We start from the raw sequence: 54397 nt of genomic DNA, 5'->3' as shown, positions 1-54397 counted from the left end.
GGCGGCGCGCTGGCGGTCGCCGGCCTGCTGGTCGCCGTGGCCTGGCTGGCCGCCGGCATCCCCGTCCCGACCTATCTGCGGGCGGCGGCAGCGCCCCTCCTCTTTCTCGCCCTGAGCTGCCTGTCGCTGGCCTTCTCGCTCGGCAGCGCCGACGGCGGCGGGCTGGCGCTGACACTGGCGCCCGATGCCGGGGCGCAGCTCGGACAGGTGGGGAGCCGCTCGCTGGCGGCGCTCGCCGCGTTGTTGCTGCTCGTCCTGACCACGCCGCTGCCCGACCTGATCGCACTGCTGCGTCGCCTGAAAACCCCGGAACTGCTGCTCGACCTGACGGTGCTCGGCTACCGCATGGGGTCGGTCTTCTCGATGGCGATGCATGACATGCTGACGGCACAGACGGCGCGTCTCGGCTATGCCACGCGCCGTCAGGCCTGGCATTCGCTGGCCGGGCTGGGCGCCAACCTTGCCGTGCAGGTCTGGCAACGCGCCCAGGCGCTGCATGTCGCGGCACAAGCCCGCAACAATGACGGCCCGCTGCGCTTCATGGCGCGCACTTTTCCGCACGCCCGGCGCGACAGCCTGCTGGCGCTTGCCGCCGGGGCGCTGCTCATCCTGATCGGACAACTGGCATGAGCGCGCCGCCCAACGACATCCTGCTGCAATTCGACCGGGTGGCCTATCGCTATCCCGACGGCAACGCCGGGCTGGACGGCTGCTCGCTTGACATCCTGCGCGGCAGCCGCAATGCGCTGCTCGGCGCCAACGGGTCGGGCAAGACAACCCTGTTCCAGCACGCCAACGGCCTGTTGCGGCCATCCGGCGGCACCGTCCGCTACGCGGGCCAAGCGGTCGATTACGGCCGCCCGGGGCTGCGCGAGCTGCGCAGCCGGGTCGGCCTGGTGTTCCAGAACCCGGACCGCCAGTTGTTCTCGGCCAGCGTCGCCGAGGACGTCTCCTTCGGGCCGCTCAACCTCGGCCTCGACGACGACACCGTGCGCCGTCGCGTCGCCGCCGCGCTGGCCGCCGTCGGACTGGCCGACATCGGCGAACGAGCGGTGCATCACCTCAGTTTCGGCCAGAAAAAGCGCGTCTGCATTGCCGGGGTGCTGGCCATGCAGCCCGAGCTGCTGCTGCTCGACGAACCCAAGGCCGGGCTCGACCCGGCCATGCAGGCCGACCTGCTGGCGATCCTCGACGACCTGCACGGACAGGGCATGAGCATCCTGCTGTCCACCCACGATGTCGATTTCGCCTACCGTTGGGCCGAGCACATTCACATCATGGCTGCCGGACGTTGCGTGGCGAGTTTTCCGGCCGGAGAGTTGCCGCACCGGGCCGCCGAACTGGCGGCCGCCGGTCTGCCGTTGCCGGCCGTGATCCCGCTGCATGCCCGGCTCGCCGCGCAAGGCCTGGTGCCCGCCACACCGTTCCCCCGCTCCACCGACGCCCTGCTGGCCATGCTGCCCAAGGCGCCTCAACCCAAGGAAACCCCATGCACGATTGCCTGAAACCCGCTGCGGCTTGCCGGAGCGCTACCTGATGGCCGGCAAGATCTGGTTTGTCGGGGCCGGTCCCGGCGACCCCGACCTGATCACCGTCAAGGGCCGCCAGTTGCTGGAGGCAGCGGGTGCCGTGCTGTTCGCCGGTTCGCTGGTCGACCGGGCGGCGACGCTGTACGCGCCGGCGGGCTGCGAGATCCGCGACTCCAAGGACATGACGCTGGAAGAGATGACCGACTGGCTGATTGCCGCCGCCGCCCGGCATGAAACCGTCATCCGCCTACAAACCGGCGACCCCGGCCTCTACGGCGCGCTGATCGAGATGACGCGGCCGCTGACCGCCGCCGGTATCGAATGGACGGTGGTGCCGGGGGTTTCATCAGCCATGGCCTCTCTGGCAGCGGCCGGCGAGACGCTGACCCTGCCGGAAGTCACCCAGACAGTGATCCTCACCCGCGTTGCCGGGCGCACGCCGATGCCGCCGGGCGAGGAACTCGAAGCCCTCGCCGCGCACAAGACGACGCTCTGCATCTACCTGTCGATCACCTTGCTGCACAAGGTCCAGGCAGCGCTGCTCGCCGCCGGCTGGAGCGAGGATGCGCCCATCCTGGTGGTACAGAAGGCGAGCTGGCCGGGCGAGGAAAAGATCGTGCGCGGCACGATCAAGGACATCAAGCGGAAATGCCAGGACGAGAAGATCGCCAGCCAGGCCATGATCGTCGCCAGCCCGACCCTGGGCGCCGCCGACTGGCCCGACCTGATCCGTTCCAAACTCTACGACCCGACTTTCGGACACCGCTTCCGCAAGGCCACGGAGACATCCCATGACCAATGACACCACCCTCCTCCTCGTCGGCCACGGTTCGCGCGGCCGCGAGGGCAACAAGGAAACCATCAACTTCGCCGCCCAGTGGCGCGAGCAGCACCCGGACTGGCGTATCGAGGTCTGCTTCATCGAGCATGCCGAGGTGCTGCTTGACGAAGGGCTCGACCGCGCCGCCAAGGGGGCGCGGAAGGTCATCGCCATCCCCTTCATTCTCAACGCCGCCGGCCACGTCAAGATGGAACTGCCGCATGCGCTGGACGAAGCCCGCCAGCGCCACCCCGGCGTCGAGTTCGTCGTCACCCGCCATCTCGGCATGGGGCGTGAGATCTTTGCCGTGCTGCAGGGCCAGCTCGACCGCCTGATGAAGCAACTGGCGATGCCCGACCCGATGACCACTGGCGTCGTCCTGCTCGGCCGCGGCTCGTCGGATGCCGGCGCCAACGGCGAACTGGCCCGGATGGCCCGCTGGATCTTCGAGGATAACGACCACGAACTGGTCGACCTCGCCTTCACCGGCGTCACCTGGCCGCGGCTGGAAACCATCGTCCAGCGCCAGGTCAAACTGGGCATGATGCAGATCGCCATCGTCCCGGTCTATCTGTTCACCGGCGTGCTGATCGAGCGCATCCAGGAGCAGGTGGCCCGGCTGCAGCAGCAGTACCCGCAGGTTTCCTTCGCGCTGGGCACCCATTTCGGCTTCGATCCGGGCATCTTCGCGCTGCTCGACAACCGCGCCAGGGGCGAACAGGGCGAAGGCGCCATGCTCGAATGCGACGGCTGCAAGTACCGCGAACAGGCCGAAGACGAGCACCTGCACGACCACAGCCACACCGCCATCGCTGGCTGCGGCCACGCTCATGCCCACGATCACCACCCTGACCACGGCCATGCCCATCACGCTGGCTGCGCCCATCACCACGCCTGAACCGGGAACATCGCCATGACCCTCACCACCGCCGCCAATACCGTCACCGAACAGCTGACCGAAGCCGGTCGCGCCATCGAACACGACTCCTTCGCCATCATCGACGCCGAAGCCGGTCCGCACGCCTACACCGCCGAGCAATGGCCGCTCGTGCGCCGGATGATCCACGCCAATGCCGATTTCGAATTCAACGGCCTGACCGCCTTCCATCCGGACGCCATGCAGGCCGGCATGAACGCGGTGCTCAAAGGCGGCACGCCCATCGTCGCCGACGTCGAAATGATCTGCGTCGGTCTCTCGAAACCGCGTTTGCAGCACTTCGGCCTGACCACCCACCACTACATTTCCGACGCCGACGTGATCGAGGCCGCCAAGGCCGTCAACAGCACCCGCGCCGTGCAGGCGATGCGCAAGGCGCAGCGCGCGGGCAAGCTCGACGGCGCCATCGTCGGCATCGGCAATGCACCGACGGCGCTGATCGAACTGGTGCGCCTGATCAAGGAAGAAGGCGTACGCCCGGCGCTGGTCGTCGCCATGCCGGTCGGCTTCGTCTCCGCCGCCGAATCCAAGGACCTGATGATGACCGTGAACGAAGTGCCGTGGGTCGCCATCAAGGGCCGCAAGGGCGGCTCGACGTTGGTTGTCGCCGCCATCCACGCCATGCTGTCGCTGGCCGAAGCCGCGCAGAAGAAAGCCGCATGAGCCAGACTATCCAACCGGCAACGACGCCCCGGCCACCGTATTACGCGGTGATTTTTACCTCGGTCAGGACCGATGGAGATCAGGGCTACGCGGCAACAGCCCAAGCCATGGTCGACCTGGCCAAGGTGCAGCCGGGTTTTCTTGGCATCGAATCGGCACGCCAGGAACTCGGCATTACGGTTTCCTGCTGGCAAAGCGAAGAAGCCATCACAGCCTGGAAAGAAAATGTCGATCACCGTGCCGCCATGCAGCGCGCACACGACTGGTATCGCCACTTCAGGGTTCGTGTAGCCCGGGTCGAGCGCGAATATGGCTACTGAACCGCTCGAAAAACCTGCCAAGGTCCGCAAGGGCGACGCCAAGCGCGAGCGTGGCAACCGCACCGGCTTCACCACCGGCGCCTGCTCGGCGGCAGCGGCGCGGGCGGCGACGCTCGGGCTGTTGCAGAGCGAAGTGCCCGAAACAATCGTCTGCCACCTGCCGAACGGGCAGGATGTCGCCTTCGCGGTGATCGACGGCTCGGTCGAGGAAAGCGCCGGTCACGCCCACGCGGTGATCGTCAAGGATGCCGGCGACGACCCGGACGCGACGCACGGCGCGCACATGACCGCCGACGTGCGCATCCTCAAGCACCGGGCCGGCGAGGTCGTGCTCAAGGGCGGCTTCGGCGTCGGCGTCGTGACCAAGGACGGCCTCGGCCTGGAAGTCGGCGGCCCGGCGATCAACCCGGTGCCGCGCCGCAACATCGTCGACAACGTGCGCGCCGTGGCCGGCGAACTGCTCGACCACGACGGGCTGGAAGTCACCATTTCCGTCCCCGGCGGCGACGAGATGGCGAAAAAGACGCTCAATGCCCGGCTCGGCATCCTCGGCGGCATCTCCATCCTCGGCACCACCGGCATCGTCCGCCCCTATTCGACCGCCGCCTTCCGCGCCAGCGTCGTGCAGGCTGTCGATGTCGCCGCCAGGCAGGGGCAGACCAGCGTGGTCTTCACCACCGGCGGCCGCACCGAGAAATTCGCCATGCGGCAGTTGCCGGAACTGGATGAATCCTGCTTCGTGCAGATGGGCGACTTCGTCAAGGCGGCCTTCACCAGCGCCATCAAGCGCCAGCTGCCGAATGTCTATATCGGCGCCATGGTCGGCAAGCTGACCAAGATGTGCCAGGGCCTGGCCGTCACGCACGCCTGGAAGGCCGAAGTCGACCGCGACATCCTGGCCGACTCGGCGCGCGAAGTCGGCGCGCCGGACGACCTGATCGAGGAAATCCGCGCCGCCGAAACCGCCCGCTTCGCCGCCGAACGGCTGGCGGCGCTCGGCCTGGCCGTCGATTTCCACCGCCAGCTGGCAAAAAAGGCCATCCGCAGCCTCAGGGGCCAATACCCGGGCAACTACCACCTGGCCGTGCTGGTCTGCGATTTCGAAGGCCGGTTCATTTGCCGGGTCGATGAAGAGGAGATTGCATGACCGACCAACCGTCTGCCGCCATCGAATTTCGCATCGATGCCCCCATCGATGTGGATACCGCCATCGCGCTCTACCGCCGCTCCACGCTCGGCGAACGACGCCCGGTCGATCACCCGGAGATTTTTGCCGACATGCTGCGGCACGCCAACCTGACCGTTTCGGCCTGGCATGGCGAACGCCTGGTCGGCATTGCACGTTCGCTGACCGATTTCAGCTATGTCGCCTATCTGGCCGATCTGGCGGTCGATGCCGATTACCAGAAGCAGGGTATCGGCAAGCAATTGATCGAGGAAACCAGGAATCGCCTCGGCGCAACCTGCATGCTTGTCCTGCTCGCCGCCCCCAAGGCCAACGACTACTACCCCAAGCTGGGTTTTGAGCATAACCCACGCGCCTGGATGCTGAAAAAACAATGATTACCGACATAAAAATGCCGCCAACCACGACCCTGCTCGGCATTCTCGACGACGGCTGGGCCGGTCTTTCCGACAGCGCCCGCCGACTGCTGGCGGAGGCCGACGTCGTGATCGGCGCCGGCCGCACGCTCGAGCTGGTGCGCCCGCACCTCGCTGCCGGTGCTGAAATCCTCGACATGGACGGCAAGCTCGGTCAGGTTGCCGGCTGGATCGGGAACGCCCGCGAACAGGGCAAAAGCGCTGTTGCGCTGGCTACCGGCGACCCGCTCTGCCACGGTATCGCCTCATGGCTGACCGGCAAGCTCGGGCGCGACGGCTTCACGATCGTGCCCGCCGTATCGACACTGCAACTGGCCTTCGCCCGCTTCAAGACAGCCTGGCAGGACGTGAAAATATCCACCTGCCACAGCGCCGATGCCGGCGAATGGTTCGTCGGCGCGACGCCGGAGCACGGCCTCTACAAGCTGATGCGCGCCATCGCCCGGCATCCCCGCGTCGCCTTGTTCACCGGCCCGGAAAACACACCGGACCGGTTGGCGCGGGCCTTGATCACGGCCGGCTACGGCGACGATGCCAAGCTTTCCGTCGCCTGCCGCCTGCTGCTCGACGACGAAACGATCTTCGCCGGCCTGTCGCCAGCCGAGGCGGCCGGCATGAGCTTCCCGCAGCCCAACGTCGTCCTCGTCGAACGCGCGCCGGAGACGCCGCGCCCCAGTTTCGGCCTCGACGACCTCGATTACATCCAGCGTGCGCCGGAAAAAGGACTGATCACCAAGCAGGAGGCGCGCGCCCTGTCGCTCGCCAAACTGCGCCTCAAGCCGGACAGCCGGGTCTGGGACATCGGCGCCGGCTCCGGCTCGGTCGGCCTCGAGTGCGCCCGTCTGGCACCGCACGGCCACGTCTGGGCCATCGAAAAGAATGAAGGCGACGCCGCCAACGCCCGCGCCAACGCAGCGCAATTCCGCGTCGGCAACTACACGCTGGTCGAAGGGAAGGCACCGGCGCAGCTCGACAGTTGGCCCGACCCGGATGCGGTATTCATCGGCGGCTCGGGCGGCGAACTCGGCGAGCTGATCCAGCTGATCCTCGCCCGCCTGAAACCCGGCGGCCGGCTGGTGATGAACTTCGTGACGCTGGAAAACCTGGCCACCGCGACCACTGCGCTCAAGGCGAGCGGCGCGGCCTGGGATGTCGTCCAGCTCCAGGCCAGCCGCTCGCAACCGATTCTCGACATGCACCGGATGGCGGCCCAGAACCCCGTCTGGATCGTCACCGCCAGCAAGGATTGAACATGTATTCCTCGACCTTCATTTTCAAGAAAAAGCAATTCGACGCACGTTTTCACGAACTCGATCAAGCCATCGCCGAGGCCGCCAAGCGCATTCCCGGCTATCTCGGCGAAGAGGCGTGGGAAAACCCGCAAACCGGCCTGCTCGGCAACGTCTATTACTGGGAATCGCTGGAAGCCCTGCAAGTCCTGATCGACCACCCGCGCCACCTGGAGGCCAAGCAAGCCCAGGGCGAGTGGCTGGATGGATACGAAGTCATCATTTCCCAGGTGTTGCGCACCTATGGCGACGGCAAGCTCGATGGGCTGCCGACAGCTCAGGTCCGCGCCACCGAGACTGTCAGGTGATCCAGCTGGAAACCTCCCGCCTGCGTCTGCGCCCGTGGCGCGACGAGGATCTTGCGCCCTTCGCGGCGCTGAATGCCGATGCGCAGGTGATGGCGCATTTCCCCGCCACGCTCGACCGGGCCGAAAGCGATGTGCTGGCTGCTCGCTGCCAAAGCCTGATCGAAGCGCAAGGCTGGGGTTTCTGGGCAACGGAGATCAAGGCAAGCGGCGACTTCATCGGCTTTGTCGGTTTGCACCGGCCGATAGCCGAACTACCGTTTTCGCCCTGCGTCGAAATCGGCTGGCGCCTGGCTCGGCCGTTCTGGGGTCAGGGTTACGCCAGTGAAGCCGCACGGGCAGCGCTAAGCTTTGCCTTCAACGATCTGGCGCTGGCCGAAGTTGTCGCCTTCACCAGCCTGGAAAACCGCCGCTCGCAGGCAGTGATGGAAAGGCTGGGGATGCGCCGCGCCGAAAATTTCGAACACCCCGCACAGCCTCCCGGTCACCCGCTACGCGAGCACTGTTTGTATCGCCTTGCCGTCAGCGCATGGCAACCCGCTTGAACGCTGTCGTTTTTGACTGAAAGAACCCGCATGACCGAACCCAAACGCCCCGGCACGAATTTTGGAAAACTCATCGGCGCCTCGCTTGGCCCCGGCGATCCCGAACTGATCACCCGCCGCGCCTGGAGCGCGCTGCAATCCGGCGCGCGCTGGCTGTATCCGGTGAAGAAGGCCGAGGAATCGTCCTACGCACTGTCCATCGTCGAGCGCGGCGGCATTGCCGTGCCGGGCGATGCCGTCGAACTGGTCTTCCCGATGACGCGCGACGCCGAGATCCTGGCCAAGGCCTGGAGCCGCGCCGCCGTGCAGACCGTCGAACTGCTCGCCGAAGGCCGCGACCTGGTCTTCCTGGTTGAAGGCGACGCGTCCACCTTCGCCACCTTCGGCCACCTCGCCCGCGTTGTCCGCGAACTGGTGCCCGAGATCGAGGTCGAGACCATTCCCGGCGTATCGTCCTTCGCCGCCGCCGCGGCGACCACCGGCGTCACGCTGGCCGAGGAGGACGAAACCTTCGCCATCATCCCTGCCGCCTACGGCGTCGAGGTCATCGACCATCTGCTCGACGAGTTCGACACCCTCGCCCTGCTCAAGGTGAAGCCGCTGGTCGATGAAATCCTCGATCTGCTCGAACGCCGCGACCTGCTCGCCACCTCGCTCTTCATCGAAAAGGTCGGCTCGCCGGAGGAACGCGTCGTGCGCGACGTGCTCAGCCTGAAAGGCGAGAAGGTGAACTACCTGTCGCTGATGCTGGTGCAGAACCCCAAGCGTATACGCGGCGAATTGCGCCGTGGCTGTCGCAAGCGCAAGGAAGCCGTCGATGCTTCCGCCACGGCCGCCGCCTGATCAACCCATAAAAACCAACCCCAACAGAGAAACCTTCCCATGAAAATAGCCGTCGTCTCGATCACCAAACACGGCATCGCACTGGCCGGCAAGGTCGTCACTGCGCTGCCGGGCGCCCAGCTGTTCTGCCCCGAAAAATTCCGTACCGAAGGCGGAAACGCCGCTCCCGGCGCCTTCCATTGCTATGAAGGCAAGGTCGGCGACCAGGTGCCGGCGCTATTCGCCGCCTTCGACGGCATCGTCTGCATCGTCTCGCTCGGCGCCGTCGTCCGCCTCATCGCGCCGCACCTGAAGAACAAGGAAACCGACCCGGCCGTGGTGGTCATCGACGAAGCCGGCAAGTTCGTCATCCCCATACTGTCCGGCCACCTTGGCGGCGCCAATCAGCTCGCCGGCCACCTCGCCACGGCACTCGGCGCGCAAGCCGTGCTGACCACCGCCTCGGATGCCCGCGAAACCATCGCCGTCGACCTGCTCGGCCGCGAACTGGGCTGGACCTTCGAAGCCACCCATGACGAAATCGTGCGCTGCAGCGCGGCAATGGTGAACGACGAAGCGGTAGCGCTGGTCCAGGAAGCGGGCTCCACCGACTGGTGGGCGAAGCACGCCAACGGTCGCCAGGGACCTCAGCCGGCCAACGTCGCGCATTTCTCCCGACTCGAAGACGTGCCGCTCGACCGCTTCGCCGCCGTGCTGTGGATCAGCCCGCGCGAAATGCCGGCCGACATCGCCGCCCGGTTGGCGGGGCGGCGGGTGGTTTATCGGCCGCTATGACAGGCATGCGCGCTATTCAACCGCTGTTTTCCGCCGTTGAGCGGCGTCTTCCTTTCTTTGCTTCGCCAAAGAAAGGAAGCAAAGAAAGGCGACCCCTGCGTTCGCGCCGGGCCGTCAGCCCGGTCCCCTGTGCTGCTCGATCAGCCGGGCGGTTCGCAAAACTCGCCTGCGGCTCAAACAATGCGAACCGACTGCCCCCGGCCGATCTGTGCTGCTCGGCGCTCTCAAAGGGGGTGGGGGCACTCCGTAACGATTTTGGTCACGCGAGGACGGCATGAAAATCGCCCTCGGCCTCGGTTGCGACCGCGGCACCCCGGCCGCCACCATCCGGCAGGTCATCGCCGAAGCCCTGGCGCAGGTCGGCGCGACGCTGGCCGACGTGCGGGCAGTCGCCTCGATCGACCTAAAGGCCGACGAGATCGGCATGGCCGAAGTCGCCCAGGCCAACGGCTGGATCGTCCGCTTCTACCCCGCCACCGAACTGGCCACGGTCGATGTGCCAAACCCGTCGGAAACCGTGCGCAAGTACACCGGCACGCCATCGGTCTCTGAAGCGGCGGCGCTGCTCGCGGCCGGAGCCGACGCAAGCCATCTGATCATCGAAAAACACAAGTTGCGCGGCCCGGACGGACGCAACGCCACTGTCTCCATTGCAAGGATTCCCCAATGAACGCACCTGAAACGACGGTTAAAACCGGCAAGATCATGCTCGTCGGCCTCGGCCCGGGCAGCAACGACCACCTCACGGCACGCGCCCGCGCCGCCATCGCCGAGGCCGACACGATCATCGGCTACGTCACCTACATCCGCCTGGTCGCCGATCTGGTCCAGGGCAAGGAGGTAATCAAGAAATCGATGACCGAGGAACTCGACCGCGCTATCGAAGCGCTCGACCGTGCCAGCCAGGGCAAGAAGGTGGCGCTGATCTCGTCCGGCGACGCCGGCGTGTACGGCATGGCCGGACCGACCTTCGAGGTGCTGTTCCAGGCCGGGTGGACGCCGGATTCGGAGATCGAGGTCGAGATCGTTCCCGGCGCCTCGGCGCTCAACACCTGCGCCGCGCTGGTCGGCGCACCGCTGACCCACGATTTCTGCGCCATTTCGCTGTCCGACCTGCTGACGCCGTGGCCGACCATCGCCCGCCGTCTCGACGCCGTGGCTTATGCCGATTTCGTCGTCGCGCTGTACAACCCGAAGAGCGGCCGCCGCACGCAGCAGATCGTCGAGGCCCAGCGCCTCTTCCTGCGCCACCGCGACCCGCAAACGCCGGTCGCCATCGTCAAGTCCGGCTACCGGCCGAAACAGCGCATCGAATTCACCACCCTGGAAAAGATGAACGAATGCGATATCGGCATGCTGTCGACGGTGCTGATCGGCAATTCCAACACCTTCTTCAAGCACGGCCTGATGGTGACGCCGCGCGGCTACGCCAACAAGTACGCCGTCGAGGCCGGCGAACGCAACACCCGGGACGGCGAACAGGCCGGCCGTTCGTTGTCCACCGGCCTCAACGGCTGGATGGCGGCAATCCAGGCCAGCGGCAAGAGCGCCGCCGAGCTGGCCGCCGAATACCGGCTGCCGGAAGACTACATTGCCGCCGTGCTGGCCAGCGAGGTGCCGCCCGAGGGCGAGGAGAACGAGATTGAAGGCTGAACGCGACGCCGACGACATCGTCAAGCCGACGATTCGCGACTACAGCCGGCAGGTGCTGATCTGCACCGGCCCGCGCTGCACGCAAAACGGCGAGGGCGAAGCCCTGTTCAATGCGCTGCAGGCCAAGTTCCGTGCTGCCGGCCTCGGCTTCGATGCCGGTCCGGCGCGCGTCAAGCGCACCCGCACCGGCTGCGTCGCCGCCTGCCAGGGCGGGCCGATTGTCGCCGTGCAGCCCGATGGCGTGTGGTACTACAACGTCACCGACGAAAACATGGATCGCATCGTCGAGGAGCATCTGAAGAACGGCCGGGTCGTCGAAGACCTCGTCTTCCACCGGAACGGATCCGGCAAATGAAGCAAGCACCCCGCCAGCGTCCGGCCTGGCGGGGAAACAGGATGTAGTGCCGGACACATTGGCAACAGGTGCCCGCCGTCGCAAGGCGTCGGGTGAAACGGGAACGGGGTGCGCGACCGCAGCAAGGTCGCAATGCCCCGGCTGCCCCCGCAACGGTAAGCAAGTGCGGGTGCATCACGGCGATCCGGCAGGATCGCCAGCCACTGGAAGAACGCCGTGGCATTGCCGGCAGGCAATGCGCGCGGGTCTTGCGGGAAGGCGATGCATCAAGACTTGCCAGCCCGGAGACCGGCCTGTTGCAAGGTGCCGTACCGCCCACCGGCGGGCCGGCAAGGTGTAACTGACTGTCTGCGGGGTTGCGGATGCGGCATTCGATGCATGGACAAACGCCATGCCGTGCCGGCATGCGCGGGCAGACGGTGCAACCCAGGAGTTTGACCATGTTGTTGACCATCCGCCGCCCTGCCGGCCTCTCCCGTTCGCTGCGGCCGTTGCCGCTCGCCATGGCCGGCGCGCTGGCCGGCTTCGCCCCCGTCCATGCCGCCGACACCACGCTGCCGGCCGTCGCCGTCAGCGCCACGCGCGATGCCGCCGATCTCGGCCTCGATCTGCCGAACAGTGCCGGCAGCCGTACCGGCCTGAGCACCCGCGAAACCCCGGCCAGTGTCGAGGCCATCGACAGCCAGAGCATCCGGGAACGCGGCGATTACCAGGTGATGGACGCCATCACCCGGAGCACCGGCCTGACCGGTGTCGGCGCCAGCGGCAACGGTTCCCTGTCCTTCTCGACGCGCGGCTTTTCCGGCACCAATTCGGTCGGCGTGGCCGAGGACGGCGTGCGCCTGTCGACCGGAGCGGGCACGCAGAACTATCCGGGCGACAGCTGGGGCTACGAGCGCATCGAGGTGCTGCGCGGCCCGGCCTCGGTCGTCTACGGCAGCGGTACGGTCGGCGCGACGATCAACGCCGTGCGCAAGGCGCCGAGCCGCGATGCGTCGTTCGAAGCGCTGACCGGCATCGGCACCGACGGACAGGTACGGATCGGCCTCGGCGGCACGGGCGGCCTCGGCGAAATCGCCAGCTTCCGCATCGATGCCTCGGGCCTGCGCGGCGACGGCGAGCGCGACCGTGGCGACTTTTCCGGCGGCAAACTGATGACGGCGCTGCGCCTGCAGCCGAATGCCGACCTGCGTTTCGAACTGCTGGCCGACTACAGCAGCCAGCAGCCGGTCCGCTACTGGGGCACGCCGCTCGCCGACGGCCGGATCGACGCCAGCCTGCGCAAGGAAAACTACAACGTCGACGACGCCGTGATCCGCTACACCGACACGCGCCTGCGCGCCCGCGCCGAATGGCAGGCCGGCAACGGCCTGACGCTGCGCGACGAAGTCTATCACTTCACCGCCGACCGACGCTGGAAGAACGTCGAGCAATACGAGCTGAATACCGCCACGCGCCAGGTCGCGCGTTCCGATTACCTGTTCATCGAGCACGAGCTGGCGCAGACCGGCAACCGGCTGGAGGCGGCGCTGCAACGCGGCCAGCATCGGGCCGTGCTGGGCTGGGAAGTGGCGCGGGTCGAATTCCGCCACATCAACAACGCGCCCTACGGCGGCGCATCGACCGTATCGGCGAACAACCCGGCGCCCGGCAGCTGGTTCAGCACGGACCCGACCCGTCCGAAATTCGATACCGGCACCACCTTGCAGGCCTTTTACCTCGAAGATGCCTGGCAACTCTCCGACCGCTGGCTGCTGCTGGCCGGCACACGCCATGACAGCGCCCGTATCGCTCGGAAGGACCTGGCCGGCGGCAATACCGATCTCGACAAGACGCTGTCCGGCACCGCCTGGCGCCTTGGCCTGACCCATCACCTGACGGCGGCGACCAGCCTCTACGTGCAGGCCAGCACCGGGAACGACCCGGTAACCAGCCTGATTTCGCTCAACCTGGCCAACCGCGACTTCGGCCTGACCACGGGCCGCCAGGTCGAAACCGGCATCAAGCAACGACTGGCCGACGGGCGCGGCGAATGGACGGCCGCCCTGTTCCGCATCGAGAAGGACAACATCGTCACCCGCGACCCGGCCAATCCGGCGCTGTCGGTGCAGGGCGGCAGCCAGCATAGCCAGGGGGTGGAACTGAGCGCGGCGCTCGTGCCGTGGCGCAACTGGCGTTTCGAGGGCAATCTCAGCCTGCTCGAGGCGCGCTACGACAAGCTGATCGAAGCCGGCGGCGCCGACCGCGCCGGCAAGCGGCCCACCGATGTCCCGGAACAGGTCGTCAACCTGTGGGGGCATTACCGTTTCGGGCCGTTCCAGGCCTCGCTCGGCGGGCGCTATGTCGGCAAGCGTTATGCCGACAACGCCAACACCGTGGCTCTGCCCGCCTACGTCATCGCCGACGCTGCGCTGGCCTGGAAGGTCGATCACCGGACGACGCTACGCCTCCTGGGCCGCAACCTGACGGACAAGGTCTATGCCACCACCTCCTACGGCAGCCAGCAATTCGTCCTCGGGCAGGCACGCCGCTTCGATCTCGTCGCCGAGCTGAAGTTCTGACATGACGCGGGCGACACTGACACGCTGGCTGCATCTCGGCCACCGCTGGCTCGGCATGGCGCTGGGCTGGCTGGTGCTGTGCTGGTTCGTTTCCGGGATCGTCATGCTCTTTGTCGCCCGCCCCCAGCTCACCGAAGACGAGCGGCTCGCGGCCCTGCCGGCCATCGCCGCCGACAGCGTCCGCATCGCCCCGCTGGCCGCCTGGAAGGCGCTGCAACAGCCGGGCTGGCCCGACGCGCTGCGTCTCGACGCCGGGAGCGGACGCCCCGTCTACCGCTTTCTCGCCCTTGGGCGCTGGTCGGCGGTACATGCCGACGACGGGTCGCCGGTGTCGGGCATCGACACGGCAGCGGCCATACAGACGGCGCGCCCCTTTGCCGGCGCAAGCGCCGTCGAGGCGGTGACGCCGGTCGACTACGATCAATGGACGGTCTATCGCCGCTACGATGCCTGGCGGCCCTTCCTGCGCGTCGAGCTGGCCGACGGCCGCGACCTCTACGTCTCGCAGCGTGACGGCGCCGTGGTGCTCGACACCGGCCGCAGCGAGCGGATGTGGAATTACCTCGGCAGCGTCGTGCATTGGCTCTATTTCACCCCGCTGCGCATGCAGCAGACGCTATGGCGCGATACCGTGCTGAGTACCAGCTTCGTCGCCCTGCTGCTCGCCGCCAGCGGACTCTGGCTCGGCTGGCAACGCCTGCGCTGGCGCCGACGTTATTCCGGCGGACGGCTGACGCCCTATCGCGGCGGATGGAAGCGTTACCACCACATCCTCGGCCTGTTCGGCGGCCTTTTCGTGCTGACCTGGCTGTTCAGCGGCTGGCTGTCGCTCGCGCCGTTTGGCCTGGTCAGCGGCAACGGCACCTCGCGTGAAGACGCCCGGCGCCTCGCCGGGGGCACCTTGACGCCGGAAGCGCTCCACGCCCTGCCCCGGATCGATGCCGATACCCGCTCGGCCGAATGGCTGCTGTTCGCCGGCCAAACGCTGATCCGCCAGCACAAGCGCGATGGCACAAGCAGCCTGAGCGGCATCAACACACCGCCGACCGCCGCCCTCACCCGCGCCCAGATCGAGGCCGCCGCCCCCGCCCTGCGCCCGGGCGTCAGCTTCGAATCCGACTGGCTGACCACGGCCGACGAGCACTACTACCCGCTGCGCCACGCCCCCCGCGATTTCCCCGTCCTGCGCCTGCGCTTCGCCGATCCCGAGCGCAGCACCTTCTACATCGCCCCCGCCAGCGGCCGCATCGCGCACACCTTCGACCACCGCCAAACCGCCCACCGCTGGCTGTTCCAGGCCCTGCACCGCCTCGACATCGCCCCCCTCGTAGCCCACCCGGCACTCAGAGACGGCGCGATCATCGCCCTATCCCTGCTCGGCTTCGGGCTGACCCTGACAGGCGTCATGCTGGCGTGGCATCGCCTGACCGTAAAACGTAGGGATTAAACGACAAGCGCCCGGACGACCTGAATCCCTGTTGGAATGGCGGGAAACCCGGTCAATCGGGCCCTTGAATCCTCGACGCCCGGTCGCGATGTGAATCCATGGGCCGAACGCCTGCGTTCCGGGCGGCGAAACCTTGGCCCGGAAGGGCATCGAATCCATTCTGTTGCCCAAAGACAGCCCCGACCGAAAGAACTGTACCGGTAGAAAACAGAACCAACTGTTCGCCCTTGACCTGCGGCGGCAATGTTCCAATTCGCGCAAATTACAAGGGAGCAATCGAGTTCCCGAGCAGTCACCCGACAGTCCTGATTTTTTTCAACAAAAGGGACGGAAAATGTACAAGTACTTGGGTAGGGAAGTGGGGCTGTTAGCGCTTTCATTCGCCGCTTCGATGGCTTTTGCCGCCGATGCGCCGACGCTGTCGCCAGAAGCAAAAAGCGCCAGCGGAAAAATCTATTTCGAGCGTTGTGCCGGCTGCCACGGCATGTTGCGCAAGGGTGCGACGGGAAAAAACCTCGAGCCCGCCTGGTCGCGCAAGGAAGCAGACGGCCGCCTGACTGAAGGGGGCACGCAGAAGCTCGGTCAGTCCCGGCTGGAGAAGATCATCAGCTACGGCACCGAAGGCGGCATGCCGAACTTCGACGACATCCTGTCGAAAGACGAGATCAAGAACATGGCCGCCTACATCCAGATGTCGCCCGACGCGCCGCCGGAATGGAGCCTGAAGGACATTCACGGGACGTGGAAGCTGCATGTGCCGGTCGACCAGCGGCCGACCCGGAAGATGAACAACGTCAACCTCAACAACATCTTCTCGGTCACGCTGCGCGATGCCGGCGAGGTGGCGCTGATCGACGGCGATACCAAGCAGATCTGGGGCATCGTCAAGACCGGGTATGCGGTTCATATTTCCCGTTTGTCGCTGTCCGGCCGCTACATTCACGTCGTCGGCCGCGACGGCCGGCTGGACATGATCGACCTCTGGTTCGAGAAGCCGACGGTTGTCGCCACGGTCAAGGCCGGCATGGAAACGCGCTCGGTCGAAACCTCGAAGGCGAAGGGTTTCGAGGACAAGTACGTCATCGTCGGCTCCTACTGGCCGCCGCAGTACACCATTCTCGACGGCATGACGCTGGAACCCCTGAAGAATGTCTCGACGCGCGGCGTGACGGTGGACGGCGACTATCATCAGGAACCGCGTGTTGCCTCCATCGTGGCCTCGACGACCAAGCCGGAGTTCCTGGTCAGCGTCAAGGAAACCGGGATGGTCAAGATGGTCGATTATTCCGACCTGACCAACCTCAGGGAAACAACCATCAACACCGCCAAGTTCCTGCATGACGGGGGTTACGATGCGACCAAGCGCTATTTCCTGGTGGCTGCCAATGCGTCGAACAAGGTCGCCGTGGTCGACGTCAAGGAAGGCAAGTTCACCGCCCTGGTCGATACCGCCAAGATTCCGCATCCCGGGCGAGGTGCCAACATCGTGCATCCCAAGTACGGTCCGGTGTGGGCGACATCCCATCTCGGCGCCGATGTGATCACGCTGATCGGAACGGACCCGGAGAAGTATCCCCAGCATGCCTGGAAGGTGGTTCAGGAACTCAAGAACCACGGGGCGAATTCCCTGTTCGTGAAGACCCACCCGAAGTCCGATAACCTGTGGGCCGATTCGCCGCTGAATCCCGACCCCAAGCTCGCCGGTTCGGTTACGGTCTATCGCGTCTCCGAGCTGGGCAATCCCGATCCGCAACCCGAGGTAATCGATATTGCGGCAGCGGCCAATCTCGGCAAGACCAAGGGGATTCAGCGGGTGGTGCAAGGCGAGTACAACCAGAATGGCGACGAGATCTGGTACTCGGTGTGGACCGGCAACAAGACCGAACCGTCGGCCATCGTGGTGATCGACGACAAGACGCGCAAGGTCAAGACGGTGATCAAGGACAAGCGACTGGTCACGCCGACCGGCAAGTTCAACGTCTTCAACACACAACACGACGTGTATTGATTGACGATCCCGCCCCCTCGAAGCCCCGCCAAAAGCGGGGCTTTTTTTTCTGGATCGACGTGCTGGATGCCCTGTCCGCGGCGGCGATCTGTGCTGATCGGGAATTGAATCGGCTGCAACTGTACGCTGCGAATATGCGCCCAACTGTGACCAAGGCGCACTTTTCTCCCATGGTCTACTGACGCGGTCGGGTCAGCCGGCAATCGGCTTGCAGCGGCCTTCTCAGCCGGAGGTCGCGATCCCGGGCGCGTGCAGATGCACGCCGATCGATACGCAATCTTAAGGGGAGAAAAATGCGTGCAATAACCAGGCGTCCCTTGGCGCTGTTCATACTCATCGGGCTGGCTGCCGGCCTGTCCGGCACCGCCGTCGCAGCCGAATCGCTGCAGGACGTATTGAAGCGCCGCAACCTGTCGCAACAGGATTTGCTGTCCGCCGCCAAGACCTACGTGCCGACCGGCAAGCGCGACGAGTTCATTGCCTTCTCGTCGGGCGGCCAGTCGGGGCAGGTTCTCGTCTACGGCATTCCGTCGATGCGGATTCTCAAGTACATCGGCGTTTTCACGCCGGAACCGTGGCAGGGCTACGGCTACGACGAAAGCTCGAAGGCCGTGCTGGCCCAGGGCAATATCGATGGCCGCAAGATTACCTGGGGCGATTCGCACCACCCGGCGATGTCGGAAACGCAAGGCAAGTACGACGGCCAGTTCCTGTTCATCAACGACAAGGCCAATCCGCGGATCGCCGTGATCGACCTGCGCGATTTCGAGACCAAGCAACTGGTCGCCAATCCGATCTTCAAGTCCGAGCACGGCGGCGCCTTCGTCACGCCGAACACCGAATACGTCATTGAAGCGGCCCAGTACGCCACGCCGCTCGAGAACAGGAAGTTTGCCCCTCTCGAGGAGTTCAACGAGAAATATCGCGGCGGCGTCACCTACTGGAAATTCGACCGCAAGGAAGGCCGCATCATCCCCAAGGATTCCTTCTCCGTGGAACTGCCGCCGTACTCGCAGGATTTGTCGGATGCCGGCAAAGGGCCGTCGGATGGCTGGTCCTTCACCAATTCCTTCTGTTCCGAACGCTACGTCGGCGGTATCGAAAAAGGCCGTCCGCCCTACGAGGCGGGCTGTTCGGCCAAGGATACCGACTACATGCACATCGTGAACTGGCGGAAAGCCGCCGAGTTGGTCGCCCAGGGCAAGGCCAAGAAGATCAACGGCCACAACGTGATCATGATGGAGACCGCCATCAAGGAGGGCATACTCTTCCTGATTCCGGAGCCCAAGTCGCCGCACGGCGTCATGCTCTCGCCGGACGGCAAGTTCATCACCGTGTCCGGCAAGCTCGACACCCACGTCTCGGTCTATTCCTGGGAAAAGATCCAGGCCGCCATCAAGGCCGGGCGCTTCGAGAGCAAGGACCCCTACGGGATCCCGGTCATCAGCATGAAGGAAACCCTGCACAGGCAGGTGCAGCTGGGGCTCGGGCCGCTGCATACGCAATACGACGCCAAGGCCTGCGTCGCCTACACCTCGCTGTACGTCGATTCGCAAGTCGTCAAATGGGACTACTGCGAGGGGCGCGTCCTCGACAAGATCGCCGTCCACTACAACATCGGCCACCTGATGACCATGGAAGGCGACAGTGTCGAGCCGAAGGGCAAGTACCTGGTGGCAATGAACAAGCTGTCGATCGACCGTTTCAACCCGGTAGGCCCCCTGCATCCGCAGAATCACCAGCTGATCGACATTTCCGACGACAAGATGCAGTTGCTCTACGACATGCCGGTGCCGCTGGGCGAGCCGCATTACGTGGTCGGGATCGAGGCATCGAAACTCAAGCCGGGCGTACGCTACAAGGTGGGCACCGATTCGCGCACCGACAAGCCGCACCCGGGCGCCGTCCGTGCCGGCGAGGAAAAAACGGTTCGCAAGGGCAACAAGGTCGAGGTCTTCGGCACCCTGATCCGCTCCCACATCACGCCGGAAACCATCGAGGCGGAAGTCGGCGACGAAATCACCATCCACCTGACCAACCTCGAGCGCGCCCAGGACGAAACCCATGGCTTCGCCGTCGGCACCTTCGACGTCCACGCCTCCGTGGAGCCGGGCAAGACGGTCACCGTCAAGTTCAAGGCCGACAAGGAGGGCGTCTATCCGTACTACTGCACGGAATTCTGCTCGGCCTTGCACCTCGAGATGCAGGGTTACCTGCTGGTCAAGCCGAAGGGCTGGAAACCGACCAGGGCGGCTGCGGCGGAACAGGTTGTCTACACCGAGGACGACTACAAGAAGCAATTGAAGAAGGTGGCTGAAACCCAGGCTGTCATCGACCAGGTCGTCGCCTATATCACGGGCGTCAATTACCGCGATTTCCCCGATGTCGTTGCCTTGATGGATGACGCTGTCGATCAGCTGAACAAGACCAAGGAAACCCGCGGCAAGGCCGAAGATGCGGCGAAACGGAAAGACTGGCAGCAGGCGACGCTGTGGGCCGAGCAGATCTGGCAATACCAGGTCAAGGCGGCCGATATCGGTATCCGCGCCAAGAACTACCTCGAGCAGAACGGCGCCCGGAAAACCAAGTAGTCAATGACGTAGTTTGCAACCCGTTCGGTCGGAGGGCGTGCTCCCCCAATTCCTCTCCTGGCACGCCCTCCGATTTTTTTCGACATGATCAATACCTGTATTCGTATCGCCGCTTGCGGCATCCTGCTCTTGCCGGCCTTCGCTGCGAACGGCGGGGACGGCGTTTCCGTCGCCCAGTCGTTGGCCGCCACCTGCGCCAATTGTCACGGAACCAACGGTCGTCTTCCTGCACAGGAAGCGGTACCTGCACTCGCCGGCCGGTCTGCCGACTGGATTCGCCAGCAGCTCGCGGCATTCCGCAACTACGCGCGTTCTTCCACGGTCATGCAGCAGATTGTCAGGGGCTACAGCGAGGAGGAGATCGACATGATCGCCGACTGGCTGGCCAGGAATGGCGACTGACCGATGCGCCGCGAATTCCTGAAAACGATGGGCGCCGGCGCACTGGCCCTGTTGAGCGCTTGCGCCACTCAAAACATACGTCCCAAGCCACGCGTCGTCGTGGTTGGCGGCGGCTTTGCCGGCGCCACCGTTGCCAAGTACCTGCGCCTATGGAGCCGAGGCGGAATCGCCGTTACCTTGATCGAACGCAACCGGCAGTTCGTTTCCTGTCCGATTTCCAATCTGGTGCTGGCCGGCGAACGCTCGCTGGCCGACATCACCCTTGGTTATGGCGGGCTGGCCCAACTCGGCGTGGAGGTCGTGCCCGCCCCGGCCGAACGCATCGACCCGGAACAAAGGCGAGTCCTGTTGGCCGGTGGGCTGTCCATCCCCTACGACCGCTGCGTGCTGGCGCCTGGTGTCGATTTCATGAGTGAGGACATTCCCGGGCTGGCTTCCGAGGCGGCACAAAAGCGCTTCCCGCATGCCTACAAGGCCGGACCGCAGACCGTGGCCCTCGGGAAGCAGCTTGCAGCCATGCCCGATGGCGGCGTGTATGCCTTGTCGATTCCCAAAATCCCCTACGTTTGCCCACCGGGGCCCTATGAGCGGGCATCGGTGATCGCCGACTATTTTCGCCGCTACAAACCGCGCTCGAAGGTTCTGATCCTGGACGCCAACGACGGGGTCGCCTCGAAACGCCCGCTGTTCCTGCAAGCCTGGGCGGAGCGCTATCCCGCCCTGATCGACTATCGCCCCAACATGCCGATCCGCGACGTGGATGCCGGCCAGGGGGCGGCCATCTTCGACTTCGAGCAGATCGGGGCCGACGTGTGGAACGTCATTCCGGCCCAGCGCATCGGCAGAATTGCCGTCGATCTCGGCTTGAAGCTGGCCAACGGGCGGTGGGCCGAGGTGGACTGGCTGACGCTGGAATCCGTCAGCCATCCGGGCATCCATGTCATTGGCGATGCAACCTTCGCCGCTCCCCTGATGCCGAAATCGGGACACATGGCCAACCAGCAGGCCAAGGTGCTGGCGGCAGCACTGGTCAATCTGTTTGCCGGCCGGGAAATCAACCCCCGCCCGAAGGTAATGAACACCTGCTACAGCTTTGTCGGCTTCGAACAGGCGATGCATGTGGCCAGTGTTTTCGACTACAACGCCGAGCAGGCGACCTTCCTGTCGGTCGCCAAGTCCGGCGGTTTGTCGGAGCGCGCCAGCAAACTCGAGGCGGGCTATGCCCACGCCTGGGCAAGGAACATCTGGGCAGACAGCCTTTCTGCGGTTTATTGACGCGCAACCCGCCGCCTAGCCGAACCGGGCCATCTTCCGCTGCAGGGTACGGCGGCTGATGTTGAGCATGCGGGCCGCCTTCGAGCGGTTTCCGCCGCTGCGGGACAGAATCTCGACAATGTAATCCCGCTCAACCTCTTCCAGGGACTTGACCGCTTCGCCCGCGTCACCCTGTTCTTGCGGCATGGGGACGGGCACTTGGGTAGCTGTCTCCGGTGGCGGTAGTTGGCCGGCGTTGCGGGAGACGAGACGCAGCCGGGAGCGGGCAAGCAAGCGCTGCAAATCGGCTTGGCTGCCCGGCGGGCCGGACATCCCGGAAGCGTGTTCGGAAGGAACTTCGAGGAGCAGATAGATCGATTGGCTCATGCGTGCCTCACGAGCGCATTTAACAGGGTTTTCCAGGCGAGCATTTTTTTAGCAGCCACAAGGAGATGACCCCGGCCACTTCGTAGGCCATGGCTTTTCTGGCGACGGAAGTCGGGTCGCGCCCGGTGGCCGTGAGGGCATGGGGATCGGCACCCGCTTCAAGCAATAGCTGGGCGTGTGCCGCATTTTGCGAATAGGCGGCGACATGCAGCGGTGTCATGCCGTCGTGGTCGCGGGCGTTCGGATCGGCGCCCGCCGCGATCAGGGCCTTGAGCGCCCCGGGAGCGGCGTTGGCGGCGGCCAGGTGGAGCGGTGTCGAACCGACATTGGTCCGGATATCCCGGCTCCCCGGGTCCGGCTCGAGCGCCGCAACGACTTCCTGTGCTGTGCCTGTCCGGGCTGCGTTCAGGATCGGGTGTTCTAGAATGCTGGCATTTTCGTTGGCTGCACAATTGACAGCCGCGGCGACAAGAATGACCGGAAGGATTCTCAAGTTGAATTTCCTCAACAAATTAGCTTGTTACGGAAATTTTCGTCTCACCGGCGGGTGAGTGGTGATAACAGCCTGTAGCTTAGTCTTGCGGTACAGAAAAAAGGGCTCCGGGCAACTGTTCCTATCCGAATCGGCAACGACTGTAGCTGTCTTCGGTGCCCGTGTTCTGGTGTACTAGCCGGCATTGGCAACGGGGCCCGGATTTCCGCATGGGCAATGGCGTGCAGGAGGGCGGATGACCGAGCAACAGTGCGACGAACTGGTGGCATGCATCACTGCATTCCAGGCCCGTTTTCCCTCCGAGGGCATCAGCCGGCAGCTTGTTCTCCGGAATCGCTATGTATTTCATAGCGGCAATCCTGCCCAGGGCCTGTACCTGGTGATCGATGGACTGGTCAAGGTATTCAAGGTGAGCCGTGCCGGGAATGAAAGGATCATCCACATTGCCGGACGGGGGGATTTTCTGTCCGAGGTACCCGTCCTGCTCCAGCGAGGCTGCGACACCACCGCACAGGCCGCTTCGGATGCAGTGATGTTCCATATCCCGGAGCAGGCTGTTTTTGCCTTGCTGGACGAATCGCCGCTGCTCTTCCGCCAGTTGTTGGGCGGCATGGCGCGCAAGGTGCATTGCCTGCTCCAGGATATCGAATCCAATTTCAAGGCCGGTCATGAACGGGTCGCCGATTTCCTGCTCTCCCATGGGGCGGACAAGTCGCCGTCGGGTGAATCCTTGCGCATCGTCCTGCCGATCAAGAAAACCGACCTTGCATCCTGGCTGGGGCTGACGCCGCAGCATTTTTCCCGAATCCTTCAGGACATGCGGCAGAAGGGACTCATCGAGGTCGATGGGCCGGCGATACACGTGCCGTCGGTTGAGAACCTGAAGAACGGCTGCTTGCGCTTTGGCAAGGATGAATCAATGTTGCCGGCCGCTCATTGAGGCATCATGAACGTGCCGGACACCGCGATCGAGGGAGAGAAATAAGCATGGTGCGCTATCAGAGTCTTGCGTACGAAACGGAAAAGCTGATTGTCGATGGCGTTCTCAGGCCGGGCGACCGGCTGCCTTCCGTTCGTCAGGTGTGCCGGACGCACACCATCAGTCCGGTGACCGTAACCCAGGCCTACTATCTGCTGGAGAGCCGGGGCTTGATCGAGGCCAGGCCCAAATCCGGCTACTTCGTTCGCGCCCGCCTCGGACAGCGCCTCAACGAGCCGGAGATGAGCCATCCGGTAGGCAATTCGACCGAACTCCAGGTCAGCGACTTCATTTTCCAGATATTGAACAGCGTCAAGGACCCGGCAGTCGTGCCGCTGGGCTCCAGTTTTCCCAGCCCTTTCCTGTTTCCCTTCGACAAGCTCGGCCGTTTTCTCTGCCAGGCGGCGCGGCGTTTCGATCCGCTGTCGACGGTGACCGATCTGCCGCCCGGCAACGAGGAGTTGCGCCGCCAGATCGTGCTGCGCTACTTGTCGCGGGGGGCCGTGGTGTCGACTGACGAGGTCGTTGTCACCTCGGGGGCGATGGAGGGAATCAATCTGTGCCTGCAGGCCGTGACGCAGCCCGGCGATCTGATCGCCATCGAATCGCCCACCTTTTACGCCGGTCTGCAGGCGAGCGAGCGACTCGGCCTCAAGGTGATCGAGATTCCATCGCATCCGCGCGAGGGCATCAGCATCCAGGCCCTGGAGGATGCGTTGCGGCACCACCCGATCAAGGCCTGCCTGTTGATGCTCAATTTCGGCAACCCTACGGGCAGCCTGGTCAGCGGGGAGAGGAAGCGTTACCTGGTCGATTTGCTGGCGCGTTACAACGTACCGCTGATCGAGGACGACGTCTATCACGAACTATATTTCGGCCCGCAGCCGCCCCTCTGCAGCAAGGCGATGGCCCGGGCCGATCACGTCATGCATATTTCGTCCTTCTCCAAGTGCCTGGCGCCCGGCTATCGCCTCGGCTGGGTTGCTGCAGGCCGCTATGCCGAGAAAATCGTGCGTCTCAAGCTGGCGATGACCCTGGCGACGACGATCCCGGTCCAGATTGCCGTGGCGGAATACCTGAAGCAGGGCGGCTACGACCATCACCTGCGGCGCTTGCGGCAGCAATTGATGATGCAGGAATCCTTGTTGATTGAAGGGGTCGAGCGTTTCTTTCCCAGCACCACCCGCTTGGCCAGACCGGCTGGCGGCTATTTCGTGTGGCTGGAACTGCCGGAATCCGTCGATGCGCTCAAGCTGCACCGCATGGCGCTGGATCAGGGAATCAGCATCGCGCCGGGGCCGATCTTTTCGGCGAAGAAAGAGTTCAACAACTGTATCCGCCTCAACTTTGGCCACCCGCAGACCGAAACCATGCAGCGGGCCGTCGCCACGCTCGGGCATCTGGTATCGACGCTGTCCTGACCGAAAGGCTTCGGTTCGACATCTGTGCCCATTTAAAATCAAACACGCTGCAACTGTTATCAATCATTCCTTGGTGATTTACTGATGTCCAGTCACATCGCAAGGAAAACGACATGGACAGGCCGGTCAGCAAGGTTCGCGAAGCGAAGCTCGAACTCTATCGAAAGAAGGGAAATATCCACGCCAAGGAGGTAACGGGGCGTTTCAATACTCTTCGCTGGGGCATGGTATGGCTTACCCAGACCATTTTCTACGGTTTATGCTGGATCAATTGGGAGAGCGCCGGCTCGGTCCGGCAGGCGGTGCTGTTCGACATCGCCCACGAAAAGCTCTATCTGTTCGGCCTGGTTCTCTGGCCGCAGGATGCGCTCTTGCTGGCCTTGGTGCTGATCATTGCGGCGACGGCGCTGTTCCTGGTCACTGCCCTCGCCGGGCGCCTGTTCTGCGGCTTTGCTTGCCCGCAGACGGTTTATACGAGCATCTTTACCTGGATAGAAGCGCGGATCGAGGGCGACCACCTGGCACGCCTGCGGCTCGATGCCGGACCGATGAGCCTCCGCAAGTTGCTGATCAAGACGGCAAAGCACAGCCTCTGGGCCATCGTCGCCATCTGGACGGCAGTAACCTTCGTCGGCTACTTCACCCCGATCCGCGAGTTGCTGCCCACCGTCGTCGCGCTCAAGACCGGCCCCTGGGAGGCTTTCTGGCTCATCTTCTACGCCGCCTTCACCTATGTCCAGGCCGGGCTGGCGCGGGAGGCGGTCTGCCAGCACATGTGCCCCTACTCGCGCTTCCAGGGCGTGATGTTCGATCCGGCGACGAGCAACGTGGCCTACGACCGCCAGCGCGGCGAACCCCGGAGCAACCGGCGTCAGGCCGGGCAAACCGGCGACTGCATCGATTGCGGCATCTGCGTCCAGGTTTGCCCCACCGGCATCGATATTCGCGACGGCTTGCAGTATCAGTGCATCAATTGTGGCCTGTGCATCGATGCCTGCGACCAGGTCATGGAAAAGATCGGTGCCCCCCTCGGCCTGATTCGCTTCGCCTCCGAAACGGCGCTTGTCGCTCCTGAAAAACACCGACCGTGGTACACCCGGCCGCGCATTGGCGCATATGCCGCGCTGTTGCTCATTTTTTGCGGCATGGGTGTATGGACCCTGGAGCATCGCTCGCTGTTGCTGGTCGACGTGTTGCGCGACCGTGGTGCCTTGCTGCGGGAAACGGCCGAAGGCGAGATCGAGAACGCCTACACCCTGAAGCTGATGAATCTCTCCGAAGTGCCACGCGACTTCATCGTTCGTGTCGCCGGCATGCCGGGCGCCCGAATCGTCGGCGAGGAGCGCTTCACCGCCGAGCCGGGCAGCATCCGCCCGGTATCCGTGACCGTTGCGGCCCCTTCCGACAGCAGCCTGTCCGGTATCCAGCCGATGCTGTTTTCGATCCAGGCTGCTGACGACCGGTCCATCGAGGTCGTCGAAAAAAGCAGCTTCATCCTGCCGTAGTCCCTGCCCATTCCTTCGACATGTATATCTACAACCCCATCGATCAACGCCTGGTGGATGACCGGGTGGCCTTGTTTCGTGACCAGACCCGGCGATTTCTCAACGGCAGCCTCGGCGAGGACGATTTCCGTCCGCTGCGCCTGCAAAACGGCCTCTACGTCCAGCGCCACTCACCGATGCTGCGCGTAGCCATTCCCTATGGCACGCTGTCGAGCCAGCAGATGCGGACGCTGGCCAGGATCGCCCGGACCTGGGATCGGGGTTACGGCCATTTCACCACCCGCTGCAACATCCAGTTCAACTGGGTTCGCCTGGCCGAGGTGCCGGACATCCTGGCCGAGTTGGCCAAGGTGCAGATGCATGCCATCCAGACCTCCGGCAACTGTATCCGCAACATCACCACCGATCCGTTCGCCGGTGTCGCCGAGGACGAGGTTTTCGACCCGCGGCCGTACTGCGAAATCGTTCGCCAGTGGTCGACTCTGGCGCCGGAGTTTCTGTTCCTGCCCCGCAAGTTCAAGATGGCCATCGCCGGCGGCGGGGAAGACCGGGCGGCCATTCGCTTTCACGACATCGGCGCGCTGGCCAAACGGGATGCCGACGGCCGGCCGGGATTCGAAATCCATGTCGGTGGCGGCCTCGGGCGGACACCGATGGTCGGCCAGTGCATCAAGCCCTTCCTGCCGCGCGCCGAACTGCTCAATTACTTCGACGCCATCCTGCGGGTCTACAACCGCTATGGCCGGCGCGACAACAAATACAAGGCGCGCATCAAGATTTTGGTCAAGGATCTGACCCTCGAAGGGTTTTCCCGCGAGGTCGAAAGCGAATGGGCTCATTCGAGAAACGGGCCGGATACCATTTCCGAAGCCGGTTTTGCGGCCATGGAGGCTTTCTTCGACGGCCCGCCGCTACTCGTCAAACACTCTCCGCTGGATCCGGTTGATGCCGATGCATTGCGCAATAACCGCGCCTATTCGCGCTGGGTGAAACGGAATGTGGCCTTACATCGCCAGCCTGGCTACCGGATCGTCACGCTCACGCTGAAAAAAACCGGCATTCCGCCGGGTGACGCGACGGCAGACCAGATGGACGTCATTTCGGTATTGGCCGAGCGCTTTGGCACCGGCGAGATTCGGGTCACGCATGAACAAAACCTGGTATTGCCGTACGTGGCCCGGGAGGACTTGTTCGAACTGTGGGCCATCGCCAGTGCCTATGGATTGGCCACCCCGAATGCCGGATTGTTGACCGATGTCGTGTGTTGTCCCGGAGGGAATTTCTGTTCACTGGCCAATGCCGAGTCCATTCCGGTTGCCAACGCCATTCAGGAGCGTTTTGACAAAATCGACTATCTCTTTGACTTGGGGCCGCTGGAACTCAACATATCGGGATGCGTCAATGCCTGCGGCCATCACCACATCGGGCACATCGGCATTCTCGGCGTCGACAAGAACGGCGAAGCCTGGTACCAGATCACCATCGGCGGCCGCGAAGGGAACCGGTCGAATATCGGGAAGGTCATCGGCCCGTCGTTTGCCGCAGCGGATATTCCGGACACCATCAATATCCTGCTCGAGACATACGTCCGGCTGCGCAACGAAGGCGAGCTGTTTATCGACACCGTCGAACGCGTCGGCTTGGGACCGTTCAGGATTGCCGTATATGGAGCCGCCCATGAAGCGAATCATTAAGAACGGAACCGTCGTCGACGATGGCTGGCAAATCTTGACCGCATCGGATTTCAAGCCCGGTTTGCTGGCAGGCAAAGCTCGCAGAATCATTCTGCCGCTACAGAGCTACCTGAAGCATGCCGATGCGATTTCGAACAGCGTGGCGTCCGTGGGCGCACTGCTCGAGCCGGACGACGATCCTGCATCGCTATTGCCTCATCTCGGCAGATTGCCCCTTATCGCGGTCAATTTCCCCAGTTTTGTGGATGGCAGGGGGTATTCAATCGGTCGCCTGCTGCGTTCGCGATACGCCTTTACCGGAGAATTGCGCGCGGTCGGCGACATTCTGCGCGACCAGTTGTATTTTCTCGGGCGCTGTGGATTCAATGCTTTCGCATTGCGGGAGGATCAGGATCCGGATGCTGCCCTCGGGGCTTTCGCAGACTATGCCTGGCAACCCGATACGTCCGGCCCGTTCAAGGCCGAGTCGTCGCGACGAGACGGATGAACCCATCCGGATGACACCCTGCCGCCATGGTGCACCGAGGCCTCAGCCGCAATTGACGGCTGAGGCCGATATTTCGCCGCGCTTGTCTTCTTCAGATCGATGCAATACGGGCAAATTCCCTGCCGAAAAAGGCGGTCAGCACCAAGGCGATCGGCGTAAAGGCAACAAAGGCATGGGTGATGCGGCGAATGAAGGGGTGGGCAATGCGCGTTTCCAGAAAATGGCGGGCGATCTGGTCGCCCTTGATCCAGACGATGGCGGCGACCAGTAGCTGCAACCAGGCGTCACCGTGCAGGTGTTGGCTGAGCAGGACGCTGGCGAAGGTCAGGCCGAGGAGTAGCAGCCAGGTTTTCACCAGCGGACGATAGGAAACTGAGGGTGATGTTTGGGGCTGATTCATGCTTACACCAGGACGTAAAAGAAGGGAAAAATGACCAGCCAAATGATGTCGGTGGCATGCCAGTAACTAGCCAGTGCCTCCAGGCCAGCGTAATCCTCGGCGGAGTATCCACCGGCCAGATGGCGGGCCATAACCCAGAGTATCCCCAGAATGCCCCAAGTGGCATGTACGAGATGATTGAAGGTGAGGTAGTAATAGACCGTGAAGAAGATTCCGGACTCACCGTTGATGCCGTGACTCAGATTCCACTGAATTTCGACATACTTGGCGACGGGGTAGCCGAGGGCCATAACCAGTCCCGCGAACAGCCAGTAGAGCGACTGGCGGCGCCGGTTGGCGCGGATTGCCACCACGGAACAGGCGATGAAAAAGCTGCTCGTCACCATCAGCAAGGTAATGACGGTTCCGGCGACCCGTGACAGCTTTTCACTCCCGGCCTCGAAGGACTCAGGAAAGTGCGCCCGGGCAACGAAATAGACCACGAAGAGAACCAGGAACTCGACGAACTCGCAGGCGATGCCGACCCAAATGCCTTTGTTGCCAGGAATGCGCGAGGAGTTATCGATTGCTGGAAGAGGTTCGGATAACGGTAGGGTCAGTGAACTCACGGCTACTCCACTTGGATAGATAGCCAATTATTGGTTCAACACATGTTCAATAACAGATACAGCCTGTTTAAATTAAAACAGGCACAGATCAAGTGAGCAGGTGAGCCGTGGCGAGTCACGATCCGGTTCGAAGGCCGGGCGTAAAGCCCTCTACGCCCCCGTTTGAGACAAATTCCACTCCGACCGACACCCTGCCCTTGCCAGAGCAAAAACCCCATTGCGCCAATACAGTGCCCCACCCGGTCACCGACATGCCGCAAAAAAGGGGGTATCTAGAGGAACTCCCGGTACATCGCCGCCGCCCAGGCGGCATCCTCGCCGGCCGGGTTGGGGTTGCGGACCTGCTTGACGGTCTGGATCAGAAAGCCGTCGCCGCGGTCGCGATAGCTGGTGTCGATGCGGATGTTTTCCAGCGGTTCGAGGCTGCTCGTCACATGGCAGACGCTTTCTGGCAGTAGCGTGGTTTGCGCCTTGCCCGTGGCCTGGGCCGCGATCTGGCGGGCGACGGCCTGGCCCATGCGGCTGGCGACCTGCCCCGTCTTCGGGAAGTAGCCGAATTGCGGCGATACCAGCCCGGTGGCGTCGCCGATCACGAAAACCCGGTTGTCGGCGGCGCTGCGGAAATCGGTGGCGCCCTGCGCGGCCCAGCCGCTGAGCTTGCCGCCCTCCTCCCGCCGGATCAGCCCGGCTTGCCAGAGCACGTCGGCCGCCTGCTGCGGCGGACACAGCATGGCCTCGTCGAACCGGATGTCGTCGATATCGGTAGAGACCGTCTTCCGCACCAGATCGACGCTGCGCACCTTGGCATGGTCGAGATAGGTGACCTGATCTTTAAAGCGGTCGAGCAGGATGTTGCGGAAGGCCGGCATCATCGGGTTGGGGTCGACGATGACCAGCTTGCCGGGGATTTTCTGCGTCTTCAGCCACCAGGCGATGAACAGGGCGCGCTCGTAGGGCGCCGGCGGGCAGCGATAGGGGGCCGGCGGGATGGTCATCAGCAGGTCGCCGCCCTTGAAGCTGGCGAGGCGCTGCTTGAGGGCCGGCAGGTCGGCGGCCGATTGCATGACCCCGGAATGGCGCCGCCGCAATTCGGCAATCGCCTGCGGGTCGTTTACCTGCCAGGCCGACCAGTCCTCGCGGATGCCCGGCGACAGCACCAGCCAGTCGAAGGGCAGGACGGCATCGGCCGTCGTCACGCTGCGCCGGGCGATGTCGATGCCGCTCACGTCGGCCTGCATGAAACGATAGCCGTATTTTTTTGCCAGCCCGGCGTAATCGTGGCGCGCCCAGGGGGCGGCGCCGGGTTCAACGAGCCAGCGGCTGCTCAGGGCGAAGGACATGAACGCCGGCTGGCGGTCGATCAGCGTGACCTCCAGCCCGGGCGCCAGTTGCCGCAACTGGCTCGCCGCCGCCAGTCCGCCCCAGCCGCCGCCGACGATGACCACCCGCCGGTTGTCGGCCAGGGCGGGCTGTAACAGGGGCAGTAGCCCGGCGGCAAACAGGAATTGGCGACGCGTGGTCATTGGTAGCGCAAGGCCTCGATGGGATCGAGCCGGGCCGCCTTCTGCGCCGGATACCAGCCGAAGAAGATGCCGACACCGGCCGCGACGACGAAAGCGATCAGCGCCGCGCTGCCGGAAATGACGATGACCATGCCGGTGAAGGCGTTGATCGCGAGCGCGATGGCGAGGCCGAGCAGCAGGCCGAGCAGGCAGCCGGCAAAGGAGATCATCACCGCTTCGAGCAGGAACTGGCTGAGGATGTCGCGCTGGCGGGCGCCGATGGCCATGCGGATGCCGATTTCGCGCGTCCGTTCGGTGACCGACACGAGCATGATGTTCATGATGCCGATACCGCCGACAAGCAGCGAAATGGAGGCGATGGCACCGAGCAGGATGGACATGGTGCGCGTCGTTTCGGCTTCCGATTCGGCGGCTGCCGACAGGTTGCGCATGAAGAAGTCGTCCGGCACGCCTTCGCGCAGGCGGTGGCGCTGGCGCAGCAGCGAAGTCACGCTCTCCATCGTGCGCGGCATGGTTTCGGCCGATTCGGCCTGCACCATGATCATGCGCACCGAGCCGAGGAAGGGCGTGCCGAAGACCTTGCGCTGCGCCGTGGTGAGCGGAATGATCACGGTGTCGTCCTGGTCGCGCCCGTCGAGGTTCTGCCCCTTGCTGCCGAGCACGCCGATGACGATGAACGGGTTTTGCTGGATGCGCATGGTCTTGCCGACCGGGTCGTCGTCGCCGAACAGGTTTTCGGCCACGGTCTTGCCGATGATCGCCACCCGCGTCGCCGAACGGACGTCGGAATCGCCGAAACCGGCTCCATTGACGATGCTCCACGCCCGCGCATCGAGGTATTCCGGCGTCGTCCCGATCACCTGCGAACTCCAGTTCTGGGAGCCGTAGACCAGTTGCCGGGTGCCCTGGTGGGTCGGCGCCACATTGACCACGCCGTCGAGCTCGGCGATGGTCTGGGCGTCGGCGACGTTGAGCGTCGGCGCACCGGCCGAGCCGCTGCGCACACCGGCCGTAGTGAAGGAACCGGACAATACGATGAAGAGGTTCGAACCCATGGTGCTGATGGTCTGCTGCACCGCGTACTGGGCGCCCTGGCCGATGGCCATCATGATGACCACGGCACCGACGCCGATCACCATGCCGAGCATGGTCAGCGCCGTGCGCAGGCGGTTGGCACCCATCGCCAGCCAGGCTTCGCCAAGCATCGGGTGGATCATGCGGAATCCCCCGTCAGTTGGTCGCTGACGATCTGACCGTCGAGAAAGCGCACCTGCCGCTTGCAGTGCGCGGCGATATCCGGCTCGTGGGTGACCAGCACGATGGTGATGCCCTCGCCGTTCAGTTCCTCGAACAGGCGCATGATTTCCTCGCTGGTATGGCTGTCGAGGTTGCCGGTCGGCTCGTCGGCGAGGATCAGGCGAGGTTCGTTGACCAGCGCCCGGGCGATCGCCACGCGTTGCTGCTGGCCGCCGGAAATGCGGTTGGGCAGCGATTCTGCGTAGTTGCCGAGGCCGACCTTGGCGAGCAGTTCGCGGGCCTTGGCCTGGCGCGTCTCGCGGTCGACGCCGGCATAGACCAGCGGCAGCGCGACGTTGTCCTGCAGGCTCATGCGCGGCAGCAGATTGAAGCCCTGGAAGACGAAACCCAGCGTGCGGTTGCGCAACAAGGCCAGGGCATCCTTGTCCATGTGCGCGACGTTTTCGCCGGCCAGAAAATAGTCGCCGACGGTCGGCGTATCGAGGCAGCCGAGCAGGTTCATGAAGGTCGACTTGCCCGACCCGGACGGCCCCATGATGGCGATGAACTCGCCGGGCCGGACGTCGAGGTCCACGCCCTTGAGCGCCGGGAACAGGCCGGCCGCCGTTTCGTAGGACTTGCCCAGGCCGGCGACCCGGATGACCGGTTGCATCATCAGAACATCCGCATGCCGACCGACGACGGCTTCTTGTCGCTCGATCCGTTCTCGCCGGTCACGATACGGTCGCCTTCCTTCAACTCGCCGCTGACGATTTCGGTATTCCGGTTGTCGGTGATGCCGATCTGCACGGACAGCGGTTTGATTTCGCCGTCGGCCAGCACATAGACCGTGCCGCTCTGGCTATCGCGCTTCTTGGCCTTGCCGCCTTGGCCGCCGGCCGGCCCGCCGTTGCCCTGGCCGCCACCCGCAGCCTTGCCGGCATCGCCCTCCTTCTTGCCCGCGGCGTCCGCCGGCTTGAAGCGCAGCGCCGCATTCGGCACCAGCAAGGCACCCGGCCGCTTCTGCACGCCGATGCTGACATAGGCCGTCATGCCCGGCAGCAGGATCAGTTCCGGGTTATCGACGTTGATGCGCACGTTGTAGGTCACCACGTTCTGGGTGTTCGTGGGATTCAGGCGGATCTGCTGCACGACGCCCTGAAAACTGCGGTTCGGGAAGGCGTCGACGGTGAAGCGGACCGGCATGCCCTCCTTGATGTTGCCGATATCGGCTTCGGCAAAGCTGGTATCGATCGCCATCTTGGTCAAATCCTGAGCGATCTGGATCAGCGTCGGCGTCTGGAAGCTGGCTGCCACCGTCTGTCCGATATCCACCAGGCGAGCCACCACCACGCCCGAAACCGGCGAGGTGATGACCGAGTACCCGAGGTTGACCTGATCCTTGTCGGCCGCTGCCTTGGCCTGCACCAGCTGGGCCTGGGCCGACTTGAGGTTCTGCAGGGACTGATCGTAGTCCTGGCGGGAAATGTATTCCTTGTCGAGCAGCGCACGCATCCGGGCCTCGTTGGCCTTGGCCAGGTCGTAAGAGGTCTGGACATTCACCACGTTCGCCTGGCTCTGCCGGGCCACGGTCTGCAGCAGCGACTGGTCGAGTTCGACCAGCTTCTGGCCGGCGCTGACCTTGGAATTGAAATCGACGTACAGCTTCCTCACCGTACCGGATACCTGGGTGCCGACGTTGACCAGCACCAGCGGGGTCAACGTACCGTTGGCCGAGACGGTCTGCGTGACGTCGCCTTTTTCGACGGTCGCGAACTTGTAGCGGGTTTCCGGATTCTGCGCGGCACGCTGCTGGACAAACCAATAGCCGCCGCCCGCCAATGCCGCGACGACAGTAACACCGATCAAAGTCTTGCCGAGATGCTTCATGGTCTTCCTTCCGCCGCCGGTTGCAGCAGCGTGTAATCGAGCGCCCCCACGGACTGGGCCAGGGTGGCGCGATAGACATTCCAGTCGAGCTGCGCCTGAATGCGCTGCAGCCGGGCGCCGGCCAAGGCCGATTGCGCCGACAGCAGGTCGAGGATGGTGCCGACACCCGCCTTGTAGCGCCCGAGCGCCACGCGCTCCGACTGCTCGGCGCTGGCCACCAGATCGGCCGTCGTCTGCAGGCTTTGCGTCGCCGTGGTCAGGCTCTGGTAGGCCTTCCACACATCGAGTGCAACCTGGTTGCGAATGCGGTCGCGCTGCGCTGCACGCACATCTGCCTGGGCAGCGGCGGAACGTACGCGATAGGTGGTATCGAAGCCAGAAAAGATCGGCACGTTGAGGGTCAGCCCAAAGCTGCCGCCCTGCTGGGTCACGCCAGCCGACTCCTGCCAGGTCGGCCCGGCCCCCAGGGAAATCGTCGGCCGGCCCTGCGCACGCGCCAGATCGATGCCGGCCTGCGCCGCCCTGAGCTGCGCCTCGGCCGCCTTGAGGTCGGGGCGCCGCGCCTGGGCCTCGGCAATCAGGGCATCGACTTCCTTCTGGAAACTCACGCCGGCCGGCAAGGCCGGCAGGTCGGCGAGCGCGATGGGTTGCTGGGCGCCGAAACCCAGCGCGTTGGCCAGGGAACCCAGGGCATTGCGGGCATCGCCCTCTGCCTTGATGCGATTCAATGTCGCCTGCGACAGCGCGGTCTGCGCCTGCAGCCGGTCGGCCGGCGTAGCGACGCCTACGCTGTAGCGTGCCTCGGCCGCCAGATAGCTTTCACGGGCGGAACGCTCGGCCTGCAATGCCGATGCCACCGCGGCCTGCGTGGCCTGCGCCGCATAATAAGTCTGCAAGGCGCCCAGGAAGAGCGTCTGCACCGTCGCGTCCCGGGTCTCCGCCGCCGCAGCCAGCAATTGTTCGGCGCTCTCGACGTTGGCCGAGCGTTGGCCGAAATCGTAAAGCAGCCACGACAGCGTGATGGCCGCCGCATCGCGGGTATAGGCCGTATTCCGATATTCGAAGCGCGTGGTCGAAGCCGACCCGGACAAGGTCGGCAACCAGCCTGCCCGGGCAACGCCGACCAGTGCCGCCTGCGCCCTTGCCGACGCCCAGACTTCACGGGTCTGCGGGTGGTTGCACAGCATCAGATCCACCGCGTCGACAGCCGCGAGCGGGGTGCTCGGCAACGCCGTCGCGCAAGGCGCTTCACCGACCCGCGCCAGCAGGCTGGGCGACGGCTTCAGCGGCAAATTCCCGGTCGTGCCGAACGGATCGTCCAGACCGCCAGCCCAGGCGGGCAGCGCAGCGATGGCAAAAAACAGAAATGTTCCGAAATTTCGCATGGCCGGCAGTTTAGCCCTGACGCCGAGAAAAAGTTGTTACTGATTGTTTATAAGAGGTCCCCGCGCAACGACCTCATGGCCCGCGTGCGCACGATTCAGTCCTCAGTCCTTGCCCAGCACGGCGCGCAAGGCCTCGGCCTCCAATACCTGCGTATCGACATGACTGGGCCGGGCAAAATGGATTTCCTCGACATCCCCGTGCACATCGGCATCGGCTCCGTCGGCAATCGCATGGCCGTCGCGGAAGGCCACCCACTGCGCCGCTTTCAACTCCTGTTCACCCAGGCCGGTTTGCATGCCGGGCGGAACGACGGTCCCCAATTCGACCAGCGTGCGGACGACTTCCTTGCGCCCTCCACGAATGGCCATGGCCAGCGGAGCCGTCACCGCGGCGTTGTCGGCAACGTTCACGTGTGCGCCCCGCAAGGCCAGTTCGCGAACGATCTCCGCATGCCCGAGAAAACAGGCCATACCGAGCGCAAATCCGGGCTGCCCCTCGTCATCCATGGCAACCCCGGCATCGAGAGCGGCCTTCACGTCGTTCAGCCGGCCGGCACGTATCGCTTTCAAGAGCTCCATCGGGGCGCCATGTCCAAAACATTAAGATGTGCGTATTTTAGCACCGTGTTTTTCAGCCAAATCGGCCCGTCGATGCGCTAAAATCACGGGTTATGCTCTATCCACTCATCCGCAAATTCTTCTTCTCCCTCGACGCCGAAACCGCGCACGGCATCGGCATGGTGGGTATCGATCGCGCTGCCTGCCTGATGGCCAAGCCGGTCGCCCCGTGCCCGGTCGAGGTCATGGGCCTGAAGTTCCCGAATCCGGTCGGCCTCGCCGCCGGTCTGGACAAGAATGGCGACCATATCGACGGCCTGGCCCGGCTCGGTTTCGGCTTCATCGAAATCGGCACCATCACGCCGCGCCCGCAGGATGGCAACCCAAAGCCGCGCCTGTTCCGCATTCCGGAAGCGCAGGGCATCATCAACCGGATGGGCTTCAACAATGCCGGCGTCGACAAGCTGCTGGAAAACGTCCGCGCCGCCGAATTCCCCAAGAAAGGCGGCATCCTCGGCATCAACATCGGCAAGAACGCCACGACACCGATCGAGAAAGCCGCCGACGACTACCTGATCTGCCTCGACAAGGTCTATAACGACGCCAGCTACGTCACGGTCAATATCTCGTCGCCGAATACCAAGAATCTGCGCGAACTGCAGAAGGACGAAGCACTCGACGACCTGCTGTCACAGCTCAAGGCCCGCCAGCTGCAACTGGCCGACAAGAACGGCAAGTACGTGCCGATGGCTCTGAAGATCGCCCCCGACCTCGACGACGAGCAGATCACCGCCATCGCCGACGCGCTGCGCCGCCATCGCTTCGATGCGGTCATCGCCACCAACACCACGCTGTCGCGCGAAGGCGTCGAGGGCATGCCCAATGCCGCCGAAACCGGCGGGCTGTCCGGCGCTCCGGTCTTCCAGAAATCGACTGCGGTGTTGAAGAAGCTGTCCACGGCCCTGGCCGGCGAACTGCCGATCATCGGCGTCGGCGGCATCATGGGTGGCGAGGATGCGGCCGAGAAGATCAAGGCCGGCGCCTCGCTGGTGCAGTTTTATAGCGGTTTCATCTATCGCGGCCCGGATCTGGTCAGCGAGGTGGCAGAGACCCTCGCTATCATGCTGAGCAAGAAAAACGGATAAGGCCATAAGGGGCGCGCAGTTGTTCGCACCGCAGCAAAACTCGATAATACGCGCCTCACGCCAGCCTAAATCATGAGCCACTATCTCTTCATCCTCGTCGGTGCGGTGTTGGTCAACAACGTCGTGCTGGTGAAGATTCTCGGTCTTTGCCCCTTCATGGGCGTTTCCAAGAAACTGGAAACCGCCTACGGCATGGGTGCCGCCACGACCTTCGTGCTGACCATGGCGACCGGGGCCAGCTACATCATCGATCACTACCTGCTGATGCCGTTTGGCCTGGAGTACCTGCGCACGCTGTCTTTCATCGTCACCATCGCGGCCATCGTCCAGCTGACCGAAATGGTCATCGCCAAGACCTCGCCGGCACTACAGCAGACGCTGGGCATCTACCTGCCGCTGATCACCACCAACTGCGCCGTGCTCGGCGTGCCGCTGCTCAACATTTCGAACAACTACAACTTCGTCGATTCGCTGCTCTTCGGTGCCGGCAGCGCCGTCGGCTTCTCGCTGGTCTTGATCCTCTTCGCCGGCATCCGCGAACGCATCGAAGGCGCCGACGTGCCCGTCCATTTCCGCGGCGTGGCCATCGCCATGGTCACCGCCGGCTTGATGGCCCTGGCTTTCATGGGCTTTGCCGGCCTGGACAAGTACCAGTAATGGATATCCTGCTCGCCATCGCCATCATGGCCCTCGGCGCCGTCGTGCTCGGCGCCGCGCTCGGTTTCGCCTCGATCAAGTTCAAGGTCGAGGGCGACCCCCTGATCGAAAAGATCGAAGCCATCCTCCCGCAGACACAATGCGGCCAGTGCGGCTATCCGGGCTGCAAGCCCTACGCCGAAGCCATCGCCAACGGCGAGGAAATCAACAAGTGTCCGCCCGGCGGCACCGAAGGCGTGCAGCGCCTGGCCGATCTGCTCGGTCGCGAAGTCAAACCGCTCGATGCCGAGGAAAAACCGAAACAGGTCGCCATCATCGACGAGAACACCTGCATCGGCTGCACGCTGTGCATCCAGGCCTGCCCGGTCGATGCCATCATCGGCGCCGCCAAGCAGATGCACGTGATCATCGGCCAGCAATGCACCGGTTGCGAGCTCTGCCTGCCGCCGTGCCCGGTCGAGTGCATCCATATGGAAGTCATTGCCGAAAACATCGACAGCTGGAAGTGGAAATACCCGGTCGTTGAAATCAAGGCTGCTCCGATCAAAGAGGCCGCCTGATGCTGATGAACCTGTTCAAGTTCAAGGGTGGCGTCAAACCGCCGACCAACAAGACCCAATCGCTCGGCCTGCCGATCGCCATGGCCCCCATGCCTTCGCGCCTGGTCGTCCCGCTGCACCAGAGCATCGGCGGTACGCCACGCCCGGTCGTGGAAGCCGGCGACAAGGTACTGAAAGGCCAATTGATCGGCGAGGCCGACGGCTGGATTTCCGCAGCCGTCCATGCCCCGACCTCGGGTACCGTGGTCGAGGTCGCCATGCACGTCCAGCCGCACCCGTCGGGCCTCGATGCGATGTGCGTGGTGATCGAACCGGATGGCAAGGACGAGTGGATCGTCCGCGAACCGGTCGACTACAAGTCGCTCACCCCGGAACAGGTGCGTGAGCGTCTCCAGCAGGCCGGCGTGGTCGGTCTCGGCGGCGCCGTCTTCCCGACCCACGGCAAGCTGACCGCCTCGAAGACGGTGCCGATGGAAGAAATGGTCGTCAACGGCGCCGAGTGCGAGCCCTTCATCACTTGCGACGACCTGCTGATGCGCGAACGCGCCGAGGAAGTCGTGCGCGGCATCGGCATTTTCCGTGACCTGCTGCAACCGAAGAAGGTGCTGATCGGCATCGAGGACAACAAGCCGGAAGCCGCTGCCGCCATGCGCGCAGCGGTCGAGGCTGTCGGCGAGGATTTCGAGGTTATCCAGGTGCCGACGCTGTATCCGGCCGGCGGCGCCAAGCAGCTGATCCGCGTGCTGACCGGCAAGGAAGTTCCGGCCAGCAAGCGCTCGACCGATCTCGGCGTCCAGTGCTTCAACGTCGCCACCGCCTACACTGCCTGGCGCGCCATCGCCCACGGCGAACCGGTCGTTTCGCGTCTGGTGACCATCACCGGCAACGTGCATGAACCACGCAATTACGAAGTCCTGATCGGCACGCCGATGGACGAATTGCTCAAGCTGGCCACGCCACACCCGGATACCGACGGCATCGTCATGGGCGGCCCGATGATGGGCTTCCTGGTGCCGCAACCCGACGTCCCGGTGGTCAAGGCCACCAACTGCCTGATCGCCCACTCCGACCGCCTGTTCCCGCCCAAGGCGCCGGAAATGCCGTGCATCCGCTGCGGATCCTGCGCCCAGGCCTGCCCGCACGAGCTGCAGCCGTTCGAGATGTACTGGTTCTCGCGCGCCAAGAATTTCGGCAAGACGCAGGAGTACCACATCTTCGACTGCATCGAATGCGGTTGCTGCTCCTTCGTCTGCCCGTCGCGCATTCCGCTGGTCCAGTACTTCCGTTTCGCCAAGAGCGAAATCTGGGCGCGCGAACGCGAAAAGAACGCCGCCGACCAGGCCAAGGAGCGTTTCGAGTTCAAGCAATACCGCGAAGAGCGCGAAAAGGCCGAGAAGGCCGAGAAGCTGGCCAAGGCCGCAGCTGCGCAGGCTGCCAAGAAGGCCGCCGAGGCTGCCGCAGCCGCTGCGGCAGGCGAGGTCCCCGCCCCCGCGGCCGAAGCATCCTCTCCCGCCCCTGTGGCTGCACCCTCTGCCGCCGATGCCGAAAAGGCGGCCAAGCTGGCCACCATCCAGGCTGCCATGGAACGCGCCAAGGCCCAACGGGAGGCGGCACAGCCGAAGAACACCGAGCACCTGACGCCGGAACAGCAGCGCGCCGCCGAAGAAATCGAGTCCCGGCGCGCCACTGCCGGCCTGGTCCCGCCGGAAACGCCGGTCAACGAGAAATCCGAGTAATGTTCGCCCCCGCCCCCTTCCTGCTCAAGGACACCAGCGTCAGCCAGGTCATGACGCAAGTCTGCATCGCGCTGGTTCCCGGCATCGCCGCCTATGCCTGGCTGGTCGGCCCGGCCATCCTGGTCCAGCTGGTCATTGCCTCGCTGGCCGCCCTGATCGCCGAAACGGCGATGCTGCACATCCAGAAAAAGCCGCTGGCAATGTTCCTGTCCGACGGCTCGGCCATCGTCACCGCCTGGCTGATCGCGCTCACCTTCCCGCCGCTGGCGCCCTGGTGGCTGGTCGCTACCGGCACCGTCTTCGCCATCGTCGTCGCCAAGCACCTCTACGGCGGCCTCGGCCAGAACCCGTTCAATCCGGCGATGGTCGCCTTCGCCATCTGTATCGTCTCCTTCCCCGCCCTGATGTCGCAATGGCCCAGCGTCGGCTTGCAACTGCCGCTGGTCGACCAGCTCAACGTCATTCTCGGCCTCGCGCCGCGTGTCGACGCGCTGTCCGGCGCCACGCCGCTCGACGCCATGAAGACGGCCCTCAAGCTGGGCGAAGGTAGCCAGGATGTCGCCGCCTTGCTGGCCAATCAGGATATCTACGGCAATTTCGCCGGCCGCGGCTGGGAATGGGTCGCCTTTGGTTACCTGATCGGCGGCCTGTGGATGTGGCAGCGCAAGCTCATCACCTGGCACGTCCCGCTCGCTTTCATCGCTTCCCTGGTCGCCATTTCCGGCGCACTGTGGCTGCTCAACCCGGCCCAGTTTGCCAGCCCGCTGTTCCACTTGTTGTCCGGCGGCGCGATGCTCGGTGCCTTCTTCATTGCGACCGATCCGGTTTCCGGGTGCACCACGCCGCGCGGCAAGCTGATCTTCGGTGCCGGTGCCGGCCTGCTCGCCTACATCATCCGCGTCTTCGGCGGTTACCCGGACGGCGTGGCCTTCGCCGTGCTGCTGATGAATCTCTGCGCCCCGGTCATCGACCTGCTGACCCAGCCGAAGATTTTCGGCATGAAAGATGCCGGCAAGGGGGATCGTCCGTGAGCGCCGCCAAGGGATTCACAGCCTCCGGGATGGCAGTGCGCACCGCGGCAATCCTGTTCATTTTCGTGATCATTTTCACCGGCCTGCTCTCCGGCGCCTACCTGTGGACCAAACCGGCCATCGAGGCCTCGGCGGCCGAAGAGAAGATGAAGCTGGTCGACGAAGTCCTGCCGCGTACCGAATACGACAACGATTTGCTGACCGATACCGTCGCCCTTCAGGCCACCCCTGAACTGGGCCTGGCCGACCCTTCCACCGTCTATCGTGCGCGCAAGGCGGGACAGCCCGTGGCGCTGATTGTCGAATCCGTCGCGCCGGATGGCTATGCCGGCAAAATCCGCCTGATCATTGCCTTGCGCGCCAATGGCGAGGTAGGTGGCGTCCGCGTCACCCAGCACAAGGAAACCCCGGGCCTCGGCGACTACATCGAAGTCAAGAAGGACAAGAACAAGGCTCGTCCGTGGATCACGCAATTCATCGGCATGTCGCTCGCCCAGGTGACCGACAAGGAATGGAAGGTCCGCAAGGATGGCGGCAAGATCGACTATTACGCCGGCGCCACCATCACCCCCCGTGCGGTGACCAAGGCCGTCCTCAAGGCGGCGCATTGGGCCGAAGCCAACCGTGACCGTCTGTTCGCCGAAGGAGGTGCCCAATGATCACCCGCGAAGAATTCAGGACCATCGCCGGTAACGGTATCTGGAAACAGAATACGTCCATCGCGCAGATTCTCGGTCTTTGCCCGCTTCTGGCCGTGACCACCAATGCGGTGAACGGCATCATGCTGTCGCTGGCAACGATCATCGTCATGGCGCTCTCCAACGTCGCCGTCGCCTCGCTGCGCAACCTCATTCCGCACGAAATCCGGATTCCCGTCTTCATCCTGATCGTCGCCGCGCTGGTCACCGTTATCGACCTACTGTTCAACGCCAACCTGCACGAGCTGTATCTGGTCCTCGGCATCTTCATTCCGCTGATCGTCACCAACTGCATCGTGCTGGCCCGCGTCGAGGCCTTTGCTGCCAAGAACCCGCCGCTGCAGTCGACCTTCGACGGCGTGTTCATGGGCGTCGGCATGCTGTGGACGCTTGCACTGCTCGGTGCCATGCGCGAATTGCTCGGTAACGGCACCGTACTCGGCGGCATCGACATGGTCTTCCCGAACATGCAGCCCATCCAGCTGCTGCCGGAAAGCTATCCCGGCTTCCTGCTTGCCCTGTTGCCGCCCGGCGCGTTCATCCTGCTCGGCTGCATGATCGCCTGGAAGAACTGGATGGATGCCAAGGCCGCCGAACGCGCCAGGCTGAAGCCGCCGGCGCCGGTCGCCAGCGCCGGTTGCCACTGATTTCCAGGCCCTGCGGGGCCTGAATTTTTCCCATGCGCATCGAAGCCATCCGCCAGACCCTGTACGCCACCGGCGCCAAGGATTGCCACGTCGACCGCGTGCTGCGTGCCTGGGCGCAGGGTCAATCCCTCGATAGCGGGCCACGCCACCAGCCGGCCGCCGACTTCCTGCCGCTTGGGCTACGCAATGCCCTCCCCGGACTCTCTGCCACACTGAACAGCCTGGCTCGCGTCCGTTCCGAACATGCCGGCGAGGATGGGGCACGCCTGCTCGTCGAACTGGCTGATGGCCAGCTGGTGGAGAGCGTCCTGCTTCCCCGCGACGGCCTGTGCATCTCGACCCAGGTCGGCTGCGCCGTCGGTTGTACCTTCTGCATGACCGGCCGCGACGGCTTGCTGCGCCAGGTCGATAGCGCCGAAATGGTCGCCCAGGTCGTCCTGGCGCGTCGGCAGCGCAAGGTCAGCCGGGTCGTCTTCATGGGAATGGGCGAGCCTTCGCACAATATCGACAACGTGCTGGAAGCCATCGACACCCTGGGCACCTATGGCGCCATCGGCCACAAGAACCTGGTCTTCTCGACCGTCGGCGACTACCGTGTTTTCGAACGGCTGCCTGCCGGGCGCGTCCGCCCCGCCCTGGCCATTTCGCTGCATACGACACGCCCCGAACTGCGCAAGACCTTGCTTCCCAAGGCGGCACCGATCGAGCCCGGCGAACTGGTCGAACTGGCCGAAGCGTATGCCCGCCGGACGGGCTACCCGATCCAGTATCAATGGACCCTGATCGAGGGGGTCAACGACAGCGAAGCCGAAATGGATGGCATCGTCCGCCTCCTGACCGGGAAATATGCGCTGATGAACCTGATTCCCTACAACGCCACCGCAGCCCTCGATTATCGGCGCCCGCCGGTCGAACGGGTGACCGCGCTGACGCGCTATCTGCACGCCCGCGGCATCCGGACCACGGTACGCAACTCGGCCGGGCAGGATGTCGACGGCGGCTGCGGGCAACTGCGCGCCCGCAATCTGGAAGCCCCCCGGAAACTACGACGGATTCCGGTATTGCGCGACGCATCGCCGAGCACCGACTCAGCCGCCTGAGTCTTCCGGGACAACCTGGTTCTTTCCGGCCCGCTTGGCCCGGTAGCAAGCCTCGTCGGCGCGACGCATCAGGCTCATTTCGTTGTCGTCGGCACGGCAGAGCGCGACACCGATGCTCACCGTGCAGGAAATCGCCTCACCGACGGGCGACGGCGTTCGGGCATCGGCAAACGCCGCGCACAGACGTTCTGCGATCAGCAGAGCCGCCGGCCCATCGGTTTCCGGCAACAGCACCACAAACTCCTCCCCGCCGTAGCGAAAAGCCGAATCGGAGCGGCGCAAGCATTGATGAATGGCGTTGGCCAGGCATTGCAGCACTCGATCGCCACCCAGATGGCCGTGGTTGTCGTTGACCGCCTTGAAGTTGTCGCAATCCAGCGCCAGCAGTGCCAACGGCCGGCCGTAGCGGGTCGCACGCTCGATTTCGAGCGGCAACACCTCGCGCATGTGGCGCGAATTGAACAGCCCGGTCAGCGGGTCGGTCTGGCTCAAGGAACGATAGCGCTCCTCGCTGTCGCGCAAGGCTTCCTCGGCCCGCCGCCGTTCGCTCACGTCCTGCAGTGTCTCGATCGCCCCGATAACCTCGCCAGCTGCATTTCTCAAGGGTGCCGCCGTAAAGAACAGCCAGCTGCCGGCTGATCCAAGATTCGGAAAGAAATCCTCGGCCTCGTATCCGCCGTTGATCAGGGACGAGCGCCGGAAGCGACCGTGATACAGGCGATCGACCTCGCGCTCCCCGACGCCATCGATGATCAAATCGGCCAGGATCGGGCGCCGCGTCGGATAGAAGCTTTTCCAGTGATCGCGGGTACCGATCACCGCGCTTGCCGAAAGCCCGCTCAAGGCCTCGCAGGCGCGATTCCAGTGGGTCACCACGTGATCCGCGTCGATTACGATGGTAGGGACGGAAGAACCATCAACCACCTGGGCCAGATACGCTTCCTTCTCGCGCAGGGCCGCCTCGGCTCTCCGTCGCTCAGTCACGTCCTGCAAGGTCTCGATGGCACCGACGATACGCCCTTCGGCATCGCGCAAGGCGGCGGCGGTAAAGAACAGCCAGCGGCCGCCTTGGCCGAAGGACGGAAAGAAATCCTCGGCTTCGTACGCATCGGCGATCAGCGCCGATTTCGCGAACTTGCCATGGTAATAGCGGTCCACGCCGTCCTCGAGTACGCCGTCCACCACCAGATCGGCCATGATCGGGCGCGCCGAGTCGTAAAAAGCACGCCATTGTTCCGAACGGCCGATCATCTTCTCCGCCGGGACGCCAGTCAGTACGGCACAGGCGCGATTCCAGTGCGTGACCCGATGACTCGCGTCGATCACGATGGTCGCCACCGGATTGCCCTCAACCAGTTGGGTCAAGGCGATGCCGTTGTCTGGACTGGCCTGCTGCATGAAGAAACAGTCCTCTCTGTCGGGTAGAATGGTTTATACAAATATCGCGCAGGCGGCGCCAAATAACAACGATCTACATTATCCACCCGTGAAAAAAGCCCAAATCGAGCAGTTCTATACCCGCTTGCGCGACGCCAACCCGGCGCCTACGACAGAACTGCACTACGCGACCCCGTTTCAGTTGCTGATCGCGGTCATCCTCTCCGCCCAGGCAACGGACGTCGGCGTGAACAAGGCGACTGCCCGTCTTTTTCCGGTCGCCCCGACGCCAGAGTCCATGTTGGCCCTCGGTGAAGAACGACTGGTCGACTACATCAAAACCATCGGCCTGTTCCGCACCAAGGCGAAGAACGTCATCGCCACCTGCCGAATGCTGGTCGAACTGCACGGCGGGGAAGTCCCGGCCGACCGGGAAGCACTGGAAGCCTTGCCCGGCGTCGGTCGCAAGACCGCCAACGTCGTGCTCAACACGGCCTTCGGGCAACCGACGATCGCGGTCGACACGCACATCTTCCGCCTTGGCAACCGGACCGGGCTGGCCCCTGGCAAGACGGTCGTCGAAGTCGAGCAGAAGCTGCTGCGCGTAACACCGGACGAGTTCAAGAAAGACGCCCATCACTGGCTGATCCTGCACGGCCGCTATATCTGCAAGGCCCGCAAACCGGAATGCGCGCGCTGTGTCGTGATCGATCTGTGCGCCTTCCGGGGAAAAACCGTATGAAGGTGGCAAGCAGTCTGGTCACAGGCAGCAGGCCCGTTGCCGAACTCGCCCATGAGGCGGTCAGCCACGCCTTGTCCCTTGCCGGCGTAGACCGTGCCGACAACGTGCTGCTCTTCCTGAGCCGCGACTACGCCCGCAATCCCCAGCCTGCCGTGCTTGCCGCAGCTCGGGCGGCCGGCTGCCTGTCGGTCTGCGGCGGCACGGCCAGCGGCCTGCTCACCGAACGCGGCTGGCAGCTGGATCAATCGGCCGCTGCGGCGATGATTTTCTCGGCACCGGACTCGTCAGCCGCACCGGATGAACTGCTGATCTCGTTTTCGTCCCACGCACTTCTGCCGTTTGGCTGGCAGACCGATAAACCGCGCGCCGGCTTTCTCGATTCCGATGGCGTAACCTGGTCGCAGAGCCGGCTGGCCGAGAACGGCTGCGCCGAAATTCGCCTGCCGGGCGTCAGCGCCTGCCAGACCAAATCGACCGGCATGCGCATCCTCGGCGAATCTCAAGTTGTCGACCAATGCCGGGGCTATGAGCTTCAACAGGTAGGCGGCCACCGTGCCATCGACAGCCTGCGCCGCAGCCTGCCTCCCGACTTGCGTGAACATCCGCCCTGGCACCAGATTGCCGTGCTACGCCATGCCGACGAACCCGGAATGGCCATCCTGACGGCCAATGCCGACGGCTCGCTGATGTTGTCCGACACCCTCGCGCCGGGCGAATCCATGCTCTGGGCGATACGCCAGCCACTCGCCGCCGAACAGCAGATTCGCGCAGCGTTTGCCAACCACCGCGAACACCATGTTCCCCCCGCGTTTGCGCTGATGTTCTCGTGCATCGGACGCGGACCGCTCTTCTACGGCAACGACGACCGCGACCTGCAGGCCTTTCGCGAACACTTCCCCGATACGCCGCTACTCGGCGCCTATGGTACCGGCCAGATCATTCACCGGGACGGTAACAACCGGTTGTATCACAATGCCATCCTGACCCTGCTTTACGAAAGCTCCCATGTTTAATCCCTCCCGCGAACAGGTGCGTCGCTTCTTCTGCGATGCCTGGAAAAAACACCTCGACCGTTTGCCCCTGGTTGGCGCCGAAGTCACGGCTGCCGACATTGCCGCCCGGCACCCTGAATATCATGCGCTGCTGGAAAATGCGGATGCGGCAGTCAACCAGGAATGGGTACCGGAAGGCGGAGCGATGAATCCCTTCCTGCATCTTTCACTGCACCTGGCGATCCACGAGCAGGTGAGCATCGACCAGCCGCCCGGGATTCGCCTGGCGTTCGAGCAATTGCGGGCGCGCATGGATGCGCACGATGCCGAGCACGTCCTGCTCGAATGCCTGGGCGAGACGATCTGGCAAGCCCAGCGCAACGGCCAGGCCATGGATGCCATGGCCTACGTCGATGCGGTACGCCGCAAGGCCACGTCGGTCGGTCGCTAGTCATTCATTGCCCGCAACGACGGGCAAGACGCTTACCCTTCGTCCGATGGCGGGGCGACCTTGATCACTTCCTCGAGAGAGGTCTGCCCTTGGGCAACTTTCAAGGCGCCTGAGATGCGCAGCGGCCGCATCCCTTCGCGGAAGGCCTGTTCGCGGAGCTTCGGGATGTCCGTGATCGGCTTGATCTGCCTGCGGATTTCCGGCGAATTGAGCAGAACTTCGTAAATACCCACCCGACCGGTATAACCCGTCATCCGGCACTCGAGACAACCGACCGGCTGCCACAATTGCGCCGGCTCGGCCGATTTCCACGGCGCCACCAGCGAACGCCAGGCGGCCCTCTGATCCTCGGTAATCGGTGCCGCCTTCTTGCAATGCGGGCACAAGGTACGCACCAGGCGCTGGGCCATCACGCCGAGCAGGGTCGAATTGATCAGGTAGGCCGGCACGCCGAGATCAAGCATGCGGGTAATCGCGGACGGCGCATCGTTGGTATGCAGGGTCGACAGCACCAGATGCCCGGTCAGGGCCGCCTGGATGGCCATTTCGGCGGTCTCCAGATCGCGGATTTCGCCGATCATCACGATATCCGGGTCCTGGCGCATCAAGGCGCGCACGCCATCGGCAAAACCGAGATCGATGCTGTGCTGGACCTGCATCTGGTTGAACGAGGACTCGATCATTTCGATCGGGTCCTCGATGGTGCACACGTTGACCTCCGGCGTCGCCAGTTGTTTCAGCGTGGTGTACAGCGTCGTCGTCTTGCCAGAGCCGGTGGGACCGGTGACCAGCACGATGCCGTTCGGCGAGCCGGTCATCTGTTTCCAGCGCAATTGGTCATCATCGGAAAAGCCGAGCGAGCGGAAATCCCGCACCAGTACCTCTGGGTCAAAAATACGCATGACCAGTTTTTCGCCGAAAGCCGTCGGCAGGGTGGACAAGCGCAACTCGACCTCCTGCCCCGCCGGCGTCCGCGTCTTGATCCGGCCGTCCTGAGGGCGGCGCTTCTCGATGACGTCCATGCGACCGAGCAGCTTGATGCGGCTGGTCATGGCGTTCATCACCGCCATCGGAATCTGGTACACCTGATGCAGCACGCCGTCGATACGGAAGCGGACAATGCCCAGATCGCGCCGCGGTTCAATGTGGATGTCCGAGGCGCGCTGGTCGAAAGCGTACTGCCACAACCAGTCCACGATATGGACGATGTGCTGGTCGTTGGCATCGAAGGTCCGGTTGCCCTTGCCCAGCTCGACCAGCTGCTCGAAGCTCGACAAACCGCTGGTCACTTCGCCGCGGGCCGCCGCTTTCTTGACCGACTTGGCCAGGTTGAAGAACTCGACCAGGTAGCGCCCGATGTCATCCGGATTGGCCATCACCCGGCGAATCTCCTTGCGCAGGATATGCTGCAGCTCGACGACCCATTCGCGAACGAAAGGCTCGGCCGTGGCGATCACGACCTCACGTGTCGTCACCTGAACCGGCAGGATGCCGAAGCGGGCCGCGTAGGCGCTCGACATCACTTCGGCAACGCCGGTGAAATCGATCTTCAGCGGGTCGATATGCAGGTAATCGAGTCCCGTCCGCCCGGCCAGCCATTCGGTGAGGTTTTCCAGGTTCAGCAATTGGGTCGGCAGCTTGGCGCTGCGCCACTTCTGGTCGGCGATGACGATCAGCGGATGGATCTTGCCACCGTGCAGGCGGCGCTCGCTCTTCAAGGCATCGGCTGCCTCGCGACCGATGAGGCCGTCCTCGACCATCCAGTCGACGACCTCGGCGAGAGTCAGGCGATGTTCGCCTACATTCCTGTCATTCATCCGCGGCAATATAGCATGTGCTCGTAAGGTGTTGTCACTCGCCCCGGAGATGTTCGCACTCGTTTGCAAGTTGAGCGGAAACTAATCCGAATAGCGCCTAGAATGAAGTTGTGACAACCGTCAATGGGGAGCAAAAAAATGAAAAAACGTCTGATGATGATCGCCGTCACCTTGCTGGCTTCGCTGACCTGCCTGCCTACCAATGCACAGCCGGGTCCCGGGATGGGGGGCATGCGCGGCATGGATTCCGGGATGGCTCCAACCAGTCCGCCTCGGGCACGCGCCCAGCTCGACTGCAGCCAGGCACCGAACCCGGCCGCTTGTACAGCCCATCGCGAAGCCCGCGCCAAAGCGATAGAAGCCTGCAAGGCCAACACCGGCCCGCAGCGTCGTCAATGCATGCAGCAGCAGATGCAGAATTTCGATTGCGCCAAGGCCGGCAACCCGCAGCAATGCGAGTCGCGCAAGATGGCCTATCAGGAATGCCAAGGCCAGTCCGGACCTGCTTTCCGCCAATGTGTCCAACAGAAAATGCCGACGGTCGATTGCAGCAAGGCACCCAACCCGGCACGTTGCGAGCAGCACCAGAAAGCCCGTGTCGCATGCCAGGACAAGCTTGGCCCTGAGCACAAGGCCTGCCTGCGCCAGCAATTCAATACCCAGTAGCTGAGCAAGGTGCCGTTTCGTCAAACCCCGGCGGGCTGCCTATGGCTGCCCGCTAAGATTGCCGCAGGGGTTTCAACAGACCCGACAGGCCGTTATGGTCGATCTCCTGCATCAAGGCCAGCAAACGGCCAATTTCCCCCGGCGGAAAACCTTCACGGGCAAACCAGTTCAGGTAATGCCCGGGCAGGTCGGCAATCAAGCGGCCCTTGTATTTGCCAAATGGCATCGTCCGGCTGACCAGGAGGAGCAGATCATCGGGGTTCATCGGCTTGCCGCCCGCCACAGAGGGTAGAGTCCAAGCAGGCCGAGAACGGGGCCAGGCAAGAGCAACCACGCGATGCCGCCGGCCCAGTTGCCTATCCACGCCGTCCCCAACTGGATGGAAACCATGGTGATCGCAAAACCGATCGAATTCTGGAAGGCAAGGGCGCTCCCGACGATCTCGGGCGGGCAGGCCCTGGCGGATAGCGCCGAAAAATGAGGCGAATCGGCCACCACCGTCGCCCCCCACAGCAGCAGCAACAATAGCTTGGCCCAGGGTGCCCACTCGCCGCTCAGCGGGAATATCGCACAGCAAGCCGCCGACAGCGCCAAGGCCGTAGCGGCCACCCGGGCGCTGCCGATACGCTGGCTCCACCAGCCGCCGAACAGGCAACCCAGCGTGCCGATGCCGATGATGGCAAACGCCAGCCCGGAGACTTCGATGCTGCCGGGAGCCGCCAGGCCACTCAGGACGATCAGCGCCGGGGTCAGCGTCCAGAAGGCGTACAACTCCCATTGGTGGCCAAAATAACCCAGGGCGGAGGCACGAAATTCGCCGATCGAAAAGGCGTGGAGTACCCTGCCCAGGCGCATCGGTGGCGCTCCGTGCCGACGCTTGAGATGAGGACCGTCACCAAGGCGGAAGATCATGACCGCAGCCAGTAGCGCCAAGCCTGAGGAAACCAGAATCGTGGCCTGCCACGACCAGCCTGTCCCTGCCAGGCGAATGCCGTGCGGCAACGCTGTCCCCAGCGTCAGCATGCCGACCAGTTGTGCCAATGCCGATCCGGCACGCTCCGGCACCCAGCTGACCACCAGCTTCATGCCGAGTGGATAGACACCTGCCAGGCAAAAGCCGACGGCAAAGCGCAGGGGCACTGCCCAAGTCAGGCCATCGGCCAACCCGGCGAATGCAGCGTTGCAAGCGGCCCCGAGCACGGCGCAAACCGCAAAAATCCGGCTGGCCGGAAAGCGGTCGGCCAGGCCGGAAATGGCGAAGCTCAGGGTGCCCAGGATAAAGCCGAGCTGAACGGCATTGGTCAAGGTTCCGATATCGGCCGGAACGATGCCCCAGGTGCGAATCAGATCGTCAGCGGCACTATTGGCCGAGAACCACAACGACGTACCGAACAGCTGCGCGATGACAATGATGGGAACGGGGTTCTGCATGGTGGCAGGGCAAAATGAAACAGCCGCCAGCATACCGCCTAAGTCCGCCAACACCTCGGACAGCGCGCCGCTTCGGTAAAATTCAGGTATTCCCTCACCTCGCTGTCGCATGCGCCCCAACCCGCCCCCCAATTATCTCGCTGGCTATCCCGGTCATCTGGTCCACGCCGTCAGCCACGCCATTGCGCAAGGGAAGCTGGGGGGGATTCTGCTCGGAAAATACCCGCTGGCCCACGACATACGCACTGACAAGGCGCTCTACGACTACGTCCAGGATATTCGCAATCATCATCTGAAAAATACACCACAGCTCAGCAAGATCGCCTACGACAGTAAATTGCAAACGCTGCAAAAGGCACTGGGCACCCACACCTCCATTGGCCGGGTGCAGGGGAGCAAGATCAGGTCCAAAAGGGAAATCCGCGTTGCCGGACTGTTTCGCAACATGCCCGGCGAATTCCTGCGCATGATCGTGGTGCACGAACTCGCCCATCTGAAGGAATCGGAACACAACAAGGCCTTCTACCAGCTCTGCCAACACATGGAGCCCGATTATTTCCAGCTGGAATTCGATCTGCGCTCTTATCTGAGCTATTTGGATGCCGGTGGCGAAGCGCTCTGGGGAAGCTCGCCAACCGCTGCATAGGATTGCTTCCCACATAAAAAAGGCCGCCTGAACAGGCGGCCTTTGATCGACACAAGCCGATTAGCGGCTACGGCGAAATCGAATCACTTCGCCGACAACGCCATCATCAGATCGTTGATACGCTTGACGAAGCCAGCCGGGTCATCCAGTTGCCCGCCCTCGGCCAGCGTAGCCTGCTCGAACAACAAAGCAGCCCAGTCATCGAAGCGTGCCTCTTCATACTTCAGGCGCATCACGGCCGGATGCTGCGGATTGATTTCCAGGATGGGCTTGATGTCCGGCGCTTTCTGACCTGCCGCCTTCAGCAGACGAGCCAGGTTGCCGGACGGATCATGCTCGTCGGAAACCAGGCAGGACGGCGAGTCCGTCAGGCGATAGGTGACGCGTACATCCTTGACCTTGTCGCCGAGCGCGGTTTTCACCTTCTCCAGCAAGTCCTTGTACTCATCGGCCGCTTTTTCGGCTTCCTGCTTCTCGGCTTCATCTTCCAGCTTGCCGAGATCAAGGCCGCCCTTGGCCACAGACTGCAACTGCTTGCCTTCGAACTCGGTCAGGTGGCCAACCACCCACTCGTCAACACGATCGGATAGCAGCAAGACCTCAATCCCCTTCTTCTTGAAAATTTCAAGATGCGGGCTGTTCCTGGCGGCGTTGAAGCTGTCGGCCGTCACGTAATAAATCTTCTCCTGGCCATCCTTCATCCGGGCGATGTAGTCGGCCAGCGAAGCAATCTGCTTGTCGCCATCGCCATGCGTCGATGCGAAACGGATCAAGCCGGCAATCTTGTCCTTGTTGGCCTGGTCCTCGCCAACGCCTTCCTTGAGCACGGCGCCGAAGGCTTCCCAGAATTTGGCGTACTTTTCCTTGTCGGCCGCTTCATCGCTATTGGCCAGGCCTTCCAGCATGGACAACACCTTGCGCGTACAGCCGCTGCGGATATTGTCGATATCCTTGCTCTGTTGCAGGATTTCGCGCGACACGTTGAGCGGCAGATCGGCCGAATCGACCACCCCGCGCACAAAGCGCAGGTACAGCGGCATCAGCTGCTCGGCGTCGTCCATGATGAAGACGCGGCGCACGTAGAGCTTGATGCCATGACGGGCGTTGCGGTCCCACATGTCGAACGGCGCGCGAGCCGGGATGTAGAGGAGTTGAGTGTATTCCTGCTTGCCTTCGACGCGGGCATGCGTCCAGCACAGCGGGTCTTCGAAGTCATGGGCAACATGCTTGTAGAACTCGGTGTATTGCTCGTCGGTAATATCCGACTTGCTGCGCACCCACAGCGCGTTGGCCTGATTGACGGTCTCGTCCTCCTCGGTCACGACCTGCTCGCCGTCCTTCCACTCCTCCTTCTTCATGATGATCGGGAGCGTGATATGGTCGGAATACTTGCGAATGATGGACTTGAGTTTCCAACCGTTCAGGAAATCATCCTCGCCGTCGCGCAGATGCAGAACGACATCGGTACCGCGCCCGGCCTTTTCGACCATTTCGACGGTATATTCGCCCTCGCCGGCTGATTCCCAACGTACCGCCTGATTCGCCTCGACTCCGGCACGGCGGGAAATCACCGTCACCTTGTCGGCAACGATAAACGACGAGTAGAAGCCGACCCCAAACTGGCCGATCAGATGGGCATCTTTAGCCTGATCACCGGTCAGGGCCGAAAAGAATTCCTTGGTACCCGATTTGGCAATCGTCCCGAGATGAGCGACGGCCTCATCGCGGCTCAGACCGATACCATTATCGGAAATGGTCACAGTACGGGCGGTCTTGTCGAAGGCAACCCGGATTTTCAATTCCGAATCGTCACCGTAAAGTGCCGCATTGTTCAGCGCCTCGAAGCGCAGCTTGTCACAGGCATCGGAAGCATTCGATACCAATTCGCGCAGAAAGATTTCCTTGTTGCTGTACAAGGAATGGATCATCAGGTGCAGCAGTTGCTTGACTTCCGTCTGGAAGCCGAGCGTTTCGCGATTTGCGGTTGCGGACTCGGACATGCGTGAGACTCCCATTATTCAAAATGAAACGTAGGGTTGAATATGGGGCTCTGTCAGCCGAATTCAAGAGCGGAATGAGACTAAATGCGTCTAAAAGTTAGCGAAAAGCCAACCAGCTGAAGGCAGCGTGAGCTGATCAGGTTTTTCTTCTTGTAAAAGTTAAAAACCCCGTTACTGGATTAGTAACGGGGTTTTTGAATGGGAGTCTGGCGTTGACCTACTTTCGCGAGCGGAAGC

The 54397-nt window shown here is 63.6% G+C and carries 55 protein-coding genes and 1 riboswitch; of the genes, 40 read left to right on the top strand and 15 right to left on the bottom strand.

What is annotated here, in order from left to right; all coding sequences use genetic code 11:
* The 22 genes from cbiQ to F1002_RS20160 form a co-directional block, all read left to right on the top strand.
* Positions 1–630, top strand: a 630-nt coding sequence (cbiQ, locus tag F1002_RS20260) for a cobalt ECF transporter T component CbiQ (RefSeq protein WP_150430860.1), incomplete at its 5' end; no start/stop codon positions are given.
* The gene (locus tag F1002_RS20255) at positions 627–1505 is read left to right on the top strand and encodes an energy-coupling factor ABC transporter ATP-binding protein (RefSeq protein WP_150430859.1); all 879 of its coding nucleotides are present in this window, start codon (positions 627–629) and stop codon (positions 1503–1505) included. The genes cbiQ and F1002_RS20255, both read left to right, overlap by 4 nt.
* A gap of 31 nt (positions 1506–1536) precedes the next feature.
* Positions 1537–2331, top strand: coding sequence for a precorrin-4 C(11)-methyltransferase (cobM, locus tag F1002_RS20250; protein ID WP_150430865.1), 795 nt, complete (start codon positions 1537–1539; stop codon positions 2329–2331).
* Complete coding sequence (locus F1002_RS20245; protein ID WP_150430858.1) at positions 2321–3247, top strand: sirohydrochlorin chelatase; 927 nt, start codon at positions 2321–2323, stop codon at positions 3245–3247. Before cobM ends, F1002_RS20245 begins: the two co-directional genes overlap by 11 nt.
* A 15-nt stretch (positions 3248–3262) precedes the next feature.
* Entirely contained in the window at positions 3263–3949 is a 687-nt protein-coding gene (locus F1002_RS20240; protein WP_150430857.1) for a precorrin-8X methylmutase, read from the top strand.
* Positions 3946–4269, top strand: a complete 324-nt coding sequence (locus F1002_RS20235) for an antibiotic biosynthesis monooxygenase (RefSeq protein ID WP_150430856.1) — start codon at positions 3946–3948, stop codon at positions 4267–4269. Before F1002_RS20240 ends, F1002_RS20235 begins: the two co-directional genes overlap by 4 nt.
* A complete protein-coding gene (locus tag F1002_RS20230; protein WP_150430855.1) occupies positions 4259–5416 on the top strand; it encodes a cobalt-precorrin-5B (C(1))-methyltransferase in 1158 nt (385 codons plus the stop codon). The genes F1002_RS20235 and F1002_RS20230 overlap by 11 nt, the downstream gene beginning before the upstream one ends.
* Complete coding sequence (locus tag F1002_RS20225) at positions 5413–5832, top strand: GNAT family N-acetyltransferase (protein ID WP_150430854.1); 420 nt, start codon at positions 5413–5415, stop codon at positions 5830–5832. The genes F1002_RS20230 and F1002_RS20225 overlap by 4 nt, the downstream gene beginning before the upstream one ends.
* Before the next feature lie 14 nt (positions 5833–5846).
* Entirely contained in the window at positions 5847–7121 is a 1275-nt protein-coding gene (gene cbiE / locus F1002_RS20220) for a precorrin-6y C5,15-methyltransferase (decarboxylating) subunit CbiE (RefSeq protein WP_150430853.1), read from the top strand.
* A gap of 2 nt (positions 7122–7123) precedes the next feature.
* Positions 7124–7468: an antibiotic biosynthesis monooxygenase gene (locus tag F1002_RS21350; RefSeq protein WP_223879710.1), complete on the top strand. Its 345-nt coding sequence runs from the start codon at positions 7124–7126 to the stop codon at positions 7466–7468.
* Positions 7465–8010 (top strand): GNAT family N-acetyltransferase, encoded by a 546-nt coding sequence (locus tag F1002_RS21345; protein ID WP_223879709.1) that lies wholly within the window; start codon positions 7465–7467, stop codon positions 8008–8010. The genes F1002_RS21350 and F1002_RS21345 overlap by 4 nt, the downstream gene beginning before the upstream one ends.
* A gap of 30 nt (positions 8011–8040) precedes the next feature.
* Positions 8041–8853: a precorrin-2 C(20)-methyltransferase gene (gene cobI, locus F1002_RS20210; RefSeq protein WP_150430851.1), complete on the top strand. Its 813-nt coding sequence runs from the start codon at positions 8041–8043 to the stop codon at positions 8851–8853.
* A gap of 39 nt (positions 8854–8892) precedes the next feature.
* Entirely contained in the window at positions 8893–9627 is a 735-nt protein-coding gene (locus tag F1002_RS20205) for a cobalamin biosynthesis central domain-containing protein (protein WP_150430850.1), read from the top strand.
* A gap of 274 nt (positions 9628–9901) precedes the next feature.
* Positions 9902–10297, top strand: coding sequence for a cobalamin biosynthesis protein (locus F1002_RS20200; protein ID WP_150430849.1), 396 nt, complete (start codon positions 9902–9904; stop codon positions 10295–10297).
* Positions 10294–11280, top strand: a complete 987-nt coding sequence (cobJ, locus tag F1002_RS20195; RefSeq protein ID WP_150430848.1) for a precorrin-3B C(17)-methyltransferase — start codon at positions 10294–10296, stop codon at positions 11278–11280. Before F1002_RS20200 ends, cobJ begins: the two co-directional genes overlap by 4 nt.
* On the top strand, positions 11270–11635 hold the full coding sequence (locus tag F1002_RS20190; RefSeq protein WP_150430847.1) for a ferredoxin: 366 nt from the start codon (positions 11270–11272) through the stop codon (positions 11633–11635). The genes cobJ and F1002_RS20190 overlap by 11 nt, the downstream gene beginning before the upstream one ends.
* Before the next feature lie 49 nt (positions 11636–11684).
* A riboswitch (cobalamin riboswitch) is annotated at positions 11685–11947 on the top strand.
* Positions 11948–12075: 128 nt separating this feature from the next.
* Positions 12076–14196, top strand: a complete 2121-nt coding sequence (locus F1002_RS20185) for a TonB-dependent siderophore receptor (protein ID WP_150430846.1) — start codon at positions 12076–12078, stop codon at positions 14194–14196.
* A 1-nt stretch (position 14197) separates the two neighbouring features.
* Complete coding sequence (locus F1002_RS20180) at positions 14198–15643, top strand: PepSY domain-containing protein (RefSeq protein ID WP_150430845.1); 1446 nt, start codon at positions 14198–14200, stop codon at positions 15641–15643.
* 391 nt (positions 15644–16034) lie between these two features.
* Positions 16035–17651 (top strand): nitrite reductase, encoded by a 1617-nt coding sequence (locus tag F1002_RS20175; RefSeq protein ID WP_223879708.1) that lies wholly within the window; start codon positions 16035–16037, stop codon positions 17649–17651.
* A gap of 293 nt (positions 17652–17944) precedes the next feature.
* Complete coding sequence (gene nosZ / locus F1002_RS20170; RefSeq protein WP_150430843.1) at positions 17945–20242, top strand: Sec-dependent nitrous-oxide reductase; 2298 nt, start codon at positions 17945–17947, stop codon at positions 20240–20242.
* Positions 20243–20326: 84 nt separating this feature from the next.
* Positions 20327–20644 carry a c-type cytochrome gene (locus F1002_RS20165; RefSeq protein WP_150430842.1) on the top strand — a complete coding sequence of 106 codons (318 nt, stop codon included), beginning with the start codon at positions 20327–20329 and terminating at the stop codon, positions 20642–20644.
* A gap of 3 nt (positions 20645–20647) precedes the next feature.
* Positions 20648–21919: an NAD(P)/FAD-dependent oxidoreductase gene (locus F1002_RS20160; RefSeq protein WP_150430841.1), complete on the top strand. Its 1272-nt coding sequence runs from the start codon at positions 20648–20650 to the stop codon at positions 21917–21919.
* 15 nt (positions 21920–21934) lie between these two features.
* Here F1002_RS20160 and F1002_RS20155 read toward each other — a convergent pair whose 3' ends face one another.
* Entirely contained in the window at positions 21935–22285 is a 351-nt protein-coding gene (locus tag F1002_RS20155; protein WP_150430840.1) for a helix-turn-helix domain-containing protein, read from the bottom strand.
* A 19-nt stretch (positions 22286–22304) separates the two neighbouring features.
* Positions 22305–22778, bottom strand: coding sequence for an ankyrin repeat domain-containing protein (locus F1002_RS20150; protein ID WP_150430839.1), 474 nt, complete (start codon positions 22776–22778; stop codon positions 22305–22307).
* Positions 22779–23013: 235 nt separating this feature from the next.
* Between F1002_RS20150 and F1002_RS20145 the strand changes: the two genes are divergently transcribed.
* The 5 genes from F1002_RS20145 to F1002_RS20125 all read left to right on the top strand — a co-directional run bounded on the left by F1002_RS20145 (position 23014) and on the right by F1002_RS20125 (position 28864).
* A complete protein-coding gene (locus F1002_RS20145; RefSeq protein WP_150430838.1) occupies positions 23014–23718 on the top strand; it encodes a Crp/Fnr family transcriptional regulator in 705 nt (234 codons plus the stop codon).
* A gap of 47 nt (positions 23719–23765) precedes the next feature.
* On the top strand, positions 23766–25178 hold the full coding sequence (locus tag F1002_RS20140; protein WP_150430837.1) for a PLP-dependent aminotransferase family protein: 1413 nt from the start codon (positions 23766–23768) through the stop codon (positions 25176–25178).
* 113 nt (positions 25179–25291) lie between these two features.
* Positions 25292–26683 carry a cytochrome c oxidase accessory protein CcoG gene (gene ccoG, locus F1002_RS20135; protein ID WP_150430836.1) on the top strand — a complete coding sequence of 464 codons (1392 nt, stop codon included), beginning with the start codon at positions 25292–25294 and terminating at the stop codon, positions 26681–26683.
* 20 nt (positions 26684–26703) lie between these two features.
* A complete protein-coding gene (locus F1002_RS20130; RefSeq protein WP_150430835.1) occupies positions 26704–28377 on the top strand; it encodes a nitrite/sulfite reductase in 1674 nt (557 codons plus the stop codon).
* Positions 28349–28864, top strand: a complete 516-nt coding sequence (locus F1002_RS20125) for a DUF934 domain-containing protein (protein WP_223879707.1) — start codon at positions 28349–28351, stop codon at positions 28862–28864. Before F1002_RS20130 ends, F1002_RS20125 begins: the two co-directional genes overlap by 29 nt.
* Before the next feature lie 91 nt (positions 28865–28955).
* Here the strand turns inward: F1002_RS20125 and F1002_RS20120 are convergent, their stop codons facing one another.
* From F1002_RS20120 to F1002_RS20085, 8 genes are all read right to left on the bottom strand, one after another.
* On the bottom strand, positions 28956–29264 hold the full coding sequence (locus F1002_RS20120) for a hypothetical protein (protein ID WP_150430834.1): 309 nt from the start codon (positions 29262–29264) through the stop codon (positions 28956–28958).
* A 2-nt stretch (positions 29265–29266) separates the two neighbouring features.
* The gene (locus F1002_RS20115; RefSeq protein ID WP_150430833.1) at positions 29267–29872 is read right to left on the bottom strand and encodes a cytochrome c oxidase subunit 3 family protein; all 606 of its coding nucleotides are present in this window, start codon (positions 29870–29872) and stop codon (positions 29267–29269) included.
* Between the two features lie 272 nt (positions 29873–30144).
* Positions 30145–31395, bottom strand: coding sequence for an FAD-dependent oxidoreductase (locus F1002_RS20110; RefSeq protein ID WP_150430832.1), 1251 nt, complete (start codon positions 31393–31395; stop codon positions 30145–30147).
* A complete protein-coding gene (locus tag F1002_RS20105; protein ID WP_150430831.1) occupies positions 31392–32612 on the bottom strand; it encodes an ABC transporter permease in 1221 nt (406 codons plus the stop codon). The genes F1002_RS20110 and F1002_RS20105 overlap by 4 nt, the downstream gene beginning before the upstream one ends.
* Positions 32609–33307 (bottom strand): ABC transporter ATP-binding protein, encoded by a 699-nt coding sequence (locus F1002_RS20100; RefSeq protein WP_150430830.1) that lies wholly within the window; start codon positions 33305–33307, stop codon positions 32609–32611. The genes F1002_RS20105 and F1002_RS20100 overlap by 4 nt, the downstream gene beginning before the upstream one ends.
* Positions 33307–34521: an efflux RND transporter periplasmic adaptor subunit gene (locus F1002_RS20095; RefSeq protein ID WP_150430829.1), complete on the bottom strand. Its 1215-nt coding sequence runs from the start codon at positions 34519–34521 to the stop codon at positions 33307–33309. Before F1002_RS20095 ends, F1002_RS20100 begins: the two co-directional genes overlap by 1 nt.
* Positions 34518–35906 carry a TolC family protein gene (locus tag F1002_RS20090; RefSeq protein WP_150430828.1) on the bottom strand — a complete coding sequence of 463 codons (1389 nt, stop codon included), beginning with the start codon at positions 35904–35906 and terminating at the stop codon, positions 34518–34520. Before F1002_RS20090 ends, F1002_RS20095 begins: the two co-directional genes overlap by 4 nt.
* A gap of 102 nt (positions 35907–36008) precedes the next feature.
* Positions 36009–36485: an ankyrin repeat domain-containing protein gene (locus F1002_RS20085; RefSeq protein ID WP_150430827.1), complete on the bottom strand. Its 477-nt coding sequence runs from the start codon at positions 36483–36485 to the stop codon at positions 36009–36011.
* A 92-nt stretch (positions 36486–36577) separates the two neighbouring features.
* Here F1002_RS20085 and F1002_RS20080 point away from each other — a divergent pair, with 92 nt between their 5' ends.
* The 8 genes from F1002_RS20080 to F1002_RS20045 all read left to right on the top strand — a co-directional run bounded on the left by F1002_RS20080 (position 36578) and on the right by F1002_RS20045 (position 44038).
* Positions 36578–37609, top strand: a complete 1032-nt coding sequence (locus tag F1002_RS20080) for a quinone-dependent dihydroorotate dehydrogenase (RefSeq protein WP_150430826.1) — start codon at positions 36578–36580, stop codon at positions 37607–37609.
* A gap of 72 nt (positions 37610–37681) precedes the next feature.
* Positions 37682–38266 (top strand): electron transport complex subunit RsxA, encoded by a 585-nt coding sequence (gene rsxA, locus F1002_RS20075; RefSeq protein ID WP_150430825.1) that lies wholly within the window; start codon positions 37682–37684, stop codon positions 38264–38266.
* Positions 38266–38826, top strand: a complete 561-nt coding sequence (gene rsxB / locus F1002_RS20070) for an electron transport complex subunit RsxB (protein WP_370452215.1) — start codon at positions 38266–38268, stop codon at positions 38824–38826. Before rsxA ends, rsxB begins: the two co-directional genes overlap by 1 nt.
* Positions 38826–40562, top strand: a complete 1737-nt coding sequence (gene rsxC, locus F1002_RS20065; protein WP_150430824.1) for an electron transport complex subunit RsxC — start codon at positions 38826–38828, stop codon at positions 40560–40562. The genes rsxB and rsxC overlap by 1 nt, the downstream gene beginning before the upstream one ends.
* Positions 40562–41593 (top strand): RnfABCDGE type electron transport complex subunit D, encoded by a 1032-nt coding sequence (locus tag F1002_RS20060; protein WP_150430823.1) that lies wholly within the window; start codon positions 40562–40564, stop codon positions 41591–41593. The genes rsxC and F1002_RS20060 overlap by 1 nt, the downstream gene beginning before the upstream one ends.
* On the top strand, positions 41590–42252 hold the full coding sequence (gene rsxG, locus F1002_RS20055; protein WP_223879706.1) for an electron transport complex subunit RsxG: 663 nt from the start codon (positions 41590–41592) through the stop codon (positions 42250–42252). The genes F1002_RS20060 and rsxG overlap by 4 nt, the downstream gene beginning before the upstream one ends.
* Positions 42249–42938, top strand: a complete 690-nt coding sequence (locus F1002_RS20050; protein WP_150430822.1) for an electron transport complex subunit E — start codon at positions 42249–42251, stop codon at positions 42936–42938. Before rsxG ends, F1002_RS20050 begins: the two co-directional genes overlap by 4 nt.
* 32 nt (positions 42939–42970) lie before the next feature.
* Positions 42971–44038 (top strand): RNA methyltransferase, encoded by a 1068-nt coding sequence (locus F1002_RS20045; RefSeq protein WP_150430821.1) that lies wholly within the window; start codon positions 42971–42973, stop codon positions 44036–44038.
* On the opposite strand, the gene F1002_RS20040 is transcribed toward F1002_RS20045, so the two are convergent.
* Positions 44027–45436 (bottom strand): sensor domain-containing diguanylate cyclase, encoded by a 1410-nt coding sequence (locus F1002_RS20040; RefSeq protein WP_150430820.1) that lies wholly within the window; start codon positions 45434–45436, stop codon positions 44027–44029. The genes F1002_RS20045 and F1002_RS20040 overlap by 12 nt on opposite strands.
* Positions 45437–45524: 88 nt before the next feature.
* Here F1002_RS20040 and nth point away from each other — a divergent pair, with 88 nt between their 5' ends.
* Genes nth through F1002_RS20025 form a run of 3 tightly spaced genes read left to right on the top strand, consistent with a single transcriptional unit; the run spans position 45525 to position 47600 of the window.
* Positions 45525–46157, top strand: a complete 633-nt coding sequence (nth, locus tag F1002_RS20035) for an endonuclease III (RefSeq protein WP_150430819.1) — start codon at positions 45525–45527, stop codon at positions 46155–46157.
* Entirely contained in the window at positions 46154–47170 is a 1017-nt protein-coding gene (locus F1002_RS20030) for an FIST C-terminal domain-containing protein (protein WP_191090488.1), read from the top strand. The genes nth and F1002_RS20030 overlap by 4 nt, the downstream gene beginning before the upstream one ends.
* Positions 47163–47600 (top strand): DUF1841 family protein, encoded by a 438-nt coding sequence (locus tag F1002_RS20025; RefSeq protein WP_150430817.1) that lies wholly within the window; start codon positions 47163–47165, stop codon positions 47598–47600. Before F1002_RS20030 ends, F1002_RS20025 begins: the two co-directional genes overlap by 8 nt.
* 32 nt (positions 47601–47632) lie before the next feature.
* Here the strand turns inward: F1002_RS20025 and F1002_RS20020 are convergent, their stop codons facing one another.
* Positions 47633–49417 (bottom strand): GspE/PulE family protein, encoded by a 1785-nt coding sequence (locus F1002_RS20020; protein ID WP_150430816.1) that lies wholly within the window; start codon positions 49415–49417, stop codon positions 47633–47635.
* A 138-nt stretch (positions 49418–49555) separates the two neighbouring features.
* Here F1002_RS20020 and F1002_RS20015 point away from each other — a divergent pair, with 138 nt between their 5' ends.
* A complete protein-coding gene (locus tag F1002_RS20015) occupies positions 49556–50083 on the top strand; it encodes a hypothetical protein (RefSeq protein ID WP_150430815.1) in 528 nt (175 codons plus the stop codon).
* Between the two features lie 52 nt (positions 50084–50135).
* On the opposite strand, the gene F1002_RS20010 is transcribed toward F1002_RS20015, so the two are convergent.
* Both F1002_RS20010 and F1002_RS20005 read right to left on the bottom strand, forming a co-directional pair.
* Positions 50136–50348: a DUF3820 family protein gene (locus F1002_RS20010; protein WP_150430861.1), complete on the bottom strand. Its 213-nt coding sequence runs from the start codon at positions 50346–50348 to the stop codon at positions 50136–50138.
* Complete coding sequence (locus F1002_RS20005) at positions 50345–51514, bottom strand: MFS transporter (RefSeq protein ID WP_150430814.1); 1170 nt, start codon at positions 51512–51514, stop codon at positions 50345–50347. The genes F1002_RS20010 and F1002_RS20005 overlap by 4 nt, the downstream gene beginning before the upstream one ends.
* Positions 51515–51623: 109 nt before the next feature.
* Between F1002_RS20005 and F1002_RS20000 the strand changes: the two genes are divergently transcribed.
* A complete protein-coding gene (locus F1002_RS20000; RefSeq protein WP_150430813.1) occupies positions 51624–52160 on the top strand; it encodes a YgjP-like metallopeptidase domain-containing protein in 537 nt (178 codons plus the stop codon).
* 83 nt (positions 52161–52243) lie between these two features.
* Here the strand turns inward: F1002_RS20000 and htpG are convergent, their stop codons facing one another.
* Positions 52244–54160, bottom strand: coding sequence for a molecular chaperone HtpG (htpG, locus tag F1002_RS19995; protein WP_150430812.1), 1917 nt, complete (start codon positions 54158–54160; stop codon positions 52244–52246).
* Positions 54161–54397: the final 237 nt, after the last annotated feature.

This window comes from Dechloromonas sp. CZR5 (genome assembly GCF_008711155.1).
GTDB lineage: Bacteria > Pseudomonadota > Gammaproteobacteria > Burkholderiales > Rhodocyclaceae > Azonexus.
This window is presented reverse-complemented; position numbering and strand designations above follow the sequence as displayed.

What these genes read in the sequence shown, in the direction of transcription:
- F1002_RS20125 (WP_223879707.1), top strand. Translation starts at nt 28,349, where the DNA reads ATGGAGCCGCCCATGAAGCGAATCATTAAGAACGGAACCGTCGTCGAC.
- F1002_RS20180 (WP_150430845.1), top strand. Translation starts at nt 14,198, where the DNA reads ATGACGCGGGCGACACTGACACGCTGGCTGCATCTCGGCCACCGCTGG.
- F1002_RS20205 (WP_150430850.1), top strand. Translation starts at nt 8,893, where the DNA reads ATGAAAATAGCCGTCGTCTCGATCACCAAACACGGCATCGCACTGGCC.
- F1002_RS20015 (WP_150430815.1), top strand. Translation starts at nt 49,556, where the DNA reads ATGAAAAAACGTCTGATGATGATCGCCGTCACCTTGCTGGCTTCGCTG.
- F1002_RS20160 (WP_150430841.1), top strand. Translation starts at nt 20,648, where the DNA reads ATGCGCCGCGAATTCCTGAAAACGATGGGCGCCGGCGCACTGGCCCTG.
- F1002_RS20155 (WP_150430840.1), bottom strand. Translation starts at nt 22,285, where the DNA reads ATGAGCCAATCGATCTATCTGCTCCTCGAAGTTCCTTCCGAACACGCT.
- htpG (WP_150430812.1), bottom strand. Translation starts at nt 54,160, where the DNA reads ATGTCCGAGTCCGCAACCGCAAATCGCGAAACGCTCGGCTTCCAGACG.
- F1002_RS20090 (WP_150430828.1), bottom strand. Translation starts at nt 35,906, where the DNA reads ATGCGAAATTTCGGAACATTTCTGTTTTTTGCCATCGCTGCGCTGCCC.
- F1002_RS20060 (WP_150430823.1), top strand. Translation starts at nt 40,562, where the DNA reads ATGTTCGCCCCCGCCCCCTTCCTGCTCAAGGACACCAGCGTCAGCCAG.
- F1002_RS20130 (WP_150430835.1), top strand. Translation starts at nt 26,704, where the DNA reads ATGTATATCTACAACCCCATCGATCAACGCCTGGTGGATGACCGGGTG.
- F1002_RS20140 (WP_150430837.1), top strand. Translation starts at nt 23,766, where the DNA reads ATGGTGCGCTATCAGAGTCTTGCGTACGAAACGGAAAAGCTGATTGTC.
- nosZ (WP_150430843.1), top strand. Translation starts at nt 17,945, where the DNA reads ATGCGTGCAATAACCAGGCGTCCCTTGGCGCTGTTCATACTCATCGGG.
- F1002_RS20040 (WP_150430820.1), bottom strand. Translation starts at nt 45,436, where the DNA reads ATGCAGCAGGCCAGTCCAGACAACGGCATCGCCTTGACCCAACTGGTT.
- cobM (WP_150430865.1), top strand. Translation starts at nt 1,537, where the DNA reads ATGGCCGGCAAGATCTGGTTTGTCGGGGCCGGTCCCGGCGACCCCGAC.
- cbiE (WP_150430853.1), top strand. Translation starts at nt 5,847, where the DNA reads ATGCCGCCAACCACGACCCTGCTCGGCATTCTCGACGACGGCTGGGCC.
- F1002_RS20030 (WP_191090488.1), top strand. Translation starts at nt 46,154, where the DNA reads ATGAAGGTGGCAAGCAGTCTGGTCACAGGCAGCAGGCCCGTTGCCGAA.
- F1002_RS20000 (WP_150430813.1), top strand. Translation starts at nt 51,624, where the DNA reads ATGCGCCCCAACCCGCCCCCCAATTATCTCGCTGGCTATCCCGGTCAT.
- F1002_RS20120 (WP_150430834.1), bottom strand. Translation starts at nt 29,264, where the DNA reads ATGAATCAGCCCCAAACATCACCCTCAGTTTCCTATCGTCCGCTGGTG.
- F1002_RS20185 (WP_150430846.1), top strand. Translation starts at nt 12,076, where the DNA reads ATGTTGTTGACCATCCGCCGCCCTGCCGGCCTCTCCCGTTCGCTGCGG.
- cobJ (WP_150430848.1), top strand. Translation starts at nt 10,294, where the DNA reads ATGAACGCACCTGAAACGACGGTTAAAACCGGCAAGATCATGCTCGTC.
- F1002_RS20240 (WP_150430857.1), top strand. Translation starts at nt 3,263, where the DNA reads ATGACCCTCACCACCGCCGCCAATACCGTCACCGAACAGCTGACCGAA.
- F1002_RS20245 (WP_150430858.1), top strand. Translation starts at nt 2,321, where the DNA reads ATGACCAATGACACCACCCTCCTCCTCGTCGGCCACGGTTCGCGCGGC.
- F1002_RS20010 (WP_150430861.1), bottom strand. Translation starts at nt 50,348, where the DNA reads ATGAACCCCGATGATCTGCTCCTCCTGGTCAGCCGGACGATGCCATTT.
- F1002_RS20110 (WP_150430832.1), bottom strand. Translation starts at nt 31,395, where the DNA reads ATGACCACGCGTCGCCAATTCCTGTTTGCCGCCGGGCTACTGCCCCTG.
- F1002_RS20105 (WP_150430831.1), bottom strand. Translation starts at nt 32,612, where the DNA reads ATGATCCACCCGATGCTTGGCGAAGCCTGGCTGGCGATGGGTGCCAAC.
- F1002_RS20100 (WP_150430830.1), bottom strand. Translation starts at nt 33,307, where the DNA reads ATGATGCAACCGGTCATCCGGGTCGCCGGCCTGGGCAAGTCCTACGAA.
- F1002_RS20225 (WP_150430854.1), top strand. Translation starts at nt 5,413, where the DNA reads ATGACCGACCAACCGTCTGCCGCCATCGAATTTCGCATCGATGCCCCC.
- F1002_RS20230 (WP_150430855.1), top strand. Translation starts at nt 4,259, where the DNA reads ATGGCTACTGAACCGCTCGAAAAACCTGCCAAGGTCCGCAAGGGCGAC.
- F1002_RS20095 (WP_150430829.1), bottom strand. Translation starts at nt 34,521, where the DNA reads ATGAAGCATCTCGGCAAGACTTTGATCGGTGTTACTGTCGTCGCGGCA.
- rsxA (WP_150430825.1), top strand. Translation starts at nt 37,682, where the DNA reads ATGAGCCACTATCTCTTCATCCTCGTCGGTGCGGTGTTGGTCAACAAC.
- F1002_RS20255 (WP_150430859.1), top strand. Translation starts at nt 627, where the DNA reads ATGAGCGCGCCGCCCAACGACATCCTGCTGCAATTCGACCGGGTGGCC.
- F1002_RS20025 (WP_150430817.1), top strand. Translation starts at nt 47,163, where the DNA reads ATGTTTAATCCCTCCCGCGAACAGGTGCGTCGCTTCTTCTGCGATGCC.
- F1002_RS20200 (WP_150430849.1), top strand. Translation starts at nt 9,902, where the DNA reads ATGAAAATCGCCCTCGGCCTCGGTTGCGACCGCGGCACCCCGGCCGCC.
- F1002_RS20165 (WP_150430842.1), top strand. Translation starts at nt 20,327, where the DNA reads ATGATCAATACCTGTATTCGTATCGCCGCTTGCGGCATCCTGCTCTTG.
- F1002_RS20175 (WP_223879708.1), top strand. Translation starts at nt 16,035, where the DNA reads ATGGCTTTTGCCGCCGATGCGCCGACGCTGTCGCCAGAAGCAAAAAGC.
- F1002_RS20145 (WP_150430838.1), top strand. Translation starts at nt 23,014, where the DNA reads ATGACCGAGCAACAGTGCGACGAACTGGTGGCATGCATCACTGCATTC.
- F1002_RS20235 (WP_150430856.1), top strand. Translation starts at nt 3,946, where the DNA reads ATGAGCCAGACTATCCAACCGGCAACGACGCCCCGGCCACCGTATTAC.
- F1002_RS20080 (WP_150430826.1), top strand. Translation starts at nt 36,578, where the DNA reads ATGCTCTATCCACTCATCCGCAAATTCTTCTTCTCCCTCGACGCCGAA.
- F1002_RS20045 (WP_150430821.1), top strand. Translation starts at nt 42,971, where the DNA reads ATGCGCATCGAAGCCATCCGCCAGACCCTGTACGCCACCGGCGCCAAG.
- F1002_RS20005 (WP_150430814.1), bottom strand. Translation starts at nt 51,514, where the DNA reads ATGCAGAACCCCGTTCCCATCATTGTCATCGCGCAGCTGTTCGGTACG.
- cobI (WP_150430851.1), top strand. Translation starts at nt 8,041, where the DNA reads ATGACCGAACCCAAACGCCCCGGCACGAATTTTGGAAAACTCATCGGC.
- rsxC (WP_150430824.1), top strand. Translation starts at nt 38,826, where the DNA reads ATGCTGATGAACCTGTTCAAGTTCAAGGGTGGCGTCAAACCGCCGACC.
- ccoG (WP_150430836.1), top strand. Translation starts at nt 25,292, where the DNA reads ATGGACAGGCCGGTCAGCAAGGTTCGCGAAGCGAAGCTCGAACTCTAT.
- F1002_RS20085 (WP_150430827.1), bottom strand. Translation starts at nt 36,485, where the DNA reads ATGGAGCTCTTGAAAGCGATACGTGCCGGCCGGCTGAACGACGTGAAG.
- F1002_RS21350 (WP_223879710.1), top strand. Translation starts at nt 7,124, where the DNA reads ATGTATTCCTCGACCTTCATTTTCAAGAAAAAGCAATTCGACGCACGT.
- F1002_RS20020 (WP_150430816.1), bottom strand. Translation starts at nt 49,417, where the DNA reads ATGAATGACAGGAATGTAGGCGAACATCGCCTGACTCTCGCCGAGGTC.
- F1002_RS20050 (WP_150430822.1), top strand. Translation starts at nt 42,249, where the DNA reads ATGATCACCCGCGAAGAATTCAGGACCATCGCCGGTAACGGTATCTGG.
- rsxB (WP_370452215.1), top strand. Translation starts at nt 38,266, where the DNA reads ATGGATATCCTGCTCGCCATCGCCATCATGGCCCTCGGCGCCGTCGTG.